We start from the raw sequence: 54,398 nt of genomic DNA on the forward strand, positions 1-54,398 counted from the left end.
AGTTCGGCCTCGACTTCAGCAGCCCATTGCACGACCTCGCTCTTCGTGTCGCGGGTCGCGGATCGCCGCTCGCCGTTGCGCTCGACCTGCGCGCGCCAGCCGTTCGCTACCTTCGTGATGTACGCCATGGCGCGGGATTGTCCGCGGGAACGGCGCGGGGCGGAATGTGACTTTTGGGGATTGCGCGCGGGATTTTGCGGGCTTACATTAGCTACTGTGTGAGGCGGATTACCAGTGAAGGATGCGCATCAGGAGCTTTGGTTCTGGTGCCTCGGGTCGGAATCGAACCGACACTCCTTGCGGAACGGGATTTTGAGTCCCGCGCGTCTACCAATTTCGCCACCGAGGCCGGTGCAGGGGGTGAGAGTTTGCCACAGCCTTTCAGGGAAAGGCCCAAACCGGGTACGCTTGGCGCCCCTTCCCTTGTCGCGGAATCTGCATGCCGTCGTTGCCACCCGTCACCCAGGCCCTGCTGCTGATCAACGTGGGCATGTTCTGCCTGCAGTACGTGCTCGGCTTCGTCGTCGACCGCTTCCTGGCCCTGTGGCCGATCGGCGCCGGCTTCCTGCCCTGGCAGATCGTGACCTACGGCTTCCTGCACGGCGGCTTCAACCACCTGCTGTTCAACATGCTCGGCCTGTGGATGTTCGGCGCCGAACTCGAACGCCTGTGGGGCGCGAAGCGCTTCCTGCAGTTCTACATGGCCAGCGTCGTCGCGGCAGCCGGCTTCCAGCTCATCGTCTGCGCACTGATGGGCGCCAACTTCCCGACCGTCGGCGCCTCCGGCGGCCTGTTCGGGCTGCTGCTCGGCTTCGCGATGATGTTCCCCAACCGCACCATCGTGCCGCTGATCCCGCCGATCCCGATGAAGGCCAAGACCTTCGTCGCGATCTACGGCGGCCTCGAACTGCTGTTCGGCGTCACCGGCACGATGGCCGGCGTGGCGCACTTCGCGCACCTCGGCGGCATCTTCGGTGGCTGGTTGATGATCCGCTATTGGCGCGGCCAGCCACCGTTCGGCCGCCGACGCTGATTTCACGCCGCGAAAAGCCCCGCCTCACCCAGGGGCGGGCCGAAGCGCTCATGCTCACCGGACGAGTTTCTCGTCCCGGAGGGCCCCATGAGCGATCGGCTTCATGTGATGCGCAGCACGGCGCGCAGGTGGGCAGCCGGCTGGCTGCTCGGGGCATGGGCGGCCTGCAGTGCCGCGCTCGCGGTGGCGGCGCCCTCCGATGACGACGCCACGCTGAACGAACAGGGCGAACTGCTCGCCCGCGCCGCGGCCGCGGTGGTCGGCGTGCAGGTGCAGGTGCTCGGCCACGCGACGTCGGCCGACACCCTCGGCAAGCTGCGCCTCGGCTCGGGCGTCGTGATCGGCGCCGACGGCCTGGTGCTCACCATCGGCTACCTGATCCTCGAGGCCGACCAGGTCGACCTGCAGCTGGATTCGTCGCGCGTCGTGCCGGCGCGGGTCGTCGCCTACGACCAGGCCACCGGCTTCGGCTTGCTGCAACCGCTCACGCCGCTGCGCCTGCCGCCCGCGCCGCTCGGCGACACCAGCCAGCTCGCGTCCGACGAACCGGTGATGATCGTGAGCGGCAGCACGCCGATCGGCCAGGGCGAACTGAGCATCGCGCGGGTCGTGTCGCGGCGCGCGTTCTCCGGCTACTGGGAATACCACATCGACGGCGCGCTGTTCACCTCGCCGCCGCGCGCCGACCACAGCGGCGCGGCGCTGTTCAACGCGAATGGCGAGCTGCTGGGCATCGGCTCGCTGATCGTCGCCGACGCCGCCGGCGAGGATGCGCCGCGCCTGCCCGGCAACATGTTCGTGCCGGTCGACCTGCTGAAGCCGATCTTGAAGGAGATGCGCGAGAGCGGCAGCACCGCGCTGAGCCACCGGCCGTGGTTGGGCCTGAACTGCGTCGAGTCCGACGGCAAGGTGCGGGTCGTCAAGGTGAACCGCGGCAGCCCGGCCGAGGCCGCCGGGTTGCAGGCCGGCGACTTGATCCTGCGCATCGACGGTGTCGCGGTCGGCGGGCTGGAGCGCTTCTACAAGACGCTGTGGCGCGGCAACACGCCGGAGCGCGAGGTCACGCTCGAGGTGCGGCGCGGCGACGAAACGCAGACGTTGAAGGCGCGGGCTACCGACCGCATGAAAACGCTGACGCAGTCGCTCGGGGTCTGACAGCGATCAGATCAAGCGAGCAGGCCGTCGCGCACCGTCGGGTAGCGCAGCTTCAACCGCAGTTCTTCACGCAGCCGCCGGTTGCCGAGCCTTCGCGACTCCGACAAGAACGACATCTGCATCGCCGGCAACTGCTGCCGCGCTTCGTCGCGCGTGATGCGCGGTGGCCGCGGCAAGCCGCACAGGTCGGCCGCGAGGTCGAAGTAGTCGCCCATCTTCAGCTCGGTGTCGTCGCTCGCGTGCACGATGCGCTGCGGCAACCCGCGATGCAGCGCCGCGACGCAGGCGCGCGCCAAGTCGTCGGCATGGATGTGGTTGGTGTACACGTCGTCTTCCGCCCGCAGCACCGGCGTGCCGCGCGCGAGGCGCTCGCGCGGGTGCCCGCCGGGTCGATCGCCCGCGTAGATGCCGGGGATGCGCAGGATCGTCACCGCCACGCCGAAGCGCCGCCCATGCCAGCGCAGCCGCGTCTCGGCATCGACGCGCCGCCGGGCGCGATCGCTGGCCGGCGCGGTGGCGCGGGTCTCATCGAAGCGCGCGCCGCCGGCATCGCCGTACACGCCACTGGTGCTGCCGTAGACGATGCGCCGCACGCGCGTCGAGCGGGCCAGCGCCTGCAGCAGCGCCGCGGTGCGCGGATCGTCGGCGCCCTCGCCCGGCGGCGGCGCCAGGTGCAACACCGCGTCGGCCAGCCCGGCCAGTCGGCCGAGCGTTACCGCATCGTCCAGGTTGCCCACCAGCGGGCACACGCCGAGCGCGCGCAGCGCCGGCACGCGCGCCTGCGACGACGTGAGGGCCAGCACACGCCAGCGCCCCTGCAGCAGGCGGACGACGCGCTGGCCGACATCGCCGCAGCCGACGACCAACACGGTGGGGTGCTTGAAGCGCGTCGGCAGGTCGGGACGGAAGGGCATTGGATCGCGGGCAGAATCGAGGGCTGGTTTCGAGGTTACCCCATGACTTTCACCGCGACCGTGCAGCCCAGCGGCACGAGTTTCCAGGTCGACCGCGACGAGCCGATCCTCGCGGCCGCGATCCGCCAGGGCATCGGCCTGCCCTACGGTTGCAAGGACGGCGCCTGCGGCTCCTGCAAGTGCAAGCTGCTCGAAGGCCGCGTGATCCACGGCGCCCACCAGGCCAAGGCGCTGAGCGACGCCGAAGAAGAAGCCGGCTTCGTGCTGACCTGCTGCGCCGCGCCGCAGACCGACGTGGTGCTCGAGGCCCGCACCGTCGCCGGCGCCGGCGAGTTCCCGGTGCGCAAGATGCCGTGCCGCGTCAACCGCATCGAACGGCCCGCCGCCGACGTGGCGCTGCTGCACCTGCAGCTGCCGGCGAACGACCGCCTGCGCTACCACGCCGGCCAGTACATCGAGTTCGTGCTGCGCGACGGCAGCCGCCGCAGCTACAGCATGGCCAACGCGCCGCACACGCAGGAGCAGCACCCTGGCATCGAGCTGCACATCCGCCACATGCCCGGCGGCAAGTTCACCGACCACGTGTTCGGTGCGATGAAGGAGAAAGAGATCCTGCGCCTCGAAGGCCCGTTCGGCAGCTTCTTCCTGCGCGAGGATTCTGCCAAGCCGATGGTGCTGCTGGCCAGCGGCACCGGCTTCGCGCCGATCAAGGCGATCGTCGAGCACCTGCGCCACACGGCCAAGATCCAGGACGCCGCCCGCCCCGCCGTCGTCTACTGGGGCTGCCGCAGCTGCGCCGACCTGTACCTGCACGACTGGATGCTGCAGGCCGCCGATGAGTTGCCGTGGCTGCGCTACGTGCCGGTGCTGTCCGAGCCGAAGCCCGACGACGGCTGGAGCGGCCGCACCGGCTTCGTCCACCAGGTGCTGATGGCCGACCTGCCCGACCTGTCGGGCCACCAGGTGTATGCCTGTGGCGCGCCGGTGATGGTGGAATCGGCCCAGCGCGACCTGGTCGCCTACTGCGGCCTGCCCGCCGAAGAGTTCTACGCCGATTCATTCACGTCGGAAGCCGACAAGCACCCTGCCTGAGACCCCTCGATGCAACGCAGACACCTCCTCTCCCTGGTCGGCGCCGCCGCCCTGCCCACCTTTTCTTCCGTGGCTTCGGCCCAGAACAGCAAGCCGATCCGGCTGGTCGTGCCCTATTCGCCCGGCGGTCCGCTCGACGTGATCGCACGCGCGCTGGCCGACAAGGTCAAGGACAGCCTCGGCGTCGTGATCGTCGACAACAAGGCCGGTGCCGGCGGCAACATCGGCGCCGATGCAGTCGCCAAGTCGGCACCCGACGGCCTGACGATCGTGATGGGCGCGGTCGCGACGCATGCCATCAACCCGTGGCTGTACGCGCGCATCCCGTACGACCCGATCCGCGATTTCACGCCGATCACCGGCGTGGCCCAGGTGCCGAACGTGCTGGTGATGAACCCGGAGACCGCGACGAAACTCGGCATCCGCAGCGTGGCCGACCTGGTCGCGTACGCGAAGAAGAACCCCGGCAAGCTGAACTACGGTTCCGGCGGCAACGGCAGCGCAGGCCACTTGGCCGGCGAGATGTTCAAGGCGCAGGCCGGCGTGTTCATGGTCCACATCCCGTATTCGGGCGGCAACCCGGCGCAGCTCGCGCTGCTGTCGGGCCAGGTCGACCTGAACTTCGACAACCTGGCGACCGCGTCGGCCAACATCAAGGCCGGCAAGCTGCGCGCGCTGGCCGTCACGACCTCGGCGCGTTCGAGCGCGATGCCCGATGTGCCGACGATCGCCGAAGCCGGCGGCGGGCTGGCGCGCTTCGACGTCAACACCTGGTTCGGCCTGTTCGGCCCGGCCGGCTTGCCGGCCGACCTGACGCGCAAGTTGAACAAGGCGTTCACCGACGCGCTCGCATCGCCCGACATCAAGGCACGCTTCGCGACGCTGATGGCCGAGCCGATCCCGAGCACGCCGGAGCAGTTCGGCGCGTTCGTCAAGCGCGAACGCGCGAAGTACGAGCAGGTGGTGAAGGCTTCAGGCGCGAAGGTCGACTGAAGCCATCACGTCTCGATTTACTTCTTTTTGGCTGGCGCCTGCGGCTGCGATGCCGGCGTCGTACCGCCATCGACCCCCAGGCGACCGCCGGTGCCCAGGCCGCCCTTGACGGTCTGCGCCTTGTAGTTGCGCAGCGACTTCACCATCTGGTTGAACGAGTCGGCGAACGCGGTCACGACCACCTTGCCCTGGGGCGTGTTCGCATAGCCGCCACCACCGCCGACCAGCCCGCCGGTGAAGGCGGCGCCGAACATGCCGAAGTCGAAGTTCTTCGCGGTGCCTTCAGCAGCCGAGATCTGCACGCCCGAGCGGTTGTCGATCAACAGCAGCGTCGTCGAGGCCTCGTTGCGGCTCACGTTGCCGGCCACCGCGCCCAGCAGGCCAAGCCCGCCACCGCCGAGGAAGCCGCCGCCACCACCGGTCTTGCCCGAGAACTGGATCGCCGGGCTCATCGTGTAGTCGGCCGCGACCATCTGGCCCTTGCCGAAGTTGCTGTTGGCGCGCACCTCGCCGCTTTGTTCGAGCGAGCGCTCCTTCATCATGTTGTTCATCGCACCGCCGCGTTCGACGATCACGAAGCAGTTGCTCTGCTGCACCATCAGGCGCAGCACCGGGATGGTCGAGCCGAGCTGGTGCTGGCGCAGCTGGTAGTACCAGGGCGCGGTGGTGTCTTCCTGCACGGCCAGCGTGCCCAGCGATTCGCTGCACTTCTCGAGCTGGCTGTTGTTGTTCTCGGCGGTGCTGCCGCCGGCGGCGCCCGACACGGTGCCCTTGTTGTCGCCCATCGTCGGCATGGTGGAGCCGCAGGCGCTGAGCAGCGCGGCAGTGGCGACGGCGACAAGGGACAGACCGGTCAGGCCGGACGGGCGCAGGGTGGCTTGCATCGAAAGACTCCTAGGGGTTGGCGCGGCCCTGGTCCCGGGCCGTTTTGTGCGGGCCAGTATAGGAACGCACCCCCGCGAGCGGTACCACCCAAGCGGGTGGAAACGCCCCCGGATTGCCCCCTCACTCGCCGAGATAGGCGGCGCGCACTTTCGGGTCGTCCAGCAGCGCCTTGGCGTCGCCGTCCATCGTGACCTCGCCCGACTCCATCACGTAGCCGCGGTTGGCCAGCTGCAACGCGCGGCTCGCGTTCTGCTCGACCAGCAGCACCGTGGTGCCGCGGCCATGGATGTCGGCCACCACCTCGAAGATCTTGTCGACCATGATCGGCGACAGGCCCATCGACGGCTCGTCGAGCAGCAGCACCTTGGGTCGGGCCATCAGCGCGCGGCCCATCGCCAGCATCTGCTGCTCGCCGCCCGACATCGTGCCGGCCAGCTGGTTGCGGCGCTCCTTCAGGCGCGGGAAGATCGCGAACACCTTCTCGATGTCGGCGTCGATCTCCTTGTCGTTGCGCACGAAGGCGCCCATCTGCAGGTTCTCGGTGATCGACATCCGCGTGAAGGTGCCGCGGCCCTCGGGCACCATCACCAGGCCCTGCTTGACCAGGTCCCACGGACCCTGCCCCTTGATCGGCTTGCCGAGGAATTCGATGTCGCCGGCGGCCACCGGCTGCAGGCCGGTCACCGCCTTCAGCGTGGTGGTCTTGCCCGCGCCGTTGGCACCGATCAGGCTGACCAGCTCGCCCTCATGCACTTCGAACGACACGCCCTTCACGGCCTGGATGCCGCCGTAGGCGACCCTCAGTCCGCTGACTTTCAACAACGTTGCTGCCATGGTTCGGGCGTCCTCAGTGAGTCTTGTGTCCGGCACCGAGGTAAGCCTCGATCACCTTTTCGTTGCGTTGCACGTCGGCCGGCGTGCCTTCGGCGATCTGCTTGCCGTAGTCGAGCACGGTGACGCGATCGCACAGGCCCATCACCAGCTTCACGTCGTGCTCGATCAGCAGGATCGTGCGGCCGTCATTGCGGATGCGGTCGATCAGCTCGCGCAGCACGACCTTCTCGGTCGCGTTCATGCCGGCGGCCGGCTCGTCGAGCGCGATCAGCTTCGGGTCGGTGGCGAGCGCGCGAGCGATCTCCAGCCGGCGCTGGTCGCCGTAGCTCAGCGTGCGGGCCTTGAACTCGGCGTACTTGCCGATGCCGACGTAGTCGAGCAGCTCCTGCGCGCGCTTCGCGATCGCGGCCTCTTCGGCCTTGAAGCCGCTGGTGCGGAACACCGCGCCGATCAGGCCCGAGCTGGTGCGCACGTGGCGGCCGACCATCACGTTCTCGAGCGCCGTCATCTCGGCGAACAGCCGGATGTTCTGGAAGGTGCGCGCGATGCCGGCCTTCGCCACCTCGTGCACCGCGGTCGGCTGGTAGGGCTTGCCGCCCAGCTCGAAGCTGCCGGAATCGGGCGTGTACAGCCCGGTCAGCACGTTGAAGAAGGTCGTCTTGCCGGCGCCGTTCGGGCCGATCAGGCCATACACCTGGCCGGCCTCGATCGTGATGCCGACATCGGAGAGGGCTTGCAGGCCGCCGAAGCGCTTGGAGACGCCACTGACCTTGAGAACAGTTTCTGCCATGCGGGGCTCCTTGTTGTTATTTGGTCGGAACGGGAGCCGCCTTGCCGTGCTCCGGCGAAGGCCACAGGCCCCGCGGGCGCGACAACATGATGGCGATCATCGCCAGCGCGATCAGCAGCTGGCGCAGGATGGCGGCGTCGAGCCGGCCGTCGGTCATGTTCTGCAGTGGGCCGGCCACGTAGCGCAGCACCTCGGGCAGTGCCGACAGCAGCAGCGCGCCGAGGATCACGCCCGGGATGTGGCCGATGCCGCCCAGCACCACCATCGCGACGATCATCACCGACTCCTGCAGGCTGAACGATTCCGGCGAGATGAAGCCCTGGAAGGTCGAGAACAGCACGCCCGACACGCCGCCGAAGGTGGCGCCCATGCCGAACGCCAGCAGCTTCAGGTTGCGGGTGTTGATGCCCATCGCCTTGGCCGCGATCTCGTCTTCGCGGATCGCCATCCACGCGCGGCCGATGCGCGAGCGCTCGAGCCGGTAGCAGATCAGCACGCTGAGGATCACCAGCGCCAGGAAGAAGAAGTAGTAGCTGGTGACCGGCGGCAGGTCGATGATGCCGAACAGGCTGTGGCGCTTGCCGAGGTCGTAGCCGAGGAAGTTGAACGAATCGATCTGCGCGAGGCCCTTCGGGCCGTTGGTGATGTTGACCGGCGCGTCCAGGTTGTTCATGAACACGCGGATGATTTCACCGAAGCCTAGCGTGACGATCGCCAGGTAGTCGCCGCGCAGCTTCAGCGTCGGTGCGCCCAGCACCACGCCGAAGATGCCGGCCACCAACGCCCCGATCGGGATCGCGAGCCACCACGGCGTGTGCAGCCCGCCCGGGAACATCTCGGCGATGCGCGGGAAGGTGTCCGCCAGTTGAGGCGACGCGAGCAGCCCGAACAGGTAGGCGCCGACCGCGTAGAACGCGACGTAGCCCAGGTCGAGCAGGCCGGCGTAGCCGACCACGATGTTGAGCCCGAGCGCGAGCAGCACGTACAGCAGCGCGATGTCGAGGATGCGCACCCAGGCGTTGCCGAAGTACTGCGCGATGAAGGGCACGATCGCCAGCACGATGGCGAAGGCGACGTAGGTCCCGATCTTGTTGTCTCTGAGGTTCATGGTGGGTTCCTTCCGTGCTCAGGCTCGATCCGCGACACGCTCGCCGAGCAGGCCCTTCGGGCGCAGCGTCAGCACGAGGATCAGCACGATGAAGGCGAAGATGTCCTGGTAGTGGCTGCCCAGCACGTCGCCGGTCAGGTCGCCGATGTAGCCGGCGCCGAGCGACTCGATCACGCCGAGCGCCACGCCGCCGACCATCGCGCCGGCCAGGTTGCCGATGCCGCCGAACACCGCCGCGGTGAAGGCCTTCAGCCCCGGCAGGAAGCCCATCGAGTGCTGCACCGAGCCGTAGTTGGCGGCGTACATCACGCCGGCCAGCGCCGCGAGCGCCGCGCCGATGATGAAGGTGGCCGAGATCACCGTGTCGGGCTTGACGCCCATCAGGCTCGCGACGCGCGGGTTCTCGGCGGTGGCACGCATCGCGCGGCCCAGCTTGGTGCGGTTCACCAGGTACATCAGCCCGGCCAGCGTGATCGCGGTGACGACCAGGATCAGGATCTGCACGGTGTTGATCACCGCGCCGCCGATGAAGAAGGGCTCGCTCGGCAGCAGGATCGGGTACGACTTGTAGTTCGGCTTCCAGATGATCATCGCGAGCGTCTGCAGCAGCAGCGACATGCCCATCGCGGTGATCAGCGGCGCCAGCCGCGGCGCGGTGCGCAGCGGCCGGTAGGCGATCTTCTCGATCGTGTAGTTGAGTGCCGAGCACACCACGATCGCGGCGATCAGCGAGATCAGCATCAGCAGCCAGCCCGGCATGCCGGTGCCGGCGAGCGCCGTGACGACCGTCCAACTGGTGAGCGCGCCCACCATCAGCACCTCACCGTGCGCGAAATTGATCAGGTTGATGATGCCGTAGACCATCGTGTAGCCCAGTGCGACCAGCGCATACACGCTGCCCAGCACCAGACCGTTGATGATCTGCTGGATGAAGGTATCCATGTGAAAAGTCTCCTGCGGAAATCCAAGGCGGCAGCCTTGTCGATTCAAAGAACAGCTGCCGCGCGAAGCCAGCCACACTTCCTGTAGCAAAAAGCCCGCCGTGTCTATCTGGCGGGCTGCGCTGCGCCCAAATGGCGCGGTGGCGGCGGATTCTAGAGGGCGCTCACCGCGAAAACAGGCCTCGGTTACCCGGGCGGAACAGAACAAGTCTCGGCGTTTACCCGGATCCTCAGCGTTTCCTGCTGGACTCTTCATTCAGCCGGCGCAGTTCCTGCAGGCGCTCTCCGATACGCAGTTCCAATCCGCGGGGCACGGGCTGGTAGAAGTGCGGCGTTTCCATATCGTCGGGCCAGTAGCGCTCGCCGGCCGCGAAACCGCCCTCCTCGTCGTGGGCGTAGCGGTACTCGCGGCCGTAGTCGAGGTCATTCATGAGCTTTGTCGGTGCGTTGCGCAGGTGCAGCGGCACCGGGCGGGTGCCGTCCTGCTGGATGAAGCTGCGCACCGCCTTGTAGGCGGCGTAGACGGCGTTCGACTTCGGGGCCATCGCGAGGAACACCACCGCCTGCGCGAGCGCCAGCTCGCCCTCGGGCGAGCCCAGGCGCTCGTAGGTCTCGGCCGCGTCGAGCGTCATGCGCAGCGCGCGCGGGTCGGCCAGGCCGATGTCTTCACTCGCCATGCGCACCAGGCGGCGTGCCGCGTAGCGCGGGTCGACGCCGCCATCGAGCATGCGCACGAACCAGTACAGCGCCGCATCGGGATCGCTGCCGCGCACGGATTTGTGCAGCGCCGAGATCGTGTCGTAGAACTGCTCGCCGCCCTTGTCGTAGCGGCGCAGCTGCTCGCCGAGCGATTTCTCGAGCTGGGCCTCGTCGATCTCGGCCAGCCCGCCGGCCATGCGCACCAGGTTCTCGTAGGCGTTCAGCAGGCGCCGCGCATCGCCGTCGGCATAGCCGATCAGGCGCTTGGCCGCGGCATCGCTCATCGGTGGCGCTGCCAGCAGCGCCTGGGCGCGCTCGAGCAGCGTCGCCATGTCGGTGTCGTCCAGGCTCTTCAGCACGTGCACCGTCGCGCGCGACAGCAGCGCCGAGTTGACCTCGAACGACGGGTTCTCGGTGGTCGCGCCGATGAAGGTGAACAGGCCCGACTCGACGTGCGGCAGGAAAGCATCCTGCTGCGCCTTGTTGAAGCGGTGCACCTCGTCGACGAACACCACCGTGCGGCGGCCGCTGGTGCGGGCCGCGTTGGCGCGCTCGACGGCCTCGCGGATGTCCTTCACGCCGCCGAGCACCGCCGAGATCGCGATGAACTGCGCGTCGAACGCATCCGACATCAGCCGCGCCAGCGTCGTCTTGCCGACGCCAGGCGGGCCCCACAGGATCATCGAATGCAGCCGGCCCGATTCGAACGCGACGCGCAGCGGCTTGCCCTCGCCCAGCAGCTGCTGCTGGCCGATCACCTCGTTCAGCGTGCGCGGGCGCAGGCGTTCGGCGAGCGGCGCCTGGCGGTCGATCTCGGCTTCATCGAAGAAGGGGAGTTGCTGATCGGCCATCGCGAATGATCACTGCTCGATCAGGTCCGCGCCCTTCGGCACCGTGAAGACGAAGCTGTCCGCGGGGATGGCCGCGTTCGCCGCGAAGCCGTTGAACTGCAGCAGCGAACGCTGGCCGAAGCCGTCGGTGATCTCGATCGCGGCCAGGTCCTTGGCCTTGAAGCCGACGCGAACCGCCTGGAACGCGCTGTCCTTGGCCTTCGGCGTCGCCTGCACCCACGACAGGCCGTCCTTGTCGGGCAGCGGCGCGAGCTCGAAATCCTTCTCGAGCGAGCCACCCGCCAGCAGCGCGGCCGGCGTCGCACCGAGCGCCTGCGTCAGCTTGCGCGAGCTCGCCTGGTTCAGGTCGGCGTCGTAGATCCAGACCTTCTGCCCATCAGCGACGATCAGCTGGTTGACCGGCTTCGCATAGGCGAAGCGGAAGCGGTTCGGCCGCACGAACTCGAAGCTGCCGCTGGAGTTCTTCTTCTTGACGCCGTCGGGCGCGGTGACGGTCTGCGTGAACGCGGCCTTGCCGCTCTTCACGTCGCGCACGAACTCGCGCAGCGTGTCGACCGCGTCGGCGTGGGCCGCGGCGGCCGCGGTGGCGAGCAGCAGCGCCATCAGTGAACGAAGAGTCTTCATGCGGTGGGGGCGGTCATTCATCGCGATTCGGCACGACGATGTCGCGGTTGCCGTTGGTGGACATGGCAGTTACGAGCCCGGATTTCTCCATTTGTTCCAGCAGCCGGGCCGCGCGGTTGTAGCCGATGCGCAGGTGGCGCTGCACCAGCGAGATCGAGGCGCGCCGGTGCTGCAGCACGATGCCGACCGCCTGGTCGTACATCGGGTCGGCCTCGCCGCCGCCCTCGCCCGCCGCACCCGGTGCGGCATCGCCGCCTTCGGTGTCGAGCGTGCCGCCCTCGAGGATGCCCTCGATGTAGTTCGGCGCGCCCTGCTCCTTCAGGTACTTGACGACGCGATGCACCTCTTCGTCGCTGACGTAGGCGCCGTGCACGCGGATCGGCAGGCCGGTGCCCGACGGCATGTACAGCATGTCGCCCATGCCCAGCAGCGCCTCGGCGCCCATCTGGTCGAGGATGGTGCGGCTGTCGATCTTGCTGCTGACCTGGAACGACAGGCGCGTCGGGATGTTGGCCTTGATCAGGCCGGTGATCACGTCGACGCTCGGCCGCTGCGTGGCGAGGATCAGGTGGATGCCGGCCGCGCGCGCCTTCTGCGCGAGGCGGGCGATCAGCTCCTCGATCTTCTTGCCGACCACCATCATCAGGTCGGCCAGCTCGTCGATCACGACCACGACGAACGGCAGGCGCTCGAGCGGCTCGGGCTGCTCGGGCGTCAGGCTGAACGGGTTGCCGAGCGACTCGCCGCGCTCGGCGGCATCGGCGATCTTCTTGTTGTAGCCGCTCAGGTTGCGCACGCCCAGCTTGCTCATCAGCTTGTAGCGCCGCTCCATCTCGCCGACGCACCAGTTCAGCGCGTTGGCCGCATGCTTCATGTCGGTGACGACCGGTGCCAGCAGGTGCGGAATACCTTCGTAGACGCTCATCTCGAGCATCTTCGGGTCGATCAGGATCAGCCGCACGTCGCGGGCCTCGGCCTTGTAGAGCAGGCTGAGGATCATCGCGTTGATGCCGACCGACTTGCCCGAGCCGGTGGTGCCGGCCACCAGGCAGTGCGGCATCTTCGCGAGATCGGCCACCACCGGGCCGCCGACGATGTCCTTGCCCAGGCCCATCGTCAACTGCGACGACGCATCGTTGTAGACCTGCGAGCCGAGGATCTCCGACAGCCGGATCGTCTGCCGCTTCGCGTTCGGCAGCTCCAGCGCCATGTAGTTCTTGCCGGGGATCGTCTCGACCACGCGGATGCTGACCAGGCTCAGCGAGCGCGCCAGGTCCTTCGCGAGGTTGACGACCTGCGAGCCCTTCACGCCGGTGGCCGGCTCGATCTCGTAGCGGGTGATCACCGGGCCCGGCGAGGCGGCCACCACGCGCACCTCGACGCCGAAGTCCTTCAGCTTCTTCTCGATCAGCCGCGAGGTCATCTCCAGCGTCTCGGGCGTCACCGTTTCCATGCGGCCGGGCGCGGCGTCGAGCAGGTCGACCTGCGGCAGCCTGGTGTCGGTCAGTTCGGTGAAGAGCGGCTTCTGACGCTCCTTGACGACCCGCTCCGACTTGGGCACCTCGACCACCGGCGTCTCGATGACGATCGGCGCGTGGTCTTCGGCCAGCTGGTGCTCGACCTCGACGACGTGCTCGCGCTCGCGCAGCGCCTGCTCACCGAGGCGGTGGTCCTCGGCGCGTTCGATGCGCTCGACGCGGCGCTCGCGCAGCGAATCGACCCAGGTGCCGATGCGCTCGGCCAGGCGCACCCAGGAGAAACCAAATGCAAGTGCGCTGCCGGCCACCAGCATCGCGATCCACAGCACGCCGGAGCCGGCGAAGCCGAGCAGTTTCATGCTGGCCGGGCCGAGCAGGTAGCCGATCACGCCGCCGGCATGGCCGCCCGCGACGAAGCTTTCCCATTGGTAGAGCCGCGTCCATTCGAGCGCCGTGCTCGCCACCATCAGCAGCAGCACGCCGACCCAGAAGGCCCACAGCGGGCGGCGCTTGTCGCGCGGAAGGGCAGGCTCTTCGCCATGGCGCAGCAGCCGGGCCAGCGCCGAGAGCCAAGCCCGCGCGGCGATGGCCAGCAGCCACCAGGTCGAGTAGCCGAACACGACGAACGCGATGTCGGAGAACCAGGCGCCCAGCGTGCCGGCCTTGTTCAGCGCGGCGGCCGTGCTGCCGGAGGTGGAGAACGCGCTGTCGGCGGCCTGGTGCGTGGCGAGCGCCAGCACGGCCAGCAGCCACAGCACGCCGCCGATCAGCACCGCGAGCTGGGTGCGCAGGCCGGCGCGGTCGACGTCGGGGTCACCGCCGCCCGCCGCGGAGCGGGTGTAGGTGCCGCCGGCGTTGGCCGGGGCGGCATGGGTCGGTGCGGCAGCGCCGCCTTCGGCACGAAGCGATCCGAGCGGAAAAGTCATCCGGCGATTGTGGCCGATCGCGCCGCAGCGCCCTCAGGCTGGTCAACCACTCGTCAGGCGCTCCTTGATGATCACCGAGCCGTTCTCCTGCGTTTCGACGATGCCGCGGTCTTCGAGGTCCTTCATCACGCGGCTGACCATCTCGCGCGAGGCGCCGACGATCTTCGCCAGGTCCTGGCGCGACACCTTGTTGCGGATGATCTTCACGTCGCCGTCGTCCTCGGACATGTCGAGCAGCGAGCGCGCGACCCGGCCGTAGACGTCGAGCAGCGCGAGCGATTCGATCTGGCGGTCTGCGCTGCGCAGGCGCGACACCAGGCCGCGCATGATCGCGTAAGACAGGCTCGAGTTCTCCGGCAGGCAGCGCGCGAACTCGGCACGGCCGAGGATCAGCATGTCGGTCTGCACCTCGGCGCGGACGGTGGCCGAGTGCGGCTCGTTGTCGATCAGGCTCATCTCGCCGACGTAGTCGCCGGGCTGCAGCACCGCGAGGATGACCTCGCGGCCACGCGAATCCGAGGTGAGCACGCGGGCGCGGCCGGTCAGCAGGATGAAGAGGGCATTCGACTTCTTGCCATGCTCCACGACGATTTCACCGCGACGGAAGCGGCGCTTGACAACGCTGTCCGCGATCGCCGACGCCTGCTCGTTGGTGAGCATCGAGAACAGCGGTACGCGCCGAATGAGGTCAAGATTGGACAACATGGCCATCGAACTTCCTCCTTATGGGGTGGTTGTCGGCAAACGTGAAAAACTCACAGTTCCTACAATTTCGCTATTGTCACCATTACGCAGATTGACACCAGCCGGAGTCAACCCCATGTCAGACTCGACGGCGTTTTTCTCTGTCAATCGCTGCATTTCGCTGCCTTCGCGCCACGCGCGCCCACCAGATTCCGTCGAGCTTCTTCATGAACAGCACCCCCAAGCATGCCCAGGTCCTCATTCTTGGCTCCGGCCCGGCCGGCTACACCGCCGCCATCTACGCGGCCCGCGCCAACCTGAAGCCGATGCTGGTCACCGGCATCGCGCAGGGCGGGCAGCTGATGACGACGACCGAGGTCGACAACTGGCCGGCCGACGTGATGGGCGTGCAAGGACCGGACCTGATGCAGCGCTTCCTGCAGCACGCCGAGCGCTTCAACACCGAGATCGTGTTCGACCACATCAACCAGGTCGACTTCTCGAAGCGCCCGTTCACGCTGAAGGGCGACTCCCACACCTACACCTGTGACGCGCTGATCATCTGCACCGGCGCCTCGGCCAAGTACATCGGCCTGCCGTCGGAAGAGGCCTTCATGGGCCGCGGCGTCAGCGGCTGCGCCACCTGCGACGGCTTCTTCTACCGCGACCAGGACGTCTGCGTGGTCGGCGGCGGCAACACCGCGGTCGAGGAAGCGCTGTACCTGTCGAACATCGCCCGCAAGGTGCACCTGATCCACCGCCGCGACAAGTTCCGCGCCGAGGCCATCCTGATCGACAAGGTGGCCGAGAAGGTCAAGGCCGGCAAGATGGAGCTGCACCTGTGGCAGACGCTCGACGAGGTGCTGGGCGATGCCTCCGGCGTGACCGGCGTGCGCCTGAAGAGCACGCAGGACGGCAGCACCAACGACCTGACGCTGAAGGGCTGCTTCATCGCGATCGGCCACCAGCCCAACACCGACATCTTCAAGGGCCAGGTCGAGATGAAGGACGGCTACATCGTCACGCGCAGCGGCCTGGGCGGCTTCGCGACGATGACCACCGTGCCGGGCGTGTTCGCGGCCGGCGACGTGCAGGACCACGTCTACCGCCAGGCCATCACCAGCGCCGGCACCGGCTGCATGGCAGCGCTCGATGCGCAACGTTTCCTGGAACAGACTGCGGCCTGAACTGGCACACGGCCGAAGAAGCTGGCTATAATCGCGGTCTTTGCCGAAAGCGGCAGAGCGCATTTCAATGCGCGCCAACGCTTTCGAAGGGGCATCCAACAAGCAACGACGGCCGACAGGCCCGGTGCATGCTCTGGATGCCACTCCTGAAACGATTCAAGTGGAGAGCGTCATGGCACGCGTATGTGAAGTCACGGGCAAGGGCCCGATGGTGGGAAACAACGTTTCCCACGCCAACAACCGAACCAAGCGCCGCTTTCTGCCGAACCTGCAGTACCGCCGCTTCTGGGTCGAGAGCGAGAACCGCTGGGTTCGTCTGCGCGTTTCAGCCGCCGGCCTGCGCCTGATTGACAAGCACGGCATCGAGAAGGTGCTGGCTGACAAGAAGGTCGCGGACAAGCAACAAGCCGTCGACAAACACTGATTTAGGAGCTGATCATGGCAAAAGGTGGACGCGAAAAGATCAAGCTGGAATCGTCAGCCGGCACCGGTCACTTCTACACGACCGACAAGAACAAGAAGACGACGCCCGAGAAGCTCGAGATCATGAAGTTCGATCCGAAGGCTCGCAAGCACGTGATGTACAAGGAAACGAAGCTGAAGTAATTCAGCTCCGCTTCACCAGAAACCCGCTCGGCGCATAGCCCAGCGGGTTTTTTGTTGCCTGGGTGGCCGATGGTTCCCGGATTTGGCATCCGGGAACCGCCCACAAAAAAGCCCGCTCGAAGCGGGCTTTCTGGCGAGAGGCGAGAGAGCCTCAGGCGTGTTGTGCAGCGCGCAGCTTGACCGCGAACTCCTGCAGCGCGGCGATCCCGCTCTCTTCAGCCTTCTTGCACCAGGCCTGCAGATCGACCACCAGCTGCTCGGCCGACACATTGGTGCGGGTCCAGAGCTGGCGCAGTTCTTCGCGCATCGTCACCAGCTTCGACAGCGCCGGGCTGTCGGCGCAGACGCTCGCCACCTGGGCCTTCACGTGCGCCGGGATCTTGTCTTCGTCGCGGTGCAGCCAGCGGCGCGCCAGCCGCATGTTGGCCAGCTTGGCGCTGCCGGCGGCAACGCCTTCAGCCTTCAGGCGCTTGACCTCGCTGCGGCATGCATCGCGCAGGCCGCCGGCGTACTTGGCCATCACTTCATAGCGGTTGGCGATGATCGCCTCGAGCGTCTTCGAATCGGCCACCGGCTTCACGTCGCCCAGGCGCAGCATCGGCGGCGTCTTGCGAACCTTGGCCAGGCCCAGCATTTCCAGCCCGCGGATGTAGGCCCAGCCGATGTCGAACTCGTACTTCTTGACCGACAGCTTGGCCGAGGTCGGGTAGGTGTGGTGGTTGTTGTGCAACTCCTCGCCGCCGATGATGATGCCCCACGGCGAGACGTTGGTGCTCGCGTCGACCGCCTCGAAATTGCGATACCCCCACCAGTGGCCGAGGCCATTGATGATGCCGGCGGCGGTGATCGGGATCCACGCCATCTGGATCGCCCAGATCGTCGCGCCGATCGCACCGAACAGCGTCAGGTCGATGATCAGCATCACGCCGACGCCCTGCCAGCTGTAGCGGGTGTAGAGGTTGCGCTCGATCCAGTCGTCCGGCGTGTTGTGGCCGTACTTGGAGAGCGTCTCCTGGTTCTTGGCTTCGGCGCGGTAGAGCTCGCTGCCGGTCAGCAGCACGGTCTTGATGCCGTGCGCGACCGGGCTGTGCGGGTCTTCCTGGGTTTCACATTTGGCGTGGTGCTTGCGGTGGATCGCGACCCACTCCTTGGTCACCATGCCGGTCGTCAGCCACAGCCACAGCCGGAAGAAATGCGACGGTGCCGCATGCAGGTCGAGCGAGCGGTGTGCTTGCGAGCGGTGAAGAAAGATCGTGACCGATGCAATCGTGATGTGGGTCAGAACCAGCGCGATGATGACAATTTGCCACCACGTGGTTTCGACCAGGCCGTTCGCCAGCCAGTTCACCAGAGCATCCCAGATCGACATCAATAGAGTCATCAAATCGCCTTTTGCACCGTCACACAAGAAACGGGTCCCGCATTGTAGGGGACCCTCTTTATGAACAACCCGCTGAAAGAGCGGGGTTTGCACCATTCAGTTCCGCAGATCGCGCTGTGCTGATCGAAATCAAGTGCACCATGTTGGCACTTACTCACAACCTTGCGCTCACGCGTATCAGCGGCGTTCCCAGACGGCGGCGAAGAATCCGTCGGTCGCGTGCCGGTTCGGCCAGAGACGGACGAAACCGTTGGTGACCAGTTCGGCCGGCGTGCCGGCATGGGCTTTCTCCAGCACGGCCGCGGCGTCCAGCGGCGTGAACTCCCGGGCGTGCGATTCGGTGAAGGCCTGGGCGATGCCCTCGTTTTCGTCCGCCAGCAGGCTGCAGGTCGCGTAGACGAGCCGGCCGCCGGGCTTCAGCAGCCGGGCCGCGCTGTCGAGGATGGCGGTCTGCTTGACCCGCAGCTCCTCGACCGATTCCGGCGACTGGCGCCATTTCAGGTCGGGATTGCGGCGCAGCGTGCCCAGGCCGGAACATGGCGCGTCGACCAGCACGCGGTCGATCTTGCCGGCCAGCCGCTTGATGCGGTCGTCGCGCTCGTGCGCGATCTGCACCGGGTAGACGTTCGACAGCCCGCTGCGCGCCAGCCGCGGCTTCAGCGCCGCCAGCCGGTGGCCCGAGGTGTCGAAGGCATAGAGCCGCCCGGTGTTGCGCATCGACGCACCCAGCGCCAGCGTCTTGCCGCCCGCGCCGGCGCAGAAGTCCACCACCATCTCGCCGCGCTTCGCATCGGTGATCAGCGCCAGCAGCTGGCTGCCCTCGTCCTGCACCTCCACGTCGCCCGCGGTGAAGACGTCGAGCTTGTTCACCGCCGGCTTGCCCTGGATCCGCAGGCCCCAGGGCGAGAACGGCGTCGGCTGCGCGTCGATGCCCTTGGCCGCCAGCGCGGCCTGCACGTCTTCGCGCTTGGCCTTGAAGGTGTTGACGCGCAGATCCAGCGGCGCGGCCTCGTTCAGGCTGTTGACCAGCGGCCAGAACTCCTCGCCGAGCGCGGCTTGCAGGCGCTCAGCCAGCCAGTCGGGCAGGTTGTGGCGCAGCTTGTCGGGCAGCGCCGCGGTGTCGACCGCCTGCACCTTTGGCAGCCAGTGCTGCTCGAAATCGTTCATCGCGGCGCGCAGGAAGCCGTCGTTGCCCTGCCAGCCGAGCAGCGCCAAGCGGCGCTCCATCTCGCCCTTGCCCGACTGGGCCAGGTGCTGGAACAGCAGCCGCTTGCGCAGCACGGTGTAGGTGGTCTCGGCCAGCGTGTGGCGCTCGCGGGCACCGAGTTCGCGGTGCTCCTTGAAGAAGGCCGACACGACGCTGTCGGCGGGGGTGTCGAATCGAAGCACGCGGTGCAACAGTTCAGTGGCGTGTTCGAGCAGGGCGTTGGGATGCATATCCCCCGATTATCCTTGCCGCCATGACCGAACCCGATCTGCCGCCCCTGCCCACCCTCCCGCTGGGTCTCTACCGGCACTACAAGGGCGGCGAGTACGAAGTGATCGGCGTCGCGCGGCACAGCGAATCGCTTGAGGCGATGGTGGTCTACCGCCCGCTATACAACGACACCGGCTGGTGGGTGCGGCCGTTCGAGATGTTCGTCGGCACGGTCGAGATCGACGGCGTCGTGCGCCGGCGCTTCGAGCCGGTGCCTTCGCGGTGAGAACGCTGATCGAGCAGTTGCGCGCCCGGCCGCACCTGGTGGTGTCGGTCGGCGTGGGCGCGCTGGTCGCGGCGCTGGCCCCGCTGCCCAGCCATTCACCACCCGACCTGCTGCTCGGCTGGAACGTCGCGATGTGGCTGTACCTCGCGCAGGCGTTCTGGGTGATGTCGCGGGCCGACCACCACCACTTGCGCCGCGCCGCAGTCGCGCAGGCCGAGGGGCACGGCGCGGTGCTGGTCACCGTCATCGCGGCGGCCGTCGCAAGCTTCGCGGCCATCGGCGTCGAGCTATCGAGTGCCAAGAGCGCCACGCCGCTGCAGGCCCTGCCGCACATCGCGTTCGCGCTCGTCACGGTGATCGGCGCCTGGCTGCTGCTGCCCACGCTGTTCGCGCTGAGCTATGCGAGCGCCTATTTCGCCAACGACACCGCGCCGGGGGAATGCGGACTGGTGTTCCCCGGCGACCCGAAGGCGCCGCGCCACTACTGGGACTTCCTGTATTTCTCGTTCACGATCGCGGTCGCCTCGCAGACGTCCGATGTCGTGGTCACGCGCAGCGCGATGCGCCGCACGGTGCTGATTCAATCGCTGCTGTCGTTCGCGTTCAACACCGCGATCCTCGCGCTGGCGATCAACATCGCGGCCAGCCTGATCTGACGCGTTGTCGTCGGCCGCTACAGCAGCTGCGACTCACCCGCCGTGTGCGTGACGACATCGCCGTCCACCCGCAGCTGATCCTGCACCAGCCAGCGCACCGCGCGCGGGTACATCACATGCTCGCGCGCCAGCACGCGCGCCGACAGGCTCGCCTCGGTGTCGCCCGGCAGCACCGGCACGGCGGCCTGCGCAATGATCGGCCCGTGGTCGAGCGCCGGCGTCACGAAATGCACCGTCGCGCCGGCCAGCTTGCAGCCCGACTCGATGGCGCGGCGGTGCGTGTGCAGGCCCGGAAACGCCGGCAGCAGCGACGGGTGCACGTTGATCATCTTGCCGGCGAAGCGCTGCACGAAGCCGTCGCCCAGGATGCGCATGAAGCCGGCCAGCACCAGCACGTCGGGCGCGAAGCCCTCGATCACCGATGCCAGCTCGGCATCGAACGATTCACGCTCCTCGAAGCGCTTGTGGTCCACCGCCACCGCGGCAATGCCACGCTCGCGTGCGAACGCGAGCCCCGCCGCATCGGGCCGGTTGCTGATCACCGCCGCGACCTGAGCCGGCCAGCCTTCGGCGGCACAGGCCTGCACGATGGCTTCCATGTTGGAGCCCCGGCCGGAGATCAGGATCACGATGCGTTTCATCGGCCGGCAGTGTAGCGGCGAGGGTGGCGACCCCCACCTACAATGCGCCCCACCATGACGCAACGCGTGCTCACCGGCATCACCACGACCGGCACCCCCCACCTCGGCAACTACGTCGGCGCGATCCGGCCCGCCATCGCGGCCAGCCGCGAACCCGGCGTCGAGAGCTTCTTCTTCCTCGCCGACTACCACGCGCTGATCAAGTGCGACGAGCCCGACCGCATCGAGCGCTCGCGCCTGGAGATCGCCGCCACCTGGCTGGCCGCCGGGCTCGACCCCGAGCGCGTCACCTTCTACCGCCAGAGCGACATCCCCGAGACGCCCGAGCTCACCTGGCTACTCACCTGCGTGACGGCCAAGGGCCAGATGAACCGCGCCCACGCCTACAAGGCCGCGACCGACGCCAACGAGGCACAGGGCAGGGACGCCGACGACGGCATCACGATGGGCCTGTTCAGCTACCCGATCCTGATGGCGGCCGACATCCTGCTGTTCAACGCCCACCGCGTGCCGGTCGGGCGCGACCAGGTGCAGCACATCGAAATGGCACGCGATGTCGCGCAGCGCTTCAACCACCTGTTCGGCAAGGAGCGCGAGTTGTTCGTGCTGCCGCAGGCGCAGATCGACGAAGCCGTCGCGATGCTGCCCGGGCTCGACGGCCGCAAGATGTCGAAGAGCTACGACAACGCGATCCCGCTGTTCGAAGGCGGCCCGAAGGCGCTGAAGGAGGCGATCGCGTTGATCGTCACCGACTCGAAGCTGCCCGGCGAGCCGAAGGATCCCGACAACTCGCACCTGGTGACCATCCACGATGCGTTCGCCACCGCCGAGCAGCGCGCGGCCTTCCGCGCCGAGCTGCGCGACGGCCTGGGCTGGGGCGATGCCAAGCAGCGGCTGGTCGAGCGGATCGAGGCCCACGTGGGCCCGATGCGCGCGCACTACGCCGACCTGATGGCGCACCCGGAGCGCATCGAAGAGGCCCTGCTGGTCGGCGCCCGCAAGGCGCGCGCGGTCGCGACGCCGTTCCTGCAGGCGCTGCGCGGCGCGGTGGGGCTGCGGTCGATGAAGGCCGTGGCACGCACAGGCACCGCGCCGGTCGCGGCCGAAGCGCCGAAGCTGCCCGTCTTCAAGCAGTACCGCGAAGCCGACGGCCTGTTCTATTTCAAGCTCACCGCATCCGACAACCTGGTGCTGCTGCAAAGCCGCAGCTTCACCGAAGGCCGCGAGGCCGGCGGCTGGGTCAAGCGGCTGAAGACCGAGGGCGCGGCCGCGCTGGCCGATGCGCCGGTCGAGCTGGGCGCCGAGCGCAGCGTGGTCGAGCAGGCGCTCGCAGCGCTGGTCGCAGCGCAGGAATAACCCGCGCTGCGGGGGTCTTCGCCGCGCGCTATGCTCTGCCCCCCGCAGGGTTCCCGCATGGCCGCCATCCACATCACCGACATCGAATCCGCCATCAACTGGTGGCGTGATCGCAGCCCGTCGCCAGACGGCATCACCGCGTGTCCGCAGGTGCTGGCGCTGGCCGAGGTGTATGCGCTGCTCGTCTACTACCACGAGAGCGACTGCGACGAGGCCTCGATGCCAGGCAACGCCCGCGAGGCCTGGCTGCAGTGGTACGCGACCACGCCCGATGCGCCCTGCATCGCGATCTGCTCGACCAGCCAGGGCGACGACATCTGCAAGGGCTGCGGCCGCACCTTCGACGAAGTGCAGCTGTGGACCGAGATGTCGCCGGCCGAGAAGCGCGTCACCTGGCGGCGCATCACGATGGAAGGCACGGCCTGGCGTTTCAACCGCTACGCCGAACGCGCGCAATCCACCTCTTCCGGCGAAAGCCCGGCCGCGTGACGGCCGGTCTCGTCGACAGCGCGCGCCGCATCGCGCGCCTGGCCTGGCCGGTGTTCATCGGCCAGCTCGCGGTGCTCGCCTTCAGCACCGCCGACACCGTGATGGTGGCGCGGCACACCGCGCTCGACCTGGCCGCGCTCGCGATCGGCGGCGCCACCTACATCACGATCTTCGTCGGGCTGATGGGCGTCGTGCTCGCGATCGGGCCGATCGCCGGCCAGCTGTTCGGCGCACGCGACCTGCCGGGTGCCGGGCGGGAGTTCCAGCAGTCGGTGTGGCTGGCGCTGCTGCTGTCGGTGCCCGGTTGCGCGCTGCTGCTGATGCCGCAGCCCTTTCTCGCGCTCGCACAGGCCTCGCCCGAGGTGGCCGAGCGCGTGCGCGGCTACCTGGGCGCGCTGGCGTTCGCGCTGCCGCCGGCGCTGGTGTTCACCGCGTTCCGCGGCTTCAACACCGCGGTGTCGCGCCCGACGACCGTGATGCTGCTGCAACTGGGCGCGCTGGCGCTGAAGCTGCCGCTGAACGCCGTGCTGATCTTCGGCGCCACGCTCGGCCCGCTGCAGGTGCCCGCGCTCGGCGCCGCGGGCTGCGGCGTCGCGACCGCGCTCGTGATGTGGCTGCAGCTCGCGCTCGCGTGGCAGGTGCTGCGGCGCGACAGCTTCTATACATCGTTCGGCCTGCGCGGCCACCCGTTCCCGAAGCCCGACCGCGCCAGCATCGTCGCGCTGCTGCGCCTGGGCGTGCCGATGGGCGGCTCGATCCTGATCGAGGTGACCGGCTTCACGTTCATGGCGTTCTTCATCTCGCGCATCGGCAGCACCGCGGTGGCCGGGCACCAGCTCGCGGCCAACCTGGTCTCGCTGATGTTCATGCTGCCGCTGGCGCTGGCCAACGCGAGCGGCACGCTGGTGGCGCAGCGCATCGGCGCGCACGACGCGGCCGATGCGCGGCGCATCGGCTGGCACAGCCTGCTGATCGGCGTGGCGCTGTCGTCGGTGCTGGGCGCGGCGGTGTACCTGTCGCGCGAGGCCGTGCTGGGCGCCTACACCCGCAACGCGACCATCATCGCCGCCGCGATGCCGCTGCTGGCCTGGGTCGCGGTGTTCCACATCGCCGATTCGGTGCAGACGATCGCGTCGTTCGTGCTGCGCGCCTACCGGATGGCGACGGTGCCGATGCTGATCTACGCGTTCGCGATCTGGGGCATCGGGCTCGGCGGCGGCTATGCAGTGGCGTTCGACACGACCGGCCGCATGCCGGCGGCACTGCATGGCGCGGTGGGGTTCTGGTCGGCGTGCACCGCGGGCCTGGTGTCGGCCGCGGCGGGTCTCGGCGGATTCCTGATCTGGCTGTGGCGCCAGAAGAATGTCGCCTGATCAGGCCAGCGGCAGGCTCAGTTCGAAACAGCTGCCGCCGCCGTCGCGCGACTCGCAACGCACGCTGCCGCCGTGCCGTTCGGCGATCTGCTTGACGAGGCTCAGCCCCAGCCCGACGCCGCCCGCCTGCTCGGCATGGCCGGGCAGCCGGTAGAACGGCTCGAAGATCCGCTCGCGCAGGGTTTCGGGCACGCCCGGCCCGCGATCGCAGACCTGCACCAGCGCGCGGCCGGCGCCGTTGCGCACCTCGATCGTGATGTCGCCGCCGCCGTAACGGCGCGCATTCTCGAGCAGGTTGCGCAGCGCGCGGCGGATCAGCCGCTCATCGCCGTGCACGGTGGCCGTGCTGCCGTCGGCATCGGCGCCGACGCGCGAGCCTTCTTCGGCGGCCAGCGCCAGCAGCTCGACCGGCTCGTGGTGGTCGACACGCTGCAGCGCATCGAGGCGGCTCGCCAGCAGCACCTCTTCGACCAGCGCGTCGAGCTCGCCGACATTGGTATCGATCTCGCGGCGCAGGCGCTGGCGCTGCTCGGGCGTCGCGTCTTCCATCATCGACACCGCCATGCGCAGCCGCGCGAGCGGCGAGCGCAGTTCGTGGCTCGCGTTGGCGAGCAGCGATTGGTGCGAACGCACCAGCGCCTCGACACGCTCGGCCGCCAGGTTGAAGCTGGCCGCCACCGCCGCCACCTCGTCACGCCCCGACACCTCGACGCGGTGATGCAACTCGCCGGCGCCGAACTGCTCGACGCCGCGCTTCAGCGCCTGCAGGCGCCGCGTGAGGCGGTGTACCACCGGCCACGCGCCGGCGGCCACCGCGACGAACAGCAGCACCAGCACGACGATCGTGCCGACGCCGCGCTGCCAGCTCGGCGGCACGAACGGCAGGTTGGGCGGCATCGGACCGAACTCGCCGCGACCGTCGGGCGGCGGGCGCCGCAGGCCGGGGCGCAGCACCCACAGTGTGCGGCCGTCTTCGAGGTGGATCTGGAAGCTGCGGGTCTGGCCTTCGCCCTGGCGCAGCACGAAGGAGTCGGAGGCCGAGATGCGGTCACCGCTCGGATCGTCGAGCGCGAGCGGCAAGCGCAGCCGCTGCGACCATTCGCGCAGCGCCTGGGCCTGGTCTTCGTGCGGCGACTCGGCGCCCGGCAGCGAGCGCTGGATCAGGTCGCCCCAGGCGGCCATGCGCTCGGACAGCACGTTGTCGGCGCGGATGCGCTCGTCTTCCATGTGGCGCTGGAACAGCCAGGCCGAACCGGACGCGAACAACAGCAGCACCGCCACGACGGTGAGGTAGATCCGAAGGGTCAGCGTGCGCATCGCGCTGTCAACGCCCGGAGATCGTCGGGATCATCAGTCGGCGCCCTCCGCGTCCTGCTTCTTCGCGAACACGTAGCCGGCACCGCGCACCGTCAGCACGCGGCGCGGGTTCTTCGGATCGTCTTCGATCACCGCGCGGATGCGCGAGATGTGCACGTCGATCGAGCGGTCGAAGGCCTCGAGCGGGTGGCCCTTCAGCAGGTCCATGATCTGGTCGCGCGACAGCACGCGGCCCGAGCTTTGCGCGAGCACGACCAGCAGGTCGAACTGGTGGCTGGTGAGGTCGCAGGCCACGCCACCCAGGCGGGCGACACGCTCGCCGAGATCGATCTCGAGGCGGCCGAAGCGCAGCACCTCGTCGGGCGAGGTCGGCGGGGTCGCACGGCGCAGCAGCGCCTTCACGCGCGCCAGCAACTCGCGCGGCTCGAAGGGTTTGGGCAGGTAGTCGTCGGCGCCGAGCTCGAGGCCGACGATGCGGTCCATCGGCTCGCCGCGGGCGGTCAGCATCAGCAGCGGCAACTGGCGGGTGCGCGGGTTGGCGCGCAGCTCGCGGCACAGGTCGAGCCCGTCGCCGTCGGGCAGCATCAGGTCGAGCACCAGCGCGTCGTAGCCGGCACCGGCCAGGCGCTCGCGGCCGGCGGCCAGCGAACCGGCGGTTTCCACCTCGAAGCCGGAGCCGCGCAGGTAGTCGCCCACCATCGCGGACAGGCGGGCATCGTCATCGATCAACAGCACGCGGGATGTCATGGGTCGGTCAGCCTCCAAGGCCGAAGGGCCCGCGGCACCGGGCCGCGGGCCACTGGAAGTGGCAGGTCGCAATGAGATCACAACTTGCGGCCCGTCATGGGCCCGGCGAATTACTTCGGGGCCTGGGCGGGCTTGTCGCGCTGCGAACGCTGCATGCGGTCGCGCATCTGGTCTTCGCGCATCTTCATGCGCTGGGCCAGCTTGGCGCGCTGCTCGGGCGTCAGCACCTTGGCGACGTCGATCAGGCCCTGCGTGATGCGACGGCTGGCCTGGTCATGCTGGGCCTCGGTCTGCTGGCGCAGCGATTCGACGGCAGCGGTGTCGATGGTGGGCGCGGCCAGCAGCTGGATGCCCTTGTCGTGCAGGCCCTTGGCGGATTCGTGCTGGGTCTTCAGGTCGGTGGCCGCGGCCTGCACGATCTGCTTGATCTGGGTGCGCTGTGCGTCGCTGGCGCCGACGCCGTCGAGCATGCGATCGACCATGCGGTTGATCTGCTCGGGCCGGCCCATGAACATGCCGGGGCCGCCCATGCCGGCGTGGTGCATGCGGGGGCCGTGGCCGAAGCCGGGGCCTGGGGACGGGTCCTGGGCCCAGGCCGAGAGGGCCAGCGTGCCGGCCACCGCCAGCAGCATGCCGCCCAGCAGGCGCTTGAGGCCGCGCGGCTTTTCTTGCGGCAGCGCGTCGAAAGTGCTCACGTCGCTCATCGTCTTTCTCCAACAGGACCCTTGGGGGGCGGGTCGATGGAATGAATGGTCGCGGGCGGGGGTGAAGCGGGATTGGCTGGGGGGTAAAGATCTGTGAATGGTTTGCGTGCTGACTGGGGAGATCAGCGCGAGGCTGTTTTTTTATACAGTATGATCCGCACAGCAGTTGCCACTGCCAACTTGATCTCGCCAGCGGTCCCCACGGGCCGCTGGCTTTTTTTTGCCCTGGTGGATCGGGCTCAGCCGGCGGCCGACTTGCCCGCCACCAGCACCGGCTCGGCGCGCCAGGCCTGCGGGAACAGGCGCTTCAGGTCGTCGAGCTTGGGCAGGTCGTTGAACACGATGTATGGCTGCCGCGGGTTACGGGCGAGGTAATCCTGGTGGTAGGCCTCGGCCGGGAAAAAGCGGCGGCCGGTCTCGATGCGGGTCGCGATCGGCGACTTGAACGCGTGGGCCTTGTCGAGCTGCTCGACGTAGGCGCGCGCGGTGCGGGCCTGGTCGTCGTTGGCCGGGAAGATCGCCGAGCGGTACTGCGTGCCGGAATCCGGCCCCTGGCGGTTGAGCTGCGTCGGGTCGTGCGCCACCGAAAAATAGATCTGCAGCAGCTGGGCATAGCTGACCTGCTTCGGGTCGTAGGTGACCTGCACCGCCTCGGCATGGCCGCTGGAGCCGCTGCCGACGGATTCGTAGACGGCCGTCGACGCCTCACCGCCCGCGTAGCCGGAGACGGCGTTGGTGACGCCCTTGGTGTGCTGGAAGACGGCCTGAACGCCCCAGAAGCAGCCGCCGGCGAGGACGGCGGTTTCGGTGGCAGCCGTCGCGGCTGCCGCGGTCGTGGTGGGGGCGAACGGCGGCACGAGCCGGGCCTCGCCGCCGCCCATGCCACCGGCCATGGCGGAAAGGGTCATCACCGCGCCGGTGCCGACCAGCAAGGCGGCAGCAGCGAGCAAGCGGCGGCGGGGTGAGCGGGTGGGGGTGATCATCGAAGCGCTCCTGAGGGTCGTGTCGGTCTGGGTCGTGTCGAGCCAAGCGGACCTTACACGCGGGTTGCGCCGGGTTCGCGTCGACCGACAGGCTTCGGCGGGAATCGCCACCAGACAGCGACAACGGCGAGCCCGAACGCAGAGTACGCCACGGTGAACACCCATGGCGACGCATCCCAGAACAGCACGGACTGCAGCCAGTGCTCGATGAAGCCGCCTGAATAGGTCGAGACCTTGGCTTGGGCGCGCAACCACATCTCGAGCGTGGTCAGCGGGCATTCGATGCCGAGCCAGGCTTCGGCGACGACGATGCCGATCGTCGCGAGGTGCAGCAGCCGGAACCAGAGGGAGTTCACCACGCGCCAGCCGCGCAGATTGCCGGCGACGATCAGCACCAGCCCGCCGACCACGAACAGCACGATGGCGATGTGCAGGATCAGGACGGCGTTGGCGAGCAGTTGGTAGGGCAGATCGGGCATCGTTCCCAGTTTGCCCTCAAGCCGCCAGACCGCTCAAGTGCCGAGCCGCATTCATCACGAAGAGCGGATGAGCAGGTCTGCCTCGCTGCCCGACCTTCGCCGCAGACCGATCAGCCCCACCCCCAGCAGCATTGCCATCCAGACCGACGGCTCCGGAACATCGGCGATCGGCAGGCTGCTGATGCTGCTGTCGATGTCGAAGCTGCCGAACAGGACCTCGCTCGATCGGTTGAAGACCGTCATCGACAGATGCCCGAAGGAATCGACGCTGTACGCGACGTCATCCGCCGTGAACTGCCCGCCCTGCCCACGCGTGCCGTTGCGCGGGTCGTCATAGTGGATGGTGCCGAGCAGATAGAAGTCGAACATGTTGTGGTTGTCGCCCGGCGTGTCGTCGGTCTCTCGCCCCTCGAAACGCAGCGATGCAACGCCCAGTTCATTGCCCGCCATCACCGGAGTCAGGTGGCTCTCGTAGCGGGCTTCGAGCGGGCCTCCGCTGTAGTTGTAGCTCAGGGTCCCGGCGAGCGTGACCGACGAATGGGGATTGAGGGCGAAGGAGCGCCCCCAGTTCAGGTTGGCGAGGCCCATGTCGCTGAGTGACAGGACCTGCCACGACATGCCGATACTGCCTTCGTGGAAGTGCGAGCCCGCGGACATCTCCACGTCTGGCGCCCATGCAAGCTGGCCCTGGGCGTCACCGAACGGGGCGCCGGCCAGGCCCGTGGCGCCGGGGTCCGTCGATTGGTAGGACGCGACGAGCGTGGGCGCCGCATCTTTCCAGTCGCGGATCAGGGTCATCCTGCTGGAATAGCGGTTGTCGGTGATCCAATAGCCAGCGGCACCCGAGGCGTCGGCTGCGGCGGCATCGCTTGCGAGCGACGGAAGACCATCGAGCGTGAATTCGACCGAGCCTGTGGCCGCGTGCCCGTGGGCGGCCATCGCGGCCAGCGTTGCGAGAGTGGCGAGCCAGCGCTTCATGTCGTTCATCGTCGCTCCCTTCGGACCTCCGTGGCCCGTCAGCTATTCAAGCGCAACAGCCTGCGCCGTGCAATGAAAGGGCCCTGCCGCGTTGCGGTCTCGCGGCACCGTCACGCGGGCAATGCTGCGCACGGCGTGATTGCCTGCGGACCCGGCAGCGACGCCGGCAACCCGAACCACGGCAACAAGCTGCCGTCGAACCGGCTCATCGCGCTGATGCGCTCACCGTCGAGCGTGAGCACCACCAATCCCACCCCGGGGAACGGACCATCAGGTGTGCGCAGGTAGGCACCAAAAGCCGGCTGGCCATTCGCGCGCGTGGACATGAGCGCAAACCGGCGGTTCGCGCGAAAGACCAGCAGGAAGAAGCGCGCGACGATCTCGCGGCCGCGGTATTCGAGCGGCATCGGCGGCATCGACATGAAGACGTCGTCGGTGAGCAGTGCGACCAGCGCGTCGAGGTCGCCGGCGCCATACGCATCGGCGAATTTCGCGACGATGGCCGCCTCGGCGCGTGACACCTCGCCCACCGGCCCCGCGCGTCCCGCACCCGGCGCCCATCGCCGCTGCAAACTGGCACGCGCCCGCTTCAGCGCGCTGTTTGCCGATTCCACCGTCGACTCCAGCATGCTCGCCACCTCGTTCGCGTGGAAGCCGAGCACGTCGCGCAGGATCAGCACCGCGAGCTGGCGCGGCGGCAACACCTGCAGCGCCGCGACGAAGGCCAGCGAGATCGACTGCGCCTGCTCGTAGCGCGCCTCGGGGCCGACCGGCACCGCGATGGCCGCATCGAGCATCGCATCGGGATAGGGCTCGAGCCACGCCACCTCGCCCAGCTGCGTCGGCTCCGGCGGCTCGACGCCCGGCACGTTCCACTCGATCGCGGGCCGACGGCTGGCCGAGCGCAGCGCGTTGAGGCAGCGGTTCGTCGCGATGCGGTAGAGCCAGGTGCGCATCGACGCGCGCTCCTCGAACCCCGCCAGGCCTTGCCAGGCATTGAGCAGCGTGTCTTGCAACGCGTCTTCGGCGTCTTGCAGCGAGCCGAGCATGCGGTAGCAGTGCACCAGCAGCTCGCGCCGGTGCGGCTCGGTCAATGCGCGGAACGCGTCGGCATCGCCGGCCCGCGCACGAGAGATCAGGTCGGCTGTCATCGGATCGCACCTCCTTTGGGCTATGGACACCGCGAAGGGCGCGAACTGGGCGCTCGGCGTGCGCCCGGTTTGCCGACGCGCCGGTGTCTATCTCGACGACGGCGCCGATGCGCAAGGGCCGTCGCACTTTCATCCATCCATCGAAACACCGAAAGGAACCGACCATGATTCTGCAAGACAAGGTGGCCGTGATCTATGGCGCCGCAGGGGCGATCGGCGGCGCGGTTGCACGGGCCTTCGCGACCGAAGGCGCGAGCGTCGTGCTCACCGGGCGGGCGAAGGCGCCGCTGGAGGCAGCGGCCCGCGACATCGTCGCCGCGGGTGGCGGCGCCGAGGTGGCCGAGGTCGATGCGCTCGACGAGCAGGCGGTGCAGGCGCACCTGCAATCGCTGGTCGAGCGACGGGGCCGCGTCGACATCTCGTTCAACGCGATCGGCGTCTCCGACAAGAAGATCTTCGGCGTGCCGCTGATCGAGCTGGACGCCGAGCGCTTCTCGCTGCCGATCGCCGCCTACACGCGCTCGTATTTCATCACCGCGCGCCTGGCGGCACGGCACATGATCCGCAACAAGTCGGGGGTGATCATGACCGTCACCGCGCTGCCCGCGCGCAGCGGCACGCGCTTGAACGGAGGCTACGGCTCGGCCACCGCCGCCAAGGAGGCGCTCACGCGCGACCTTTCGGCCGAACTGGCGCCGCACGGCATCCGCGTCGTCAACCTGCGGCCGCATGGGCTGCCGGAGACGAAGACGATGCGCGAGCTCTTCGACATCAAGGGTCCGCTGATGGGCCTGAACTGGGAGCAGTTCAACGGCTACCTCGCCGGCACCACGCACCCGCGGCGCGTGATGGCGCTTCGGGAGGTGGCGGACATGGCGGCGCTGATGGCGTCAGACCGCGCCAGCGGCATGACGGGCACCACCGTGAACCTGACGATGGGCAGCCTGGATGACTAGGCAGCTGTGCGACGGCCACCGGTGCTGCGCCAGCGCCTGGCATACGGCAGCGCGAACATGTAGAGGCCGCTGAACAGCAGCAGGAAGAGCGGGAGCAGCGGCGAGTAGGTCACCCACGCGGGGGGCTCGCCGCGCGCTCGCACGATGAAGTTGGCGATGACGGTCAGCGTGAAGGCGATCGACAGCCAGCGGTGGGACTGGCGGATCCAGTGACTCCACCTGGAAGCGAGTTCTGCATGGCGACTCGCGAGCTCGATACCTTGGCACATGGGATCTCCTTGGGTTGGGATCTGCCTTTGTATCGTTCACCGTTAGCCGGCGCTTCTCCGAAACTGCGGAAGTGGCTCAATCCGGCAGGCCCCAGTCGAACCGATACGAGTGCGCACCGCCCTCTCCGATGACGACCTCCATGCGCCCCGAGAGCCCGGCCAGCGCGCCGGTGCCCGAGCCCGGCACGACGGTGATGGACTGCTGCGGCACGCCGGCCGCCATCGTCGAGCTGTGCTGCAGCACGAAGCTGCCCTCGCGGCCGGCGAGCGTGCCACGCACCAGTTCCAACGCGACGTAGCCGCCCGAGGTCTTGGCGGCGTCGCGCCACGAGAGCATTTCTCCCTGGCTCGTGGCCTCGAGTTCGCCGTGGAAGCGCTTGTCGAGCGACATGCGCCCGAGGCCCGCAGGCGCGGCCACGTCGCTGAGCGGCTGCGGCGCGAGCGACACCTCGAAGGGGCCGGTGGAGTGGTGTGAACTCATGGTGATCTCCTGTCGATGGGTGCGAAGACGCGGTGGCGGGACATGGCATCATCGTCCGGACTTGGCGATGCCCGCATTGGAATGCCCACTCCCGCGCTGCCGATTGGAAAAACGCGACGACCGGTCACGCAGCAGGCGCGCGGCGTGCTGCACCGTGTGGCTGAGGGCGCCTTCACGCACGAGCGGTTTGCGCCGACGCCTGGGCTCGCAGACACCGTCGAGCACTTCTGGCGCGTTCGCTGGCGCCTTGCTGGCCAACCACCGCAGGTGCAGGAGACGTTGCCGCATCCGAACGTGCACATCGTCGTCGAGCCCGGCCGCATGGCCGCTCACGGCGTTCACACCGGCCGCTGGACGACCTTGCTGGAGGGCGACTCGCAGGCCTTCGGCATCAAGTTCCGGCCCGGCGCTTTCCGCGGCATCCTGCAACGGCCGGTGTCCGAACTGGCCGACCGCCACATGCCGCTGGTCGAGCTGTTCGGCAACGCTGCGCAGGGGCTGGCCGACGTGCTCGGGCATGAAGACATGGGCGATGCCGTGGAGGCCGCCGAGCGCTTCCTCGCGCCACGCGTCCCCACGCCCGACCCGCAGGCGCTGCTGGCGGCGCACATCGTCGACTCGATCGTCAACGACCGCGAGCTCATCGCTGCCGCCGAACTGGCCGAACGCCACGGCTTGACGCTGCGCGCGCTGCAACGGCTGTTCGCCGAGTACGTGGGAGTCGGCCCCAAATGGGTGATCCAGCGCTACCGGCTGCACGAGGCCGTCGCTCGAGTGCTGGCCGGCGAGCCGGTCTCGTGGGCAGCGCTGGCACAGGATCTCGGCTACTTCGACCAAGCGCATTTCATCGCGGACTTTCGCAGGCTCGTCGGGCGCACGCCGGCTGACTACGCGACGGCGGTCAAGGTCCAATGCACACCCACTCGACAGGAATCCTGAAGATGACGACATCGACTCCCACGCTGTACCAGTGGCTCGGCGGCATCGATGCGCTGAACCGGCTGACCACGCGCTTCTATGAGCGCGTCGCACAGGACGAGTTGCTCGCGCCGGTGTTTGCGCACATGGGCGCGGAGCACCCTGCACACGTGGCCGCCTTCCTCGCGGAGGTGCTGGGCGGCCCGGCGACCTATTCGGCGGCACACGGCGGGCACCCGCACATGATTCGCCAGCACCTGAACCGGCACCTGACGCAGGACAAGCGCCGGCGCTGGGTGGAGTTGCTGCTGTCGACCGCCGACGAACTCGGCATGCCCGATGATCCCGAGTTCCGCTCGGCACTCGTGGGCTACCTGGAGTGGGGATCGCGCCTTGCAGTCATCAACTCGCAACCGGGGGCGAGCGTCGATCCTGATGCGCCGATGCCGATGTGGGGCTGGGGCGAGGTCAAGGGGCCGTATGCGGGTGGATGAGCGGCACACGTCGACCCGTCAGCGCGAGCGCAAGAACCGCAGTGACTTCCTTCGTTCACATTGATCTGCCGATCTTCATCGGAAGCGACGTGGCCTGCGGCTACTTCGGATGTGACGTCGAGGTCGAACGCTTGCCGCAGAAGGACGAGTCATTTCCCTGGCCGAAGCCCTGGCTCATTGCATTCCGAGAGCTGTTCGAAAGGCAATCGACCCAGGTCTGGGGCAAAGCTGCCTGGGACTGGCCGCCTTCGGAGATCCACTTCACGTTGTACGGGCTGGTGTGCGCTGATTGGGACGAGGCGCGTGCGCTTGTCCAGCACATCGAGCGTGTCTCGGGCTCCCTGTTCAACGGGCATGATCGATGGTGGAGCGCCGAGTGCGGGATCTCTGAGCGAGAACAAGTGCCGCGGCTCGACAAGCCGATCGAAGGAGACGACGCAGCCATCTTCGAGGTGTCGGTGAACGGGCGGGCCGTCGGCATTGAGTCGGTCGAGCACTTGGGATGTTGGCTCCATGAGCTTGATGTGCAGAAGGAATTCGAACTCTGGACTACCGCAGCCGCTTCCCGACGCTTCAAAGCTACCCGGCCCTCATGGCTCTCGAGGCAGTCGAGCGATTCCCCTTGGCCGCCGCCGCGTAGCCCCCATCCGTTCCCCACTACGCAGAGAGTTGTGCTTTCAAGTACTGGACAAACGACGTACACGACAGGAGGAAGAACTTTGCGTCCGCCGGCGTCAGTTCTGGCACCTCCAGCATGGCGTGGCGAATGCCCTGCTCATCGCTGGTGTAGGCATACAACTTCATGAAGCCATCTTTCAAGGCCGTGTGCAGACGACCACTTCGTTCCAGAGCCTTGAGCGCGTCCGGCAGCGTCGCCTTTGGATTTTCTGCAACGATGCGCGCAATGCTCTCGATGGCAGAAACCGATTCTTTGATCGAATTTCTGTAATCGGGATTCTCGCGATCAGCCAATAACTCCAAAGCGCGTTGCAAGTGCGCAGTGACGCCCGAGAACCGGCCATCGGAGAGCGCACCCTCTAGCAGCTGAACCTCTTGCTCGTTCGTCACATCGACAACAAATCCAGAAATTATTCGATAACCCGCCAACTCGCGATCGAGCACCTCATTGAGGTGCTTCTCCAGTCGTGGGAAAGAACGCGGGAACGTTTGAACAACATATTCGATGAAGTCATATATCTGGTTCCACGTAGAGGCGAAGAATTTTTTCCGGATCTGCGCCAAGATTTCTGAGCTTGTCTCAGGGCGCGTGTCCATCGGCTTCTTGTAGAAGTCGAACCACAACCCCCGGGAAAAGGCATTAATTCCAGGCACGCCATGATTCGCCCACATGAAGCGTTCACTCCCCCATACATTCAAGTCAAAGACATTCCAAATGGAATTGCGAAGTTCCTCATTCATGCTTGAAACCTGAAACGTCTCAGATGGCGAGACAATCCCTTTGCGTTCGCTAAATGACTTCATAAAAATCCATCGGTAGGTGAACGTAACGATATTTTGCAGCATATGCCAGCGCGTGGAAATGGTGACATCACCTTGGTCCACGATCATCGGTCGCCAAAGCGTTGCACCAAATACATCCCCCCTAGGGCAGCCCGGGAACTAGAGAGCGATCGGGGTTCGAATTACCCTTGATCTGAGGTATCGCGGGAGGACCCGCTAGAGGAGGGGCTCGCTCCACCATCACGAGGAATCTCTCCAACAACTGCACGCATACGTACACTCGGCTTTATCGTGGTAGCCGCGTCAGCTGCGTACGATAGACCCGCCACGACAACGCAAATATGAAAATGAATGAGGGATCGCGGCCCTAAGACTTTCACCAACTGCTCGGGACCACCACTTAGCTTATATTTTTCACGAACAGGAGCGAAATCTTTTGATTTCAGCATGACATTCCACATTCCGGCACTTATGTCGAGGTTTAGGCCAAAGAGATGGTCAATCCTATCCTTTATGTTTGGAGTACTAAAGGTAATCGGGTTGCGAAGGTGGGCGAATTCATTCCGAAGCTTCCGAAATGCATCGAGTTTCAACTTCGTCTCATCGCTGACCAAGCCGAGGCGCCATGCCAAAAGCGTCTTGGCCGAAAACGTTCCCACTGGAGCGCTTACTCCGAAAAGTTCGTCGCCCTTATCTGTTTTCGTCGACGGCAAGCAGCGTGCCTTGAGCAGCCGGGTCAATTCCTCCTCCATCCAAGCGACACCCAGCACGACACTTCCACGATCACTCTCTATTGCTAGTTGCTTCGCAACGTCCGCAACTAGGTTCAGATCGATCCCGGCTGGATCTGCCTTTTGCAGTTTGCCCATAGCTCGCCTTCCTCGTTGAAGTCGACTGTACGCTCGCGAACAGCTCAAGCCTCGAATGACGGTCGACAAGTGACGCCGGGCGGCTGGCGTTCTTGCCTACATCAGTTTTCACTGAGGGCACTGAGGACAGACGTCCAAATCTGGCGCTAGCCCGCATGAATGCAAGGTTTGCGTGTCCTCAGTGCAACTGAGGACAACAGACTTTCGACTGAGGACAGCTGGAAGCGCAGTTCGTTGACTTTCACTGGGGACTCTTGCTCCGTCAACGGTCGGTGTTCTGTGCCATCCACGGCGCGAAAGGAGCTGCGCCCCCGCCCTGCTGCGACCGGTCGCGGATGTGCATCTATTCAAGCGCGTAAGTCTCACGCTGTTGTTGCGCGGTGAGTCCGAGGGGCGCAGGTACCTCGATTTCTCGGATGGCTGAAAGAGTCCACACCAATGAACAAGGAGCCGATTCTCCCGAAGTCGGCTCCTTGCGTTGATAGTTGCGCACCTCACAGCATGCGTGGCGTCCCTGGTGCGCGCTTCTGAGGGCTGCTTCCGGGCAACGTCTCAGAGGGTGTCAGCCATGGTCTCTGGAGCTTGCGGCCCTCGCCCCCGAGGACCGCACAGGCGCTGGGCTATGGCCAACTTCTCGCCCGCCGCCTGTGTGCCTGCTTACTTGCCCGAGTTCTTGTACAGCCCGCGGTAGTCGGTCACGCCGACGCCGAAATCGAGGCGGCACTTGTGCCCGATGGCGTCACGCTCGAATTCGCTGTTCTCTTCGAGGTACGGACGCGGCTCGCCGGCCAGGTAGGCGCGCACGATGGTGTCGTGCTGGTTCGGGTCCGCTGCGAGATACCAGGCCGTCTCGGACACCTCGTCCAGGCGCGGATCGGAGACGAGCACCAGGCGACGAATCCATTCCGGGTTGCCGGTGTTGTTGGCCATCGCCGCGTTGACCAACTAAAACGCGGCTGTGGATCGAAGCGTCTCAAAACGCACACGCCCTCAAGCAAACTTCGATCTCTTCCGCTTGCCTGAGCGTCGTGGTTCAAGACGCTGCTGCTCGTAGCGAACCTGCACCCAGTCACCCAGCCGGGTTGCCTCATCGCTCAAGAGCAGCAAAGAGGTGATCCCTAGACGCCGCAGCGCCCCTTGTCGAACCGAATCAAGCAGCGGCGGCGCGTCGTCCTCGCGGCTGTAGCCATCCCGTTCCAGCACGCACATCACTGCGCGCACGCCGTCGGTCACGTCGATGACCTTCTCGATCAGCTGATTCAACGGTCGAGCTTCGATCTGCAGGTGATCGGTCTTCGGGTCGGTCCAGCGGAAGGGCTGGAACAGGGGCGCATTCTGCTCATCGTCCTCGGTAGCAGGGCCGTCGTCAGGATCGAGAAGACGGCGGGACTTCGATCTGTTGCCAGGCATCTGCACTTCCCTTTCGTCAGAGGACCCTCTGCGCAAGCGCCAGAGTCACAAATCCCGAAATGGGATATTCTAAATCGGGATTTAACGTCTGCGCGTGATTCGTGCCGCGCCTTCCTCCTCCGCCTACGAAAGCCTTCGCCGCTTGCTCACACAAGCGCGCCTGGACGCCGAGTTGACTCAGGCAGAGGTCGCAACCCGCCTCAAGCGCCCGCAGTCCTTCGTGTCGAAGTACGAGAGCGGAGAACGGCAGCTGGACGTGATCGAGTTCCTGGCGATCTGCAAGGCGATCGGCGTCGAGCCCACGCCGATCATCGAATCGTTGGCATAGCCCGAAACGGCCACGCATGACTTCCATCTTCCTGATCCGCCACGCCGCCTACAACGAAGGCCAAGTCGACAACGCCGGCCCACGCGTCGACCTCGGGCTTTCAGACGAGGGGAAGCGGCAAGCCCAAGCGCTCGCCGACCGACTCCGCCGGAGCAAGGAAATCAAGCCCGACGCCTTCTACGCCAGCACCCTGCCGAGGGCCCGCCAAACCGCGGCTCTGTTGACCCCAGCGCTTGGCCTGCCCGCCGTGCTGCAAGAAGACCTGGAAGAATGGCGAAGCGGCGATGGGCACATGGACGAATCCGAATTCGCAGCCACCTGGCAAGGCCTGATCGACCGCGATCGGCCGTTCCATCGCTTCGTCGAGGGTTGCGAAACCGCCATCGAGTTCAGTACCCGCGTGCAATCGGCGCTGCATGCCATCGTCAAGAAGCACTTGGGGCAAACCGTCGTGCTCGTCGTCCATGGCGGTGTGATCCAGGTGGCCTTCCAGCACTTCTTCGGCTATGGGGACGCCACGTTCCGCCGCGCCTACCCTGCGGCCGGCTACACCTCCATCACCCAGTGGAACCTGCCGGTGAACACCAGCAAGTGGGTCCTCGAATCGTCGAACGACACGCATCACCTGAAGGGCGCCTGAGAAGCTGACCGGCCTGTCCCGCCGGAAGAGCCGGTGGCCTGGATCGGCTCGCCGTCATCGTGCGCTTCAGAAGGCATGCATGTACCGGATCGTCAACAATCAGGGCACACCACCTGATGGAGATTCGCATGGAACATCGCAGACTCGGCTCGAGCGGCTTCAAGGTCCCCGTTCTCAGCCTCGGCACCGGCACCTTCGGCGGCGGCGGCGAGTTCTTCGGCGCCTGGGGCAAGACCGATGCCGACGGCGCACGCCGCCTGCTCGACATCTGCCTCGAAGCCGGCCTCAACATGTTCGACAGCGCCGACGTGTACTCCGCCGGCGCGGCCGAGAGCGTGCTCGGCCAGGCCATCGCCGGCCGGCGCGACAAGCTCATCCTCTCGACCAAGGCCACCTTCCGCCTCGGCAGCGGGCCGAACGACATCGGCTCGTCGCGCCACCATCTGCTCGATGCGGTGCACGCCTCGCTGAAGCGGCTCGGCACCGACTACATCGATCTGTTCCAGCTGCACGGCTTCGACGCGCAGACGCCGGTCGAAGAGACGCTGCGCACGCTCGACGACCTGGTGCGCGCCGGCAAGATCCGCTACATCGGCGTGTCGAACTTCTCCGGCTGGCACCTGATGAAGTCGCTGGCCGCGTCGGAGCGGCTGGGCATCTCGCGCTACGTCGCGCACCAGGCCTACTACTCGCTGATCGGCCGCGATTACGAATGGGAGCTGATGCCGCTGGCGCTCGACCAGGGCGTCGGCGCGGTCGTCTGGAGCCCGCTCGGCTGGGGCCGCCTCACCGGCAAGATCCGCCGCGGCACCGGGCTGCCGGCACAGAGCCGCCTGCACAAGACCGCCGAGTTCGGCCCGCCGGTGCCCGACGAGCAGCTGTTCCGCGTGATGGACGCGATCGACGCCGTCGCGAAGGAGACCGGCAAGAGCGTGCCGCAGATCGCGCTGAACTGGCTGCTGCAGCGCCCCACGGTCGCGAACGTGATCATCGGCGCGCGCGACGAGGCCCAGCTGCGCGACAACCTCGGCGCGATCGGCTGGTCGCTCAGCCCCGCGCAGATGAAGCAGCTCGACGAGGCCAGCGCGGTGACGAGGCCGTACCCGTACTGGCATCAGCAGAGCTTCGAACGCAACCCGCCGCCGGTGTGACGGCTCAGGCCGGCGTCACGGCGCCGGCCTCGACGTCTTCGTCAGCCGAGCCGGTGCGCGCCGGCCCCTCCCAGCGCGCCGGCTCGGGTGACCACCCGAGGGCGTGAGGCTGGTGCATCAGCGCGGCCACCGAGCTGCCCAGCTCGATGCCGAGCACCTCGCGCGCCGCCCCGGCGCCGGCATCGCCCTGGCTCACGGCCAGCGCGAAGCGTTCGAACAACGGCCAGTCGCGCGACAACTGCCGCACCAGGATGCGCGCCAGCTCGTACGACAGCAGGTTGCCGTCATCGGGCCGGTGGAACGAACGACCTGACCAGAACTGCTGAACCTCCGCTTCGCCCCAGAAGCGCTCGTGCATGCGCTGCAGCTCGTGCGGCGTGTAGATCAGCCGCGGCGTGCCGGTCAGGCGGTGCTCGGTGTTGACGGCCAGGCCTTCATCCAGCCAGGTCGGCAGGTGCAGGTGCGCGAGCGCGCTGTGCGTCATCTCGTGGGCGATCACCGGCTCGATCGCCGTCAGGTCGGCCCGCTTGACGAGGAAGTGCGGGCATCCCGCGTGCACGAACATCCCGCCGCTGAACGCGAAGACCTCGCCATCCGCGGGTTGGTCGGGGTAGTAGCACGCGACGTAGGCGTAGTAGTCCTCGTCGTGGTCCATCACCAGCACGATGCTGCGCTGCTGCGCGGCCTGGCCGGCCAGCCGTCCGAGCACGCGCGAGACACGTTCGCGCGTGCGGGCCACGTAGGCGGCCGTGGCCAGCACGACGCGGTTCTCCAGCGACGACAGCACCCAGGCCTGTTCGGTCTCGTACAGCCGGAAGTGATCGCCGAAGGCATCGCGCAGGTGCAGCAGCCAGGCCCGTTGTGCTTGTTCGGTGGCGCGTTGCCGCTCGGATTCATCAGCGATGCCGTCGATCCACGCGTGAGCGGCGCGCCAGTCCATGAACGGCAGGCCATCGACGAGGCCCATGTGCTCCTGCAGTGCGAACGGCGGCACGTCGGGTGCATCCAGCCGCAGCGGAGCGGCCTCGGTGCGCATGCCGGGCAACTCTTGTGACGCGGCGTGTGTCGGGTGCGTGCGCCTGACCCGTTCGGCCCGGAACCAGAAGACGGCGACCAGGGCGGTGAGCGCGAGCAGCGAGAGGACGATCGGCAATGTCATGGGGCGCGATTGGAACAGCGCGACGATCGCTTTGGCAAATGAGAAACTGCTCGACTGCGACATCTGCTACCCAACGAGGATCCAGCCATGACTGCGCGATACCAGGGCGTGTTCCCGGTGGTGCCCACCACCTTCACCGACAGCGGCGAACTCGACCTGCCGAGCCAGAAGCGCTGCGTCGATTTCATGATCGATGCCGGCTCGACCGGGTTGTGCATCCTCGCCAACTTCTCCGAGCAGTTCGTCATCGCCGATGCCGAGCGCGAGCTGCTGACGACCACCATCCTCGAACACGTGGCCGGCCGCGTGCCGGTGATCGTGACGACCACGCACTTCAGCACGCGGCTGTGCATCGAGCGCAGCCTGCGGGCGCAGCAGCAGGGCGCGGCGATGGTGATGGCGATGCCGCCGTACCACGGCGCGACGCTGCGCGTGCCGGAGGGGCAGTCGATTGAGTTCTTCTCGCGCCTGTCCGAGGCGCTGACGATTCCGATCATGGTGCAGGACGCGCCCGTCAGCGGCACCACGCTGAGCGCGGCCACGCTGGCGCGGATCGCGCGCGAGACCGCGAACGTGCGCTACTTCAAGATCGAGGTGCCGCAGGCGGCCGCGAAGCTGCGCGACCTGATCGCGCTGGGCGGCGATGCGATCGAGGGCCCGTGGGACGGCGAGGAAGCGATCACGCTGCTGGCCGACCTCGATGCCGGCGCCACCGGTGCAATGACCGGCGGCGGCTTCCCGGACGGCATCCGGCAGATCGTCGATGCCTTCGCGGCGGGCGATCGCGAGGGCGCGGTCGCGGCCTATGCGAAGTGGCTGCCGCTGATCAACTTCGAGAACCGCCAGGGCGGCTTCCTGAGCGCGAAGGCGCTGATGAAGGAAGGCGGCGTCATCGCGTGCGATGCGCCGCGGCATCCGTATCCGCCGATGCACCCGGCCACGCGCGCCGGGTTGCTCGATGCGGCGCGGCGGCTGGATCCGCTGGTGCTGCGCTGGAGCAAGTGATCAGTTGGGCCACATCCGTGTGGTCCAGTCGCTGAAGGTCTTCAGCCGCTGCGCCTCGGCGCCATGGTTGCGCGCCGAGATCACGCTCCAGCTGGTGTACTGCTCGGTCGTCCAGTCGACCCAGCCGCCCACCAGGTGCGGCTGCCCCTTGCTGTTCAGCGGCAGCGGCGTGCGCTTCGCATCCAGGCAGAACCGGAAACCCGACTTGACTTCCGACTCGGTGCCGAACATCGCATTCGGATCGCAACGCCGCCACTGCTCGTAGGTGGTGTTCGCATACAGCGTGTTGTAGGCCGAGATCGTGCTGTTGATGAACATCAGGTGCAGCCCCGGCGTCACCGCGTCGAGCTGGCGGAAGCGCGTCTTCTCGTAGTCGTCCGGCCCGCGGTCGACCACCTCACCGACACCCAGCTTGTGGTTCGCGAGATCGGCCTTGCTCTGCAGCCCCTTGTTCTTGAACAGGTTGTTCGGGTCGGTCGGGTCCGGCACGTTGAACGGCAGGTTGGTGTTGGCCAGTTGCGCGAGCTTGGTGCGCACCTGGAAGTAGCGCGCCAGGTGCATCGCCGACACCGCGGCCGGTGCCTTGGCCGTCACCAGGTCGTCGACCACCGCGGTCGTGAAGCCCATGTGGTACGGCCAGTCCATCGGCCCTTCGGACGCGCCCGGCCAGCCCGGGTTCACCGTCATCTGCAGCTGGTACCACTGGTTCGTGCGGTAGAACGACACCAGCCGCGGCTCCCACGAGAAGTAGTTCTCTCGGCCGTTCACCGGCACGTACAGGATGTGCGGCGCCATGTAGAACACGCTGGGCCAGCTGAACGGCCAGCCACGCTTCTCGCCGACACCCACCCACTGCCCGCTCGCATTGCGCGAGCCGTGCAGCACGTCCTGCGGCCCTTCGAGGCCGTAGGTGTGGGCCAGCTCCCATTGCTTGACGCCCATCCAGCGGATCACGCCGAACAGCGCACGTTCGATGAAGGCTTCCTTCGTGAAGGCCGCCGGCAGGTTGGCCGCGCTCGCGGTCTGCGCCGACATCAGTGCCTGCAGCTTCTTGCCGCCGATCTCGCCGCCATACGGGTTGGCTGGATCGCCGGAAACGCGCGAGCCGCGACCGCCGCCGGCGAAGTCGATGGTCTTGCCGCCGACGTCGCCCAGCCAGGCCTGCGCGCGCTCGCGCAGCTCGGGCGTCAGGTGGCTCCAGTCGCCGTACTGGCCGTTCGGGTTCTTGTTGGCCTTCAGGAAGTCGCTGATGCGCTTCACGACCTTGATCGGGTTCGAGCCGTCGTCGCCCTTGGTTTCGAACAGGCCTTGCGTCTGCCCGGCCTCGGGCGCCCAGATGTCGAGCGGGCTCTCGATCGGCAGCCACGCGCTCCAGTCCGGGAACTGCAGCGGTACCGGCATCTCGCGGGTGTTCAGCAGCTTGCCCGGGCTCGGGTCCATCGCGGCATCGAGTTCGGGCTGCGTCACCGCGGCGGTGCTGTTCGCGGGCTTGCCGGTGAACACGTTGACGAAGGACTTCGCATCCGGCAGCACCGCATCGAGGCCCGCGCCTGCTGCCCACTCGGCGATCGGCTTGCTGTCGAGGCCGGGGCCGGGCTGGTACGGCGGATTCCACGGCGTGGCTTGGGCGACGTGCGGCACCTTGTCGTAGAGCGCCGCGCGCAGGTACGCGGCGATCTGCCGTCCCTGGGTCTCGCTCAGCCCATGGAAGCGCGAGCGCTGCACGATCGAGTTGTTCGAGAAGTTGAAGTACTGCAGGTCGCGGCCATCGCTCGCGTGGCACGACGAACAGGCGGCGCGGATCTTCAGGTTGACGATCGGCGACTTCACCAGCAGGTTGGTGCCGCTCCACAGCGCCTGGCCGGCGGTCGAGTCGGCCGATGCGGTGCGGCCGGCCGTCTTCTCGGCGCCGATGTCGGCCCACTGCCTGGTCATCGCCAGCAGGTTCTTGCCGCTGTCGTCCTGCAGTTGCAGGTCGAGGATGCGGTAGCCGTTGGAGCTGCCATCGGTGCCGTTGAAGCGGAACTCGATGCGGTTCCCGCCGGAGGCCACCAGCCGCCCGCGCGTGGTGGCATCGAGCGGCACGCTGAAGCGGATCGTCAGCAGCCCGCCGTTGACGCCGCCGTGCGAGCGCTCGACGTCGGGCAGCGTGATGGCGGCGTCGCTGATGTCGATCCACGGCGCGGCGCTGCCGTTGCGCGCACCGACGATGCGCAGGCTGCCGGCGATCTTCGTCGCCGGCTTCGAAAGGGCTTGGTACTCGGGCGAGTTGTAGAAGCCGCAGCGGTGGCATTGCACTGCCAGGCGGGTGGCCTGCGCGGCCGCGGTGGCGTCGAGCGTCAGGTCGATGGCGACGATGGTCGGGGCGTCCGGGGCGCCGGCGCCGAGCACTTCGATCGGCAGCGCGAGCGCGGCGGCGGATGGCGCGGGCGCGGGGGCGGGGGCCGGTGCTGGCGCAGGCGATGGGGCCGGTGCCGGTGCGGGCGGTGGGGAAGGTGCGGGAGATGGCGCAGGCGCCGGAGCCGGGGCAGGAGAAGGTGCGGGCGCAGGGGCCGGCGGATTGGCACCGCTGTTCGGTGCCGGCGCGGCCTCATCGTCCTTCGCGCCGCCGCATGCCGCCAGCGCCACGCAGGCTGCCAGCATCGCGAGCCTGCTCTTCGTGATCAACCGCTTCTCCATCTACTGCCCCTGTGTCGAATTGTTCGCGCCAGCGCGGTGACACAAGGCATGCAGGAAACGCACCGTGCGGCGATCAAGGTGAAACCGGTTCCATCGTTCGAATCTCGACGTTTTTCGCCAGGTTTCCTCTGCGCGAAGTCGATGGATCCGATCCGCAGACGCGATGTCGTCGACGCGCCCTGTCGAAGGTGTGTGGAACCGTTACCAGCCCCCTCCCGCCCCGGCACCAACCCTTCGACAGGCTCAGGGCGAACGGATTCTTCCGTTCAGCGCTTCAACTGCCGCGTCGACTCGCGTGTCACCAGCAACGGCGGCGGCAGCTCGCCCTCCGGCGCTTCCCCACGCAGCATCGCCAGCACCGCGATCGCACCGAGCTCGCCGAGCTGGTAGATCGGCTGGCGGATCGTCGTCAGCGGCGGGATCGAATACTGCGAGCCCGGCAGGTCGTCGAAGCCGACCAGGGCCACGTCGTCCGGGATGCGCAGGTTGCGCCGGTACAGCCCGAGCGCCGCGCCATACGCCGTCTGGTCGTTGGCCGCGAAGATCGCGCTGAAGTCGATGCGCGATTCGATCAAGTGGCTCACCGCCTTCAGCCCGCTGGCCTCGTTGAAATCGCCCTGCACCACCAGCGTCGGGTCATACGCGATGCCGGCCTCCTTCAGCGCGCGGCGGTAACCCTCCTTGCGCTCGCGGGCATCGGCATGGTCGCGCGGGCCGAGGATGTGCACGATGCGCCGGTGGCCGAGCTCGATCAGGTGCCGCGTCGCCATGCGCGCGGCCTCGACGTTCGCGAAGTTCAGGCTGTACAGGCCAGGGCCCGACAGCTGGCGCCCGGTCACCACCGTCGGCACGCGCCGCGCCACCTGCATCAGCATCTCGTCGGGCAGCCGGCCGGTGAACATGATCATGCCGTCGACACGGCGCGACAGCAGCAGGTCGACGCACTTCTTCTCGTCGGCGGCCGTCCAGTGGCCGCTCGCGAACAGCGGCATGTAGCCGGCCGCGCCCAGCACCGCCTCGATGCCGCGCAGGCCTTCGCCGTAGTACGGGCTGTCGATCGACTGCGTGACGACGCCGATGCTCAGCGTGCGCCCGCCGGCCAGCCCGCGCGCCACCGGGTTCGGCATGAAGCCCAGCGTGGCGATCGCGGCATCGACCGCCTGCTGCTTGGTGGGGCTCACCTTCGCGCTGCCGTTCAGGATGCGCGAGACGGTGCTCGACGACACGCCCGCCAGGTCGGCCACCATCTGCAGCGTCACCGACGTGTCGGTCACGGTGACCGCCGCGGCCGGCACGCGCTTGCGCACGGCCTTGGCGCCGCTGCGCGGCGTGAGCTTCGGCGCAGGCTTCGGGGTGGTCTTGCGGGGGACCTTCTTGGAGATCGCCTTCATGCGTGGCCGTGCTGCTGTGGGGGAATCGAAAAGTGTACGTTCGTGCATCGATCCCGCGCCGCTTTGAAACACCCCCGAAGGAGCGTATCGGCACCCACGCAACATGAGGGAAAACCATGGCTCGCAACTTGCATACAAGATCGCATTCACGATTCAGGAGCCCGACCCCATGCCCCTCGAGCCACGGACCTTGCGTGAACTGCAGCAGGCGCTGCGCGAAGGCACCCTGACGGTGCGCCGCCTGATGGAGCGCGTGCTGCATGAGCGTGCACGGCACGCGGCCTCGGCCTGGATCGCCGCGCGGACCGACGCCGAGTTGCTGGCCGAAGCCGATGCCTGCGATGCCCGCGCGCGCGGCGAAGGCGCGGCGCCGTGGGAGCGACTGCCGCTGTTCGGCCTGCCGTTCGCGGTGAAGGACAACATCGACGTGGCCGGGCTGCCGACCACGGCCGCCTGCCCGGGCTTCGCGACCGGCCCGGCCGCGCGCCACGCGACCGCGGTGCAGCGGCTGGTCGATGCCGGCGCCATTCCCGTCGGCAAGACCAACCTCGACCAGTTCGCGACCGGCCTGGTCGGCACGCGCTCGCCGTACGGCGCGGTGCCGAACCCGTTCGATGCGGCGCATGTGAGTGGCGGTTCCAGTTCGGGCTCGGCCTATGTGGTCGCGACCGGCCAGGTGCCGTTCGCGCTCGGCACCGACACAGCGGGTTCTGGCCGGGTGCCGGCCGGCTTCTGCCACATCAGCGGGCTGAAGCCGACCAAGGGCTGGCTGCCGTCGACCGGCGTGGTGCCGGCCTGCCGCAGCCTCGACTGCATCTCGGTGTTCGCATTGACCCCGGAAGACGCCTGGGCGGTCGCGAGCCAGGCCGCCGGGCCCGATCCGCAGGATCCGTTCAGCCGCACGGCGCTGCCGCCGCGGCTGCGGCTGGATGCGCTGCAGGACCTGGTGGTCGGCATGCCCGACCCGCTGGAGTTCTTCGGCGACACCCAGGCCCGCGACGCCTTCGACGCCGCGCTGCAGCACCTGCGCGCGCGCGGCTGCAAGCTGGTGCCGGTGCCGTTCGAGCCGCTCGCGCGCGTCGCTGCGCTGCTGTACCAGGGGCCGTGGGTGGCCGAGCGCTATGCCGCGGTCGGTGCCTTCCTCGACAGCCATCCGCCCGGCGCCGACCCCACCGTCGCGGCGATCGTGCGCAGCGGCCGCGCGCCGGCCGCTCACGAGCTGTTCGACGCGCAGTACACGCTGGCCGCGGCGCAGCGGCAAGCCGCCGCGATGTGGGCGCAGGTGGCGGTGCTGGTGGTGCCGAGCGCGCCGACCCACCCGACGCAGGCCGCGCTGCAGGCCGATCCGTTCGAGCCGAACCGGCGGCTCGGCCACTACACCAACTTCGTCAACCTGCTCGACATGGCCGCGCATGCACTGCCCGGCCCGATGCGCGCTGACGGGCTGCCGGCCGGCGTGACGCTGATCGGGCCGGCGTTCAGCGATTTCGCGCTGGCCGGGCTCGCGGCCACGCTGGCGCGCGTGTTCGAACCGACCGCCGGCGTGATGCGCCAGCCGATCGGCGCCGCGCCGGTGCTCGCCGCGAGCGCACCGGCGCAGCCGCTGCGGATGGTCGTCGTCGGCGCGCACATGAGCGGGCTGGCGCTGAACTGGCAGCTGACCGAACGCGCCGGCCGGCTGCTGCGGCGCACGCACACCGCGCCGGCCTATCGCCTCTATTCGCTGACCGGCCACGCACCGACGCGACCCGCGCTGGTGCATGTGGGCCCCGAGGCGGGTCGCGCGGTCGACGTGGAGGTGTGGGAGATCGACGCGGCGCACGGCGGCAGCTTCCTGCAGATGGTCGGCCCGCCGCTCGCGCTCGGCACGGTGGAGTTGTCCGACGGCACGCAGGAGCGCGGCTTCGTCTGCGAGCCGCGTGGCGTGGCAGCAGGCGGCAGCGCGTTCGACATCACGGCCTACGGCGGCTGGCGCGGCTTCCTCGCTTCGCTGGGTTGAGCACGGTCCTTGCAGCACTCCCGCGCAAGGAGGTCTCCGCCATGACCGACACCGCGCCATCCGACATCCTCGATTTCGTGCGCGCCAGCGCCCGGCTGCTGGAGCTGCCGCTCGACGAGGCGCAACTCGCGCGCGTCGCGACGCACCTGGCCCGCACGCGCACGATGGTGGCGCCGCTGCGCCTGCTGCCGCTGGGCGCCGAGCTGGAGCCGGCCGAGATCTACTGCCCGGCGCCGTTTCCGGCCGAGGATCCGGCATGACCGCGCGGCATTCGGTGCATGCAGGGGGCATGAGCACCGGCATGTCCATCGTGCGCGCGGTGCGCAGCGGCGAGATGCTGGCCGAAGAGGCGCTCGAGCACTGCATCGCCCGCATCGAGGTCTGCGACGCGCGCGTCAACGCCTTCACCGACGGCACCTTCGAGCGCGCGGTGCGCGAGGCGCGCGCGGTCGATGCGCAGCGCGCCCGCGGCGAGGTGCTGCCGGCGCTGGCCGGGCTGCCGTATGCGGTGAAGAACCTGTTCGACATCGAGGGCCTGACGACGCGTGCCGGCAGCAAGGTCCGCCAGGGCGAACCGCCGGCCACGGCCGACGCCGCACTGGTCGAGCGCCTGCGCGCGGCCGGCGCGGTGCTGGTCGGCGCGCTGAACATGGACGAGTTCGCGTACGGCTTCACCACCGAGAACAGCCACTACGGCCCGAGCCGCAACCCGCGCGACCTCGCGCGCACGGCCGGCGGATCGTCCGGCGGCTGCGGCGCCGCGGTCGCGGCCGGCCAGGTGCCGGTGACGCTCGGCTCCGACACCAACGGCTCGATCCGCGTGCCGTCGTCGCTGTGCGGCGTGTGGGGGCTGAAGCCGACCTTCGGGCGCTTGTCGCGGCGCGGCAGCTTCCCGTTCGTCGCGAGCCTCGACCACCTGGGACCGTTCGCCCGCAGCGTCGAGGACCTGGCCGCCACCTACGACGCGATGCAGGGCCCCGACGCGGCGGACCCCGGCTGCCATGCCGAACGCGTGCAGCCGGCGCTGCAGCAGATCGGCCACCCGCTGACCGGCCTGCGCATCGGCGTGCTGGACGGCTACTTCGACGAGCACGCCGGGCCGGCGGCGCAGCGGGCGGTCGCGATCGCGGCCGAGGTGCTGCATGCGACCCGCCGCGTGCAATGGCCCGATGCCGCGCTCGCGCGCGCCGCCGCCTTCGTGACCAGCGCGGCCGAGGGCGGCGCGCTGCACCTGCCGACGCTGCGCGAGCGCGCGGCCGACTACGAGCCGCTGTCGGTCGACCGCTTCATCGCCGGCGCGCTGCAGCCGGCCGAGTGGTACGTGCGGGCGCAGCGCTTCCGGCGCCTGTACCGCGAGCGCGTCAACGCGCTGTTCGCCGACTGGGACGTGCTGCTCGCGCCGGCGACGCCGGTGCAGGCCACGCTGCTCGGTGCCGAGAGCTTCGACCTGAATGGCGTCGCGATGCCGACGCGCCCGTCGATGGGCCTGCTGACGCAGCCGGTGTCGTTCGCCGGCTGCCCGGTGGTGGCGGCGCCGCTGTGGCCGGACGGCCTGCTGAAGCTGCCGATCGGCGTGCAGGTGATCGCCGCGCCGTGGCGCGAGGACCTGGCGCTGCGCGTGGCGCGCTCGCTGGAGGCGAGCGGCGCGGCGGTGTCGCCGGTCGCCGGGATCTGAGGCCTGCACCCGCATGGAGATCAACCGCCCCGATGTGCTGGCCGTGCTGACCGCGGCCTTCGAGCGCTACGAGCGCGCGCTGGTCGGCAACGACGTCGCGGTGCTCGACGAGCTGTTCTGGGACAGCCCGCACACGCTGCGCTACGGCGTCGGCGAGAACCTGTACGGCATCGCCGCGATCCGTGCCTTCCGCTCGGCGCGGCCGGCGACCGGCCTCGCGCGCAGCGTGCTGCGCACGCAGGTCACGACCTACGGCGAGGATTTCGCGACCACCCACATCGAGTTCCAGCGCGAGGGCGGCACGCGGCCCGGCCGGCAGACGCAGACCTGGATGCGCACCCCTGACGGCTGGCGTGTCGTATCGGCCCATGTAAGCTTGATGGGATGAAACCGCTGGCCACGAAGACCGCCCCGCGCGCCAACCCCCGCGAACTGACCCGCGCCGAAGGCGCCTACCGCCGCATCAAGGCGGCGATCTTCGACTTCGTGCTGCTGCCCGGCGACGGCTTCACCGAGAGCGACATGGCCGAGCGGCTCGAGATGTCGCGCACGCCGGTGCGCGAGGCGCTGTTCCGGCTCGAGCTCGAAGGCTATGTGCAGGTGGCCTTCCGCAGCGGCTGGAGCGTGTCGCCGTTCGATTTCCGCAAGCTGGAGGAGCTGTACGACCTGCGGGTGGTGCTGGAGGCCACCGCGGTCGACCGGCTGTGCGCAGCCGAGCCGATGCCCGACCTGGGGCTGCTGAAGGCGACCTGGCTGGTGCCCGAGAAGGAGCGCAAGGCCGACACTGCCGAAGTCGCGGCGCTCGACGAGGCCTTCCATGCGACGCTGGTGTCGGCCGCCGGCAACCTGGAGATGGCGCGCGTGCATGCCGACGTGACCGATGGCATCCGCATCGTGCGCCGGCTCGATTTCACGCAGCCGCCGCGCATCAGCGCGACCTACGACGAGCACGCGAAGATCCTGAAGGCCATCCTGGCGCGGCGCGCCGACGCGGCCAAGCTGATGCTGCGCACCCACATCGAGGCGAGCAAGGCCGAGGTGCGCAAGATCACGCTGCACAAGCTGCACAGCGCGCGGCCGGTGGCCGGAGAACTGTGAAACGCCGTTCGGACTGAGCCTGTCGAAGGCCCCGTCACCCACTGCCGTTATGCTTGTCGGCCCCAAAACCCACGCCCACGAAGCGAAGGTGTGCCCATGTGGCTGAAAACGTTGCGGAGCCTGCTGCTCTGTATCCCGCTGCTGGCGGCGGCCGCGCCTCCGGCCGCCCCGCTGGCCACGCTGACCATCGTCGACGGCGAGGCCGTGCTGATCCGTGAGGCCGCCCGCTTCGCGCCGGCCGAAGGCGTGCGCCTGCTGCGCGAAGACATCGTCGAGACCGGCACCCAGGGCCGCCTGCTGCGCATCGAGTTCCCCGACGGCCTGATCGCCGACCTCGGCCCCGCGACCCGGGTGCAGATCGCCCCCAGGCTCGCCGGCCGCGCGCCCGGCCGCTTCTACCTGCTGCAGGGCTGGGTCAAGGTGACGGCGCCAGCCTCGGCGGCCGGCCCGGTCTTCAACAGCCTGCTGTTCGATGCGACCGCCGTCGCGCAGCGCGCCGTCGTGTCGGTGCAGGCGCAGGATGCCTACGTCTTCGCCGAGGCCGGCGAGGTCGCCCTCGTCGAGCTGCTCGACGGCCGGCCGCTCGGCAACCTCGCGCTGAAGGGCGAGCAGTTCATGACCCGCGCCGGCGCCCCGAAGGCCACCGTGGCAGCGCGCCCGAACGCGGCCTTCATCCAGCGCGTGCCGAAGGATTTCCTCGACACGCTGCCGTCGCGGCTGGAGCGCTTCAAGAACCGCGAGGTCGAGCCAGCGCGACTCTCGGGCATCGCCTACGACGACGTGGCGGCCTGGATCGATGCCGAGGCCGGCCTGCGGGCGGGGTTCGTGCCGCGCTGGAAGGGCGAGGCCCGCAACCCGGATTTCCGGCGTGGCCTGGTCGGCACGCTGCGCGCCCACCCGGAGTGGGACCGCACGCTGTTCCCGGAAAAGTACCTGCCCAAGAAGGTCGAAGCCCGGCCATGACGCCGGCGCATGCGTCCGCGCTGTTGCGTCCGTTTCTGCATCCCGTTCGTAAGTCCCGGCACCACCCCCAAGAGGCCCCATGAAGCTGCTGCTCAAATTCAACCTGGTGTTCCTGATCGTGTTCGCGCTCGGCCTGGGCGCCGCCGGGTACATCGCCCGCGCGCTGCTGCAGCAGAACGCCCACGACGAAGTGCTGGACCGCGCGCGGCTGCTGATGGAGAACGCGCTGGCGGTCAGCTCCTACACCGCGACGCAGATCGCGCCGCTGCTGGAGACGCAGATGAAGTACACCTTCCTGCCGCAGTCGGTGCCCGCCTACTCGTCGACCGAGGTGCTGAACACGCTGCGCAAGGACCACCCGGAGTACGCCTACAAGCCGGCGATGCTGAACCCGACCAACCCGCGCGACCGCGCGCAGGACTGGGAAGAAGACGTGATCCAGCAGTTCCGCCAGAACCCGGAGCGCAGCGAGTTCGTCGGCCAGCGCGTGACGCCCACGGGCCCGGTCACCTACATCGCGCGGCCGATCAAGCTGTCGAACCCGGTGTGCCTGCGCTGCCACAGCACGGTCGACGCGGCCCCGAAACCGATGGTCGACAAGTACGGCCCGGCCAACGGCTTCGGCTGGACCATGACCGAGGTGCTGGGCGCGCAGATCGTGTCGGTGCCGATGTCGGTGCCGCTGGAGCGCGCCGACCGCGCGTTCCGCGTCGTGATGGCGCTGCTGGCCGGCGTGTTCCTGCTGATCGTGCTGGCGCTGAACCTGATGCTGTGGCAGCTGGTGCTCCGGCCGGTGAGCCGGCTGTCGACGCTGTCGGACCGGGTCAGCCTGGGCGAGCTCGACGCGCCGGAGTTCAACACGAAATCGCGTGACGAAATCGGCGTTCTGGCCGAATCCTTCGCCCGCATGCGCAAGAGCCTGGTGCATGCCTTGAAGCTCCTGGAGTGAAATACCTCGCGCGACCATGAAGCACCCTGAGCAACTCGGCAAGTACCCGATCACCGGCGTGATCGGCGAAGGTGCCATGGGCGTGGTGTACAAGGCGTTCGACCCGGTCATCCAGCGGCCGGTGGCGATCAAGACGATCCGCAAGCACCTGGTGGGCGAGGACCTGTCGGGCTCGTCCACCGCCGAGCGCTTCCGCAACGAGGCGCAGGCGGTCGGGCGCATGTCGCACCCGAACATCGTGCCGATCTACGAGTACGGCGAAGACGACGACACCGCGTTCATCGCGATGGAATACGTCGAGGGCCGCACGCTGTCGAAGATCCTGGCCGCGACCCCGCGCCTGCCCGAGGTCGACATCCTGAAGCTGATGGACCAGCTGCTCGATGCGCTGGACTGCGCGCACCGCCACGGCGTGTGGCACCGGGACATCAAGCCGGCCAACCTGATGGTCACCGCGACCGGGCAGCTGAAGGTGACCGACTTCGGCATCGCCCGCATCGAGTCGCAGGTGCTGACGCAGATCACCTCGACCATCGGCACGCCCGGCTACATGGCGCCGGAGCAGTACCTCGGCGAGAACGTGGACCACCGTGTCGACGTGTTCGCGGCCGGCGTGCTGCTGTACGGCATGCTCGTCGGGCAGGCGCCGTTCCGCGGTTCGCCCGAGACGGCGATGTACAAGGTGCTGAACGACGAGCCCACCGCGCCGAGCAAGATCGACATCGCGCCGCGGCCGCCGTTCTACGACAGCATCGTCGCGAGCGCGATGGCGAAGAAGCCGCAGGCGCGCTTCGCGAGCGCGGCGCTGTTCCGCCAGGCGCTCGCGAAGCGCGTGCTGCCGACGGACGACGATGAATCGGAAACGACCGTGATCATGGCCCCGCGCGCGGCCGGGCCGGCGTCGGCTGATCCGCACGCGCCGACGACGCCGCTGTCGGCCGGGTCGGGCCGCACCACCACGCCGCTGACCGGCTGGGATCCGCAGACGCTGGCGCGCGTCGAACTCGCGCTGGCCTCGTTCGTCGGGCCGGTGGCGAAGGTGCTGGTGCGCAACGCGGCGCGTTTCAGCACCGACCTGCCGGGCCTGGCGGCCAAGGTCTGCGAGCACCTGGGCAGCGATGCCGACCGGGCGCGCTTCACCGCGAAGCTGGGCGCGACCGGCACGCAGGCGATGTCGCACCCGGTGAACCCGTCGCTGCCGACCGGGCACCATGCGCTGACCGACGAGGTGGTCACGCAGTCGCGCAAGGTGTTGACGGCCCACCTAGGGCCGATCGCGGGGGTGCTGGTGAAGAAGGCGCAAGCCAAGGCGCAATCGCACGAGCAGTTCATCGCGCTGCTGGCGGAGAACGCGGCGGCGGGGAAAGAGCGCGAGAAGTTGATCGAGGCGCTGCGGCGCGGGGCGTAGGCGCGCCGGGCTCTGGCGGGTTTCGCCCTGTCGGGCGAGTCACTTTCATTTGAGCCCAAATGAAAGTAACCAAAGCAAAGGGCTTCAATACAACACCATACGGTTCGTTCTGTCCCGCTGCGGACAACATGGCCGCTTGGGCTGAAGCTCCACCTTGATTGGGATTGTTGGCCGTTCTTCTCCACCCAGCTCGCTGCGCATCGCCCGCATGACACGGCCGGTGCGAGACGATGCGAAGCGAGCGAGTCAAGTGGAGAGGGAGAGCAACAATCCCGATCAAGGGCCGATACACAGCGGCGTGTCCGTGTTGTCCGCAGCGGGACAGAACGAACCGCAT

Annotated in this window: 56 protein-coding genes and 1 tRNA gene; 27 read left to right on the plus strand and 30 right to left on the minus strand. The window is 68.0% G+C overall.

Going from position 1 to position 54,398, the window contains the following annotated elements; all coding sequences use genetic code 11:
• Window positions 1-264: 264 nt before the first annotated feature.
• Window positions 265-349, minus strand: a tRNA-Leu gene (locus tag BUE42_RS21550).
• 90 nt (window positions 350-439) lie between these two features.
• Here BUE42_RS21550 and BUE42_RS21555 point away from each other — a divergent pair.
• Entirely contained in the window at window positions 440-1,033 is a 594-nt protein-coding gene (locus BUE42_RS21555) for a rhomboid family intramembrane serine protease (RefSeq protein WP_073467356.1), read from the plus strand.
• An 87-nt stretch (window positions 1,034-1,120) separates the two neighbouring features.
• The gene (locus BUE42_RS21560; RefSeq protein ID WP_083614379.1) at window positions 1,121-2,188 is read left to right on the plus strand and encodes a S1C family serine protease; all 1,068 of its coding nucleotides are present in this window, start codon (window positions 1,121-1,123) and stop codon (window positions 2,186-2,188) included.
• Between the two features lie 11 nt (window positions 2,189-2,199).
• Here the strand turns inward: BUE42_RS21560 and BUE42_RS21565 are convergent, their stop codons facing one another.
• A complete protein-coding gene (locus BUE42_RS21565; protein WP_073467357.1) occupies window positions 2,200-3,102 on the minus strand; it encodes an SDR family oxidoreductase in 903 nt (300 codons plus the stop codon).
• 42 nt (window positions 3,103-3,144) lie between these two features.
• Between BUE42_RS21565 and BUE42_RS21570 the strand changes: the two genes are divergently transcribed.
• Window positions 3,145-4,194 carry a CDP-6-deoxy-delta-3,4-glucoseen reductase gene (locus tag BUE42_RS21570; RefSeq protein WP_073467358.1) on the plus strand — a complete coding sequence of 350 codons (1,050 nt, stop codon included), beginning with the start codon at window positions 3,145-3,147 and terminating at the stop codon, window positions 4,192-4,194.
• Window positions 4,195-4,203: 9 nt separating this feature from the next.
• Entirely contained in the window at window positions 4,204-5,187 is a 984-nt protein-coding gene (locus BUE42_RS21575) for a Bug family tripartite tricarboxylate transporter substrate binding protein (protein ID WP_073467359.1), read from the plus strand.
• Between the two features lie 17 nt (window positions 5,188-5,204).
• On the opposite strand, the gene BUE42_RS21580 is transcribed toward BUE42_RS21575, so the two are convergent.
• From BUE42_RS21580 to BUE42_RS21620, 9 genes are all read right to left on the minus strand, one after another.
• Window positions 5,205-6,071, minus strand: a complete 867-nt coding sequence (locus BUE42_RS21580; protein ID WP_073467360.1) for a CsgG/HfaB family protein — start codon at window positions 6,069-6,071, stop codon at window positions 5,205-5,207.
• A gap of 121 nt (window positions 6,072-6,192) precedes the next feature.
• A complete protein-coding gene (locus BUE42_RS21585; RefSeq protein ID WP_073467361.1) occupies window positions 6,193-6,906 on the minus strand; it encodes an ABC transporter ATP-binding protein in 714 nt (237 codons plus the stop codon).
• A 13-nt stretch (window positions 6,907-6,919) separates the two neighbouring features.
• On the minus strand, window positions 6,920-7,696 hold the full coding sequence (locus tag BUE42_RS21590; protein ID WP_073467362.1) for an ABC transporter ATP-binding protein: 777 nt from the start codon (window positions 7,694-7,696) through the stop codon (window positions 6,920-6,922).
• A 16-nt stretch (window positions 7,697-7,712) separates the two neighbouring features.
• Window positions 7,713-8,804 (minus strand): branched-chain amino acid ABC transporter permease, encoded by a 1,092-nt coding sequence (locus tag BUE42_RS21595; protein ID WP_073467363.1) that lies wholly within the window; start codon window positions 8,802-8,804, stop codon window positions 7,713-7,715.
• Window positions 8,805-8,822: 18 nt separating this feature from the next.
• The gene (locus BUE42_RS21600) at window positions 8,823-9,746 is read right to left on the minus strand and encodes a branched-chain amino acid ABC transporter permease (protein WP_073467364.1); all 924 of its coding nucleotides are present in this window, start codon (window positions 9,744-9,746) and stop codon (window positions 8,823-8,825) included.
• A 229-nt stretch (window positions 9,747-9,975) separates the two neighbouring features.
• Window positions 9,976-11,295: a replication-associated recombination protein A gene (locus tag BUE42_RS21605; protein ID WP_073467365.1), complete on the minus strand. Its 1,320-nt coding sequence runs from the start codon at window positions 11,293-11,295 to the stop codon at window positions 9,976-9,978.
• Window positions 11,296-11,304: 9 nt separating this feature from the next.
• A complete protein-coding gene (lolA, locus tag BUE42_RS21610) occupies window positions 11,305-11,919 on the minus strand; it encodes an outer membrane lipoprotein periplasmic chaperone LolA (RefSeq protein WP_073467366.1) in 615 nt (204 codons plus the stop codon).
• Between the two features lie 13 nt (window positions 11,920-11,932).
• Window positions 11,933-14,323 (minus strand): DNA translocase FtsK, encoded by a 2,391-nt coding sequence (locus tag BUE42_RS21615; protein WP_073467367.1) that lies wholly within the window; start codon window positions 14,321-14,323, stop codon window positions 11,933-11,935.
• Between the two features lie 42 nt (window positions 14,324-14,365).
• Window positions 14,366-15,034, minus strand: a complete 669-nt coding sequence (locus tag BUE42_RS21620; RefSeq protein ID WP_073467368.1) for a Crp/Fnr family transcriptional regulator — start codon at window positions 15,032-15,034, stop codon at window positions 14,366-14,368.
• Window positions 15,035-15,234: 200 nt separating this feature from the next.
• On the opposite strand from BUE42_RS21620, the gene trxB reads away from it, so the two are divergent.
• The 3 genes from trxB to rpmG all read left to right on the plus strand — a co-directional run bounded on the left by trxB (window position 15,235) and on the right by rpmG (window position 16,800).
• Window positions 15,235-16,194, plus strand: coding sequence for a thioredoxin-disulfide reductase (gene trxB / locus BUE42_RS21625; RefSeq protein WP_073467369.1), 960 nt, complete (start codon window positions 15,235-15,237; stop codon window positions 16,192-16,194).
• Between the two features lie 172 nt (window positions 16,195-16,366).
• Window positions 16,367-16,618, plus strand: coding sequence for a 50S ribosomal protein L28 (rpmB, locus tag BUE42_RS21630; RefSeq protein WP_073467370.1), 252 nt, complete (start codon window positions 16,367-16,369; stop codon window positions 16,616-16,618).
• 14 nt (window positions 16,619-16,632) lie between these two features.
• Window positions 16,633-16,800 (plus strand): 50S ribosomal protein L33, encoded by a 168-nt coding sequence (rpmG, locus tag BUE42_RS21635; RefSeq protein WP_073467371.1) that lies wholly within the window; start codon window positions 16,633-16,635, stop codon window positions 16,798-16,800.
• A 151-nt stretch (window positions 16,801-16,951) separates the two neighbouring features.
• Here the strand turns inward: rpmG and BUE42_RS21640 are convergent, their stop codons facing one another.
• Complete coding sequence (locus BUE42_RS21640; RefSeq protein ID WP_073467372.1) at window positions 16,952-18,181, minus strand: DesA family fatty acid desaturase; 1,230 nt, start codon at window positions 18,179-18,181, stop codon at window positions 16,952-16,954.
• 177 nt (window positions 18,182-18,358) lie between these two features.
• A complete protein-coding gene (locus BUE42_RS21645; RefSeq protein ID WP_073467373.1) occupies window positions 18,359-19,618 on the minus strand; it encodes an RsmB/NOP family class I SAM-dependent RNA methyltransferase in 1,260 nt (419 codons plus the stop codon).
• A 23-nt stretch (window positions 19,619-19,641) separates the two neighbouring features.
• On the opposite strand from BUE42_RS21645, the gene BUE42_RS21650 reads away from it, so the two are divergent.
• Entirely contained in the window at window positions 19,642-19,884 is a 243-nt protein-coding gene (locus tag BUE42_RS21650; protein ID WP_073467374.1) for a DUF1653 domain-containing protein, read from the plus strand.
• Window positions 19,881-20,540 carry a DUF1345 domain-containing protein gene (locus BUE42_RS21655; RefSeq protein ID WP_073467375.1) on the plus strand — a complete coding sequence of 220 codons (660 nt, stop codon included), beginning with the start codon at window positions 19,881-19,883 and terminating at the stop codon, window positions 20,538-20,540. Before BUE42_RS21650 ends, BUE42_RS21655 begins: the two co-directional genes overlap by 4 nt.
• 17 nt (window positions 20,541-20,557) lie before the next feature.
• Here BUE42_RS21655 and purN read toward each other — a convergent pair whose 3' ends face one another.
• The gene (gene purN / locus BUE42_RS21660) at window positions 20,558-21,181 is read right to left on the minus strand and encodes a phosphoribosylglycinamide formyltransferase (RefSeq protein WP_073467376.1); all 624 of its coding nucleotides are present in this window, start codon (window positions 21,179-21,181) and stop codon (window positions 20,558-20,560) included.
• A gap of 54 nt (window positions 21,182-21,235) precedes the next feature.
• On the opposite strand from purN, the gene BUE42_RS21665 reads away from it, so the two are divergent.
• The 3 genes from BUE42_RS21665 to BUE42_RS21675 are packed head-to-tail and all read left to right on the plus strand — an operon-like array spanning window position 21,236 to window position 24,399.
• Window positions 21,236-22,537, plus strand: a complete 1,302-nt coding sequence (locus BUE42_RS21665; protein ID WP_073467377.1) for a tryptophan--tRNA ligase — start codon at window positions 21,236-21,238, stop codon at window positions 22,535-22,537.
• Window positions 22,538-22,594: 57 nt separating this feature from the next.
• Window positions 22,595-23,026: a DUF3717 domain-containing protein gene (locus BUE42_RS21670; RefSeq protein WP_073467378.1), complete on the plus strand. Its 432-nt coding sequence runs from the start codon at window positions 22,595-22,597 to the stop codon at window positions 23,024-23,026.
• Window positions 23,023-24,399, plus strand: coding sequence for an MATE family efflux transporter (locus BUE42_RS21675; protein ID WP_073467379.1), 1,377 nt, complete (start codon window positions 23,023-23,025; stop codon window positions 24,397-24,399). Before BUE42_RS21670 ends, BUE42_RS21675 begins: the two co-directional genes overlap by 4 nt.
• Here the strand turns inward: BUE42_RS21675 and BUE42_RS21680 are convergent, their stop codons facing one another.
• The 7 genes from BUE42_RS21680 to BUE42_RS21710 form a co-directional block, all read right to left on the minus strand.
• Window positions 24,400-25,716, minus strand: a complete 1,317-nt coding sequence (locus BUE42_RS21680) for a sensor histidine kinase (RefSeq protein WP_073467380.1) — start codon at window positions 25,714-25,716, stop codon at window positions 24,400-24,402.
• Window positions 25,717-25,749: 33 nt separating this feature from the next.
• The gene (locus BUE42_RS21685; protein ID WP_056810332.1) at window positions 25,750-26,463 is read right to left on the minus strand and encodes a response regulator; all 714 of its coding nucleotides are present in this window, start codon (window positions 26,461-26,463) and stop codon (window positions 25,750-25,752) included.
• A 110-nt stretch (window positions 26,464-26,573) separates the two neighbouring features.
• On the minus strand, window positions 26,574-27,167 hold the full coding sequence (locus BUE42_RS21690) for a Spy/CpxP family protein refolding chaperone (RefSeq protein WP_083614382.1): 594 nt from the start codon (window positions 27,165-27,167) through the stop codon (window positions 26,574-26,576).
• 239 nt (window positions 27,168-27,406) lie between these two features.
• Window positions 27,407-28,150, minus strand: coding sequence for a peptide-methionine (S)-S-oxide reductase MsrA (gene msrA / locus BUE42_RS21695; RefSeq protein WP_073467381.1), 744 nt, complete (start codon window positions 28,148-28,150; stop codon window positions 27,407-27,409).
• A 53-nt stretch (window positions 28,151-28,203) separates the two neighbouring features.
• Window positions 28,204-28,629: a DUF2784 domain-containing protein gene (locus BUE42_RS21700; RefSeq protein ID WP_073467382.1), complete on the minus strand. Its 426-nt coding sequence runs from the start codon at window positions 28,627-28,629 to the stop codon at window positions 28,204-28,206.
• Between the two features lie 54 nt (window positions 28,630-28,683).
• Complete coding sequence (locus BUE42_RS21705) at window positions 28,684-29,616, minus strand: PEP-CTERM sorting domain-containing protein (RefSeq protein ID WP_073467383.1); 933 nt, start codon at window positions 29,614-29,616, stop codon at window positions 28,684-28,686.
• A 101-nt stretch (window positions 29,617-29,717) separates the two neighbouring features.
• Window positions 29,718-30,758: a sigma-70 family RNA polymerase sigma factor gene (locus BUE42_RS21710; RefSeq protein ID WP_073467384.1), complete on the minus strand. Its 1,041-nt coding sequence runs from the start codon at window positions 30,756-30,758 to the stop codon at window positions 29,718-29,720.
• A 164-nt stretch (window positions 30,759-30,922) separates the two neighbouring features.
• Here BUE42_RS21710 and BUE42_RS21715 point away from each other — a divergent pair, with 164 nt between their 5' ends.
• Window positions 30,923-31,714, plus strand: a complete 792-nt coding sequence (locus tag BUE42_RS21715; RefSeq protein ID WP_073467385.1) for an SDR family NAD(P)-dependent oxidoreductase — start codon at window positions 30,923-30,925, stop codon at window positions 31,712-31,714.
• On the opposite strand, the gene BUE42_RS21720 is transcribed toward BUE42_RS21715, so the two are convergent.
• The gene (locus BUE42_RS21720) at window positions 31,711-31,983 is read right to left on the minus strand and encodes a hypothetical protein (RefSeq protein ID WP_073467386.1); all 273 of its coding nucleotides are present in this window, start codon (window positions 31,981-31,983) and stop codon (window positions 31,711-31,713) included. The two genes, BUE42_RS21715 and BUE42_RS21720, sit on opposite strands and share 4 nt — an antisense overlap.
• A gap of 76 nt (window positions 31,984-32,059) precedes the next feature.
• Window positions 32,060-32,464: a DUF3224 domain-containing protein gene (locus tag BUE42_RS21725; RefSeq protein ID WP_073467387.1), complete on the minus strand. Its 405-nt coding sequence runs from the start codon at window positions 32,462-32,464 to the stop codon at window positions 32,060-32,062.
• Window positions 32,465-32,545: 81 nt separating this feature from the next.
• Between BUE42_RS21725 and BUE42_RS21730 the strand changes: the two genes are divergently transcribed.
• Window positions 32,546-33,403, plus strand: coding sequence for an AraC family transcriptional regulator (locus tag BUE42_RS21730; RefSeq protein ID WP_073467388.1), 858 nt, complete (start codon window positions 32,546-32,548; stop codon window positions 33,401-33,403).
• Between the two features lie 2 nt (window positions 33,404-33,405).
• Window positions 33,406-33,876, plus strand: coding sequence for a group II truncated hemoglobin (locus BUE42_RS21735; protein WP_073467389.1), 471 nt, complete (start codon window positions 33,406-33,408; stop codon window positions 33,874-33,876).
• Between the two features lie 657 nt (window positions 33,877-34,533).
• Here BUE42_RS21735 and BUE42_RS21740 read toward each other — a convergent pair.
• The 4 genes from BUE42_RS21740 to BUE42_RS21750 all read right to left on the minus strand — a co-directional run bounded on the left by BUE42_RS21740 (window position 34,534) and on the right by BUE42_RS21750 (window position 37,616).
• Window positions 34,534-35,445 carry an AbiJ-NTD4 domain-containing protein gene (locus BUE42_RS21740; RefSeq protein ID WP_143171676.1) on the minus strand — a complete coding sequence of 304 codons (912 nt, stop codon included), beginning with the start codon at window positions 35,443-35,445 and terminating at the stop codon, window positions 34,534-34,536.
• A 74-nt stretch (window positions 35,446-35,519) separates the two neighbouring features.
• Window positions 35,520-36,206: a hypothetical protein gene (locus tag BUE42_RS32510; RefSeq protein ID WP_143171677.1), complete on the minus strand. Its 687-nt coding sequence runs from the start codon at window positions 36,204-36,206 to the stop codon at window positions 35,520-35,522.
• A gap of 657 nt (window positions 36,207-36,863) precedes the next feature.
• A complete protein-coding gene (locus tag BUE42_RS21745; RefSeq protein ID WP_143171678.1) occupies window positions 36,864-37,136 on the minus strand; it encodes a phage major capsid protein in 273 nt (90 codons plus the stop codon).
• A gap of 60 nt (window positions 37,137-37,196) precedes the next feature.
• A complete protein-coding gene (locus tag BUE42_RS21750; RefSeq protein ID WP_073467391.1) occupies window positions 37,197-37,616 on the minus strand; it encodes a hypothetical protein in 420 nt (139 codons plus the stop codon).
• A gap of 94 nt (window positions 37,617-37,710) precedes the next feature.
• Between BUE42_RS21750 and BUE42_RS21755 the strand changes: the two genes are divergently transcribed.
• The 3 genes from BUE42_RS21755 (at window position 37,711) to BUE42_RS21765 (ending at window position 39,735) form a co-directional block, all read left to right on the plus strand.
• Window positions 37,711-37,944 (plus strand): helix-turn-helix domain-containing protein, encoded by a 234-nt coding sequence (locus BUE42_RS21755; protein ID WP_369822983.1) that lies wholly within the window; start codon window positions 37,711-37,713, stop codon window positions 37,942-37,944.
• 16 nt (window positions 37,945-37,960) lie between these two features.
• A complete protein-coding gene (locus tag BUE42_RS21760) occupies window positions 37,961-38,584 on the plus strand; it encodes a histidine phosphatase family protein (RefSeq protein ID WP_073467392.1) in 624 nt (207 codons plus the stop codon).
• 128 nt (window positions 38,585-38,712) lie between these two features.
• Complete coding sequence (locus BUE42_RS21765) at window positions 38,713-39,735, plus strand: aldo/keto reductase (protein ID WP_073467472.1); 1,023 nt, start codon at window positions 38,713-38,715, stop codon at window positions 39,733-39,735.
• Window positions 39,736-39,739: 4 nt separating this feature from the next.
• On the opposite strand, the gene BUE42_RS21770 is transcribed toward BUE42_RS21765, so the two are convergent.
• Complete coding sequence (locus BUE42_RS21770; protein ID WP_143171679.1) at window positions 39,740-40,894, minus strand: hypothetical protein; 1,155 nt, start codon at window positions 40,892-40,894, stop codon at window positions 39,740-39,742.
• 87 nt (window positions 40,895-40,981) lie between these two features.
• Between BUE42_RS21770 and BUE42_RS21775 the strand changes: the two genes are divergently transcribed.
• Window positions 40,982-41,899: a dihydrodipicolinate synthase family protein gene (locus tag BUE42_RS21775; RefSeq protein WP_073467394.1), complete on the plus strand. Its 918-nt coding sequence runs from the start codon at window positions 40,982-40,984 to the stop codon at window positions 41,897-41,899.
• Here the strand turns inward: BUE42_RS21775 and BUE42_RS21780 are convergent, their stop codons facing one another.
• A complete protein-coding gene (locus tag BUE42_RS21780; protein ID WP_159445474.1) occupies window positions 41,900-44,566 on the minus strand; it encodes a hypothetical protein in 2,667 nt (888 codons plus the stop codon).
• 278 nt (window positions 44,567-44,844) lie between these two features.
• The gene (locus BUE42_RS21790; RefSeq protein ID WP_235002523.1) at window positions 44,845-45,969 is read right to left on the minus strand and encodes a LacI family DNA-binding transcriptional regulator; all 1,125 of its coding nucleotides are present in this window, start codon (window positions 45,967-45,969) and stop codon (window positions 44,845-44,847) included.
• A gap of 169 nt (window positions 45,970-46,138) precedes the next feature.
• On the opposite strand from BUE42_RS21790, the gene atzF reads away from it, so the two are divergent.
• The 8 genes from atzF to BUE42_RS21830 all read left to right on the plus strand — a co-directional run bounded on the left by atzF (window position 46,139) and on the right by BUE42_RS21830 (window position 54,061).
• Window positions 46,139-47,968 carry an allophanate hydrolase gene (atzF, locus tag BUE42_RS21795; RefSeq protein WP_073467397.1) on the plus strand — a complete coding sequence of 610 codons (1,830 nt, stop codon included), beginning with the start codon at window positions 46,139-46,141 and terminating at the stop codon, window positions 47,966-47,968.
• Window positions 47,969-48,009: 41 nt separating this feature from the next.
• Window positions 48,010-48,228, plus strand: a complete 219-nt coding sequence (locus BUE42_RS21800; RefSeq protein WP_073467398.1) for a DUF4089 domain-containing protein — start codon at window positions 48,010-48,012, stop codon at window positions 48,226-48,228.
• A complete protein-coding gene (locus BUE42_RS21805; RefSeq protein ID WP_235002526.1) occupies window positions 48,225-49,643 on the plus strand; it encodes an AtzE family amidohydrolase in 1,419 nt (472 codons plus the stop codon). Before BUE42_RS21800 ends, BUE42_RS21805 begins: the two co-directional genes overlap by 4 nt.
• Before the next feature lie 13 nt (window positions 49,644-49,656).
• Window positions 49,657-50,031, plus strand: a complete 375-nt coding sequence (gene hpxZ, locus BUE42_RS21810; protein WP_073467399.1) for an oxalurate catabolism protein HpxZ — start codon at window positions 49,657-49,659, stop codon at window positions 50,029-50,031.
• On the plus strand, window positions 50,028-50,741 hold the full coding sequence (locus tag BUE42_RS21815; RefSeq protein WP_073467400.1) for a GntR family transcriptional regulator: 714 nt from the start codon (window positions 50,028-50,030) through the stop codon (window positions 50,739-50,741). The genes hpxZ and BUE42_RS21815 overlap by 4 nt, the downstream gene beginning before the upstream one ends.
• Window positions 50,742-50,837: 96 nt before the next feature.
• Window positions 50,838-51,704: a FecR domain-containing protein gene (locus tag BUE42_RS21820; RefSeq protein ID WP_143171681.1), complete on the plus strand. Its 867-nt coding sequence runs from the start codon at window positions 50,838-50,840 to the stop codon at window positions 51,702-51,704.
• Between the two features lie 79 nt (window positions 51,705-51,783).
• Entirely contained in the window at window positions 51,784-52,653 is an 870-nt protein-coding gene (locus tag BUE42_RS21825; RefSeq protein ID WP_073467402.1) for a Tll0287-like domain-containing protein, read from the plus strand.
• 16 nt (window positions 52,654-52,669) lie between these two features.
• The gene (locus BUE42_RS21830) at window positions 52,670-54,061 is read left to right on the plus strand and encodes a serine/threonine-protein kinase (protein ID WP_073467403.1); all 1,392 of its coding nucleotides are present in this window, start codon (window positions 52,670-52,672) and stop codon (window positions 54,059-54,061) included.
• Window positions 54,062-54,398: the final 337 nt, after the last annotated feature.

This window comes from Rhizobacter sp. OV335, assembly GCF_900142965.1.
Classification (GTDB): Bacteria; Pseudomonadota; Gammaproteobacteria; order Burkholderiales; family Burkholderiaceae_C; genus Rhizobacter.

Bases quoted from the DNA above. Each gene is read 5' to 3' on its own strand.
- BUE42_RS21700 (WP_073467382.1), bottom strand. From the start codon at position 28,629: ATGCCCGATCTGCCCTACCAACTGCTCGCCAACGCCGTCCTGATCCTG.
- BUE42_RS21720 (WP_073467386.1), bottom strand. From the start codon at position 31,983: ATGTGCCAAGGTATCGAGCTCGCGAGTCGCCATGCAGAACTCGCTTCC.
- BUE42_RS21680 (WP_073467380.1), bottom strand. From the start codon at position 25,716: ATGCGCACGCTGACCCTTCGGATCTACCTCACCGTCGTGGCGGTGCTG.
- BUE42_RS21730 (WP_073467388.1), top strand. From the start codon at position 32,546: ATGCCCACTCCCGCGCTGCCGATTGGAAAAACGCGACGACCGGTCACG.
- BUE42_RS21650 (WP_073467374.1), top strand. From the start codon at position 19,642: ATGACCGAACCCGATCTGCCGCCCCTGCCCACCCTCCCGCTGGGTCTC.
- BUE42_RS21745 (WP_143171678.1), bottom strand. From the start codon at position 37,136: ATGGCCAACAACACCGGCAACCCGGAATGGATTCGTCGCCTGGTGCTC.
- rpmB (WP_073467370.1), top strand. From the start codon at position 16,367: ATGGCACGCGTATGTGAAGTCACGGGCAAGGGCCCGATGGTGGGAAAC.
- trxB (WP_073467369.1), top strand. From the start codon at position 15,235: ATGAACAGCACCCCCAAGCATGCCCAGGTCCTCATTCTTGGCTCCGGC.
- BUE42_RS21565 (WP_073467357.1), bottom strand. From the start codon at position 3,102: ATGCCCTTCCGTCCCGACCTGCCGACGCGCTTCAAGCACCCCACCGTG.
- BUE42_RS21820 (WP_143171681.1), top strand. From the start codon at position 50,838: ATGTGGCTGAAAACGTTGCGGAGCCTGCTGCTCTGTATCCCGCTGCTG.
- BUE42_RS21790 (WP_235002523.1), bottom strand. From the start codon at position 45,969: ATGAAGGCGATCTCCAAGAAGGTCCCCCGCAAGACCACCCCGAAGCCT.
- purN (WP_073467376.1), bottom strand. From the start codon at position 21,181: ATGAAACGCATCGTGATCCTGATCTCCGGCCGGGGCTCCAACATGGAA.
- BUE42_RS21580 (WP_073467360.1), bottom strand. From the start codon at position 6,071: ATGCAAGCCACCCTGCGCCCGTCCGGCCTGACCGGTCTGTCCCTTGTC.
- hpxZ (WP_073467399.1), top strand. From the start codon at position 49,657: ATGGAGATCAACCGCCCCGATGTGCTGGCCGTGCTGACCGCGGCCTTC.
- BUE42_RS21740 (WP_143171676.1), bottom strand. From the start codon at position 35,445: ATGATCGTGGACCAAGGTGATGTCACCATTTCCACGCGCTGGCATATG.
- BUE42_RS21770 (WP_143171679.1), bottom strand. From the start codon at position 40,894: ATGACATTGCCGATCGTCCTCTCGCTGCTCGCGCTCACCGCCCTGGTC.
- BUE42_RS21735 (WP_073467389.1), top strand. From the start codon at position 33,406: ATGACGACATCGACTCCCACGCTGTACCAGTGGCTCGGCGGCATCGAT.
- BUE42_RS21620 (WP_073467368.1), bottom strand. From the start codon at position 15,034: ATGGCCATGTTGTCCAATCTTGACCTCATTCGGCGCGTACCGCTGTTC.
- BUE42_RS21605 (WP_073467365.1), bottom strand. From the start codon at position 11,295: ATGGCCGATCAGCAACTCCCCTTCTTCGATGAAGCCGAGATCGACCGC.
- lolA (WP_073467366.1), bottom strand. From the start codon at position 11,919: ATGAAGACTCTTCGTTCACTGATGGCGCTGCTGCTCGCCACCGCGGCC.
- BUE42_RS21705 (WP_073467383.1), bottom strand. From the start codon at position 29,616: ATGAACGACATGAAGCGCTGGCTCGCCACTCTCGCAACGCTGGCCGCG.
- atzF (WP_073467397.1), top strand. From the start codon at position 46,139: ATGCCCCTCGAGCCACGGACCTTGCGTGAACTGCAGCAGGCGCTGCGC.
- BUE42_RS21640 (WP_073467372.1), bottom strand. From the start codon at position 18,181: ATGACTCTATTGATGTCGATCTGGGATGCTCTGGTGAACTGGCTGGCG.
- BUE42_RS21615 (WP_073467367.1), bottom strand. From the start codon at position 14,323: ATGACTTTTCCGCTCGGATCGCTTCGTGCCGAAGGCGGCGCTGCCGCA.
- BUE42_RS21800 (WP_073467398.1), top strand. From the start codon at position 48,010: ATGACCGACACCGCGCCATCCGACATCCTCGATTTCGTGCGCGCCAGC.
- msrA (WP_073467381.1), bottom strand. From the start codon at position 28,150: ATGATCACCCCCACCCGCTCACCCCGCCGCCGCTTGCTCGCTGCTGCC.
- BUE42_RS21715 (WP_073467385.1), top strand. From the start codon at position 30,923: ATGATTCTGCAAGACAAGGTGGCCGTGATCTATGGCGCCGCAGGGGCG.
- BUE42_RS21555 (WP_073467356.1), top strand. From the start codon at position 440: ATGCCGTCGTTGCCACCCGTCACCCAGGCCCTGCTGCTGATCAACGTG.
- BUE42_RS21560 (WP_083614379.1), top strand. From the start codon at position 1,121: ATGAGCGATCGGCTTCATGTGATGCGCAGCACGGCGCGCAGGTGGGCA.
- BUE42_RS21670 (WP_073467378.1), top strand. From the start codon at position 22,595: ATGGCCGCCATCCACATCACCGACATCGAATCCGCCATCAACTGGTGG.
- BUE42_RS21665 (WP_073467377.1), top strand. From the start codon at position 21,236: ATGACGCAACGCGTGCTCACCGGCATCACCACGACCGGCACCCCCCAC.
- BUE42_RS21765 (WP_073467472.1), top strand. From the start codon at position 38,713: ATGGAACATCGCAGACTCGGCTCGAGCGGCTTCAAGGTCCCCGTTCTC.
- BUE42_RS21585 (WP_073467361.1), bottom strand. From the start codon at position 6,906: ATGGCAGCAACGTTGTTGAAAGTCAGCGGACTGAGGGTCGCCTACGGC.
- BUE42_RS21590 (WP_073467362.1), bottom strand. From the start codon at position 7,696: ATGGCAGAAACTGTTCTCAAGGTCAGTGGCGTCTCCAAGCGCTTCGGC.
- BUE42_RS21825 (WP_073467402.1), top strand. From the start codon at position 51,784: ATGAAGCTGCTGCTCAAATTCAACCTGGTGTTCCTGATCGTGTTCGCG.
- BUE42_RS21750 (WP_073467391.1), bottom strand. From the start codon at position 37,616: ATGCCTGGCAACAGATCGAAGTCCCGCCGTCTTCTCGATCCTGACGAC.
- BUE42_RS21690 (WP_083614382.1), bottom strand. From the start codon at position 27,167: ATGAGCGACGTGAGCACTTTCGACGCGCTGCCGCAAGAAAAGCCGCGC.
- BUE42_RS21760 (WP_073467392.1), top strand. From the start codon at position 37,961: ATGACTTCCATCTTCCTGATCCGCCACGCCGCCTACAACGAAGGCCAA.
- BUE42_RS21570 (WP_073467358.1), top strand. From the start codon at position 3,145: ATGACTTTCACCGCGACCGTGCAGCCCAGCGGCACGAGTTTCCAGGTC.
- BUE42_RS32510 (WP_143171677.1), bottom strand. From the start codon at position 36,206: ATGGGCAAACTGCAAAAGGCAGATCCAGCCGGGATCGATCTGAACCTA.
- BUE42_RS21710 (WP_073467384.1), bottom strand. From the start codon at position 30,758: ATGACAGCCGACCTGATCTCTCGTGCGCGGGCCGGCGATGCCGACGCG.
- BUE42_RS21775 (WP_073467394.1), top strand. From the start codon at position 40,982: ATGACTGCGCGATACCAGGGCGTGTTCCCGGTGGTGCCCACCACCTTC.
- BUE42_RS21595 (WP_073467363.1), bottom strand. From the start codon at position 8,804: ATGAACCTCAGAGACAACAAGATCGGGACCTACGTCGCCTTCGCCATC.
- BUE42_RS21830 (WP_073467403.1), top strand. From the start codon at position 52,670: ATGAAGCACCCTGAGCAACTCGGCAAGTACCCGATCACCGGCGTGATC.
- BUE42_RS21725 (WP_073467387.1), bottom strand. From the start codon at position 32,464: ATGAGTTCACACCACTCCACCGGCCCCTTCGAGGTGTCGCTCGCGCCG.
- BUE42_RS21575 (WP_073467359.1), top strand. From the start codon at position 4,204: ATGCAACGCAGACACCTCCTCTCCCTGGTCGGCGCCGCCGCCCTGCCC.
- BUE42_RS21600 (WP_073467364.1), bottom strand. From the start codon at position 9,746: ATGGATACCTTCATCCAGCAGATCATCAACGGTCTGGTGCTGGGCAGC.
- BUE42_RS21645 (WP_073467373.1), bottom strand. From the start codon at position 19,618: ATGCATCCCAACGCCCTGCTCGAACACGCCACTGAACTGTTGCACCGC.
- BUE42_RS21685 (WP_056810332.1), bottom strand. From the start codon at position 26,463: ATGACATCCCGCGTGCTGTTGATCGATGACGATGCCCGCCTGTCCGCG.
- BUE42_RS21815 (WP_073467400.1), top strand. From the start codon at position 50,028: ATGAAACCGCTGGCCACGAAGACCGCCCCGCGCGCCAACCCCCGCGAA.
- rpmG (WP_073467371.1), top strand. From the start codon at position 16,633: ATGGCAAAAGGTGGACGCGAAAAGATCAAGCTGGAATCGTCAGCCGGC.
- BUE42_RS21805 (WP_235002526.1), top strand. From the start codon at position 48,225: ATGACCGCGCGGCATTCGGTGCATGCAGGGGGCATGAGCACCGGCATG.